The organism is Streptomyces flavochromogenes (genome assembly GCF_000717595.1).
Taxonomy (GTDB): Bacteria; Actinomycetota; Actinomycetes; order Streptomycetales; family Streptomycetaceae; genus Streptomyces; species Streptomyces flavochromogenes.
The window spans coordinates 1-54,989 of the sequence record NZ_JNZO01000030.1 but is presented as its reverse complement, the minus strand read 5'-3'; the positions used below and the strand labels follow the sequence as shown (position 1 = coordinate 54,989).

The 54,989-nt window shown below is 72.1% G+C and carries 55 protein-coding genes and 1 pseudogene; 17 read left to right on the top strand and 39 right to left on the bottom strand.

Going from position 1 to position 54,989, the window contains the following annotated elements:
- Nucleotides 1-124: 124 nt before the first annotated feature.
- The 9 genes from IF00_RS0132180 to IF00_RS0132140 all read right to left on the bottom strand — a co-directional run bounded on the left by IF00_RS0132180 (nucleotide 125) and on the right by IF00_RS0132140 (nucleotide 7,835).
- Entirely contained in the window at nucleotides 125-670 is a 546-nt protein-coding gene (locus tag IF00_RS0132180; RefSeq protein ID WP_030324198.1) for an amino-acid N-acetyltransferase, read from the bottom strand.
- Between the two features lie 29 nt (nucleotides 671-699).
- Complete coding sequence (locus IF00_RS0132175) at nucleotides 700-1,161, bottom strand: BlaI/MecI/CopY family transcriptional regulator (RefSeq protein WP_030324196.1); 462 nt, start codon at nucleotides 1,159-1,161, stop codon at nucleotides 700-702.
- Nucleotides 1,162-1,289: 128 nt separating this feature from the next.
- Nucleotides 1,290-1,472, bottom strand: coding sequence for a hypothetical protein (locus IF00_RS0132170; RefSeq protein ID WP_030324195.1), 183 nt, complete (start codon nucleotides 1,470-1,472; stop codon nucleotides 1,290-1,292).
- A gap of 14 nt (nucleotides 1,473-1,486) precedes the next feature.
- On the bottom strand, nucleotides 1,487-2,065 hold the full coding sequence (locus tag IF00_RS0132165) for a hypothetical protein (protein ID WP_030324193.1): 579 nt from the start codon (nucleotides 2,063-2,065) through the stop codon (nucleotides 1,487-1,489).
- Between the two features lie 196 nt (nucleotides 2,066-2,261).
- A complete protein-coding gene (locus IF00_RS0132160; protein WP_030324191.1) occupies nucleotides 2,262-3,068 on the bottom strand; it encodes a type III pantothenate kinase in 807 nt (268 codons plus the stop codon).
- Entirely contained in the window at nucleotides 3,068-4,090 is a 1,023-nt protein-coding gene (nadC, locus tag IF00_RS0132155; protein WP_030324190.1) for a carboxylating nicotinate-nucleotide diphosphorylase, read from the bottom strand. Before nadC ends, IF00_RS0132160 begins: the two co-directional genes overlap by 1 nt.
- A complete protein-coding gene (locus IF00_RS0132150; RefSeq protein ID WP_030324188.1) occupies nucleotides 4,091-5,785 on the bottom strand; it encodes an L-aspartate oxidase in 1,695 nt (564 codons plus the stop codon).
- Complete coding sequence (panC, locus tag IF00_RS0132145) at nucleotides 5,782-6,864, bottom strand: pantoate--beta-alanine ligase (RefSeq protein WP_030324187.1); 1,083 nt, start codon at nucleotides 6,862-6,864, stop codon at nucleotides 5,782-5,784. The genes IF00_RS0132150 and panC overlap by 4 nt, the downstream gene beginning before the upstream one ends.
- Nucleotides 6,861-7,835: a Rossmann-like and DUF2520 domain-containing protein gene (locus IF00_RS0132140; RefSeq protein ID WP_037639500.1), complete on the bottom strand. Its 975-nt coding sequence runs from the start codon at nucleotides 7,833-7,835 to the stop codon at nucleotides 6,861-6,863. The genes panC and IF00_RS0132140 overlap by 4 nt, the downstream gene beginning before the upstream one ends.
- A gap of 125 nt (nucleotides 7,836-7,960) precedes the next feature.
- Between IF00_RS0132140 and IF00_RS0132130 the strand changes: the two genes are divergently transcribed.
- On the top strand, nucleotides 7,961-9,118 hold the full coding sequence (locus IF00_RS0132130) for a threonine aldolase family protein (protein WP_030324180.1): 1,158 nt from the start codon (nucleotides 7,961-7,963) through the stop codon (nucleotides 9,116-9,118).
- A 53-nt stretch (nucleotides 9,119-9,171) separates the two neighbouring features.
- Here IF00_RS0132130 and IF00_RS0132125 read toward each other — a convergent pair whose 3' ends face one another.
- Nucleotides 9,172-9,378, bottom strand: coding sequence for a hypothetical protein (locus IF00_RS0132125; RefSeq protein ID WP_030324178.1), 207 nt, complete (start codon nucleotides 9,376-9,378; stop codon nucleotides 9,172-9,174).
- A 152-nt stretch (nucleotides 9,379-9,530) separates the two neighbouring features.
- On the opposite strand from IF00_RS0132125, the gene IF00_RS0132120 reads away from it, so the two are divergent.
- Nucleotides 9,531-10,613, top strand: a complete 1,083-nt coding sequence (locus tag IF00_RS0132120) for a DUF5937 family protein (protein ID WP_245234693.1) — start codon at nucleotides 9,531-9,533, stop codon at nucleotides 10,611-10,613.
- Between the two features lie 82 nt (nucleotides 10,614-10,695).
- Here IF00_RS0132120 and IF00_RS0132115 read toward each other — a convergent pair whose 3' ends face one another.
- From IF00_RS0132115 to IF00_RS0132105, 3 genes are read right to left on the bottom strand one after another with little or no spacing between them, the layout of a single operon-like run.
- Nucleotides 10,696-11,307 (bottom strand): AAA family ATPase, encoded by a 612-nt coding sequence (locus IF00_RS0132115; protein WP_030324174.1) that lies wholly within the window; start codon nucleotides 11,305-11,307, stop codon nucleotides 10,696-10,698.
- 18 nt (nucleotides 11,308-11,325) lie between these two features.
- Entirely contained in the window at nucleotides 11,326-12,003 is a 678-nt protein-coding gene (locus IF00_RS0132110) for a response regulator (RefSeq protein ID WP_030324173.1), read from the bottom strand.
- 18 nt (nucleotides 12,004-12,021) lie between these two features.
- The gene (locus IF00_RS0132105) at nucleotides 12,022-13,230 is read right to left on the bottom strand and encodes a sensor histidine kinase (protein ID WP_030324171.1); all 1,209 of its coding nucleotides are present in this window, start codon (nucleotides 13,228-13,230) and stop codon (nucleotides 12,022-12,024) included.
- A gap of 97 nt (nucleotides 13,231-13,327) precedes the next feature.
- Here IF00_RS0132105 and IF00_RS0132100 point away from each other — a divergent pair, with 97 nt between their 5' ends.
- Nucleotides 13,328-14,461 carry an SAM-dependent methyltransferase gene (locus IF00_RS0132100; RefSeq protein ID WP_030324170.1) on the top strand — a complete coding sequence of 378 codons (1,134 nt, stop codon included), beginning with the start codon at nucleotides 13,328-13,330 and terminating at the stop codon, nucleotides 14,459-14,461.
- Nucleotides 14,462-14,465: 4 nt separating this feature from the next.
- Complete coding sequence (locus IF00_RS0132095) at nucleotides 14,466-15,608, top strand: NADH-quinone oxidoreductase subunit D (RefSeq protein ID WP_030324169.1); 1,143 nt, start codon at nucleotides 14,466-14,468, stop codon at nucleotides 15,606-15,608.
- A 179-nt stretch (nucleotides 15,609-15,787) separates the two neighbouring features.
- Here IF00_RS0132095 and IF00_RS0132090 read toward each other — a convergent pair whose 3' ends face one another.
- From IF00_RS0132090 to IF00_RS0132070, 5 genes are all read right to left on the bottom strand, one after another.
- Nucleotides 15,788-16,207, bottom strand: coding sequence for a GNAT family N-acetyltransferase (locus IF00_RS0132090; protein ID WP_078944927.1), 420 nt, complete (start codon nucleotides 16,205-16,207; stop codon nucleotides 15,788-15,790).
- Nucleotides 16,208-16,271: 64 nt separating this feature from the next.
- Nucleotides 16,272-17,351 carry a hypothetical protein gene (locus IF00_RS0132085; protein WP_030324166.1) on the bottom strand — a complete coding sequence of 360 codons (1,080 nt, stop codon included), beginning with the start codon at nucleotides 17,349-17,351 and terminating at the stop codon, nucleotides 16,272-16,274.
- A 130-nt stretch (nucleotides 17,352-17,481) separates the two neighbouring features.
- Nucleotides 17,482-18,489, bottom strand: a complete 1,008-nt coding sequence (locus IF00_RS0132080) for an ABC transporter substrate-binding protein (protein WP_030324164.1) — start codon at nucleotides 18,487-18,489, stop codon at nucleotides 17,482-17,484.
- Between the two features lie 6 nt (nucleotides 18,490-18,495).
- A complete protein-coding gene (locus tag IF00_RS0132075; RefSeq protein ID WP_030324163.1) occupies nucleotides 18,496-19,197 on the bottom strand; it encodes an ABC transporter permease in 702 nt (233 codons plus the stop codon).
- A 1-nt stretch (nucleotide 19,198) separates the two neighbouring features.
- Nucleotides 19,199-19,885, bottom strand: coding sequence for an ABC transporter permease (locus IF00_RS0132070; RefSeq protein ID WP_030324161.1), 687 nt, complete (start codon nucleotides 19,883-19,885; stop codon nucleotides 19,199-19,201).
- 143 nt (nucleotides 19,886-20,028) lie between these two features.
- On the opposite strand from IF00_RS0132070, the gene IF00_RS0132065 reads away from it, so the two are divergent.
- A complete protein-coding gene (locus IF00_RS0132065) occupies nucleotides 20,029-21,036 on the top strand; it encodes an ABC transporter ATP-binding protein (RefSeq protein WP_030324159.1) in 1,008 nt (335 codons plus the stop codon).
- Between the two features lie 6 nt (nucleotides 21,037-21,042).
- Here the strand turns inward: IF00_RS0132065 and IF00_RS0132060 are convergent, their stop codons facing one another.
- Entirely contained in the window at nucleotides 21,043-22,155 is a 1,113-nt protein-coding gene (locus IF00_RS0132060; protein ID WP_030324154.1) for an alpha/beta hydrolase, read from the bottom strand.
- Between the two features lie 166 nt (nucleotides 22,156-22,321).
- On the opposite strand from IF00_RS0132060, the gene IF00_RS0132055 reads away from it, so the two are divergent.
- From IF00_RS0132055 to IF00_RS0132030, 6 genes are all read left to right on the top strand, one after another.
- Nucleotides 22,322-24,166: a phosphatidylglycerol lysyltransferase domain-containing protein gene (locus IF00_RS0132055; protein ID WP_030324152.1), complete on the top strand. Its 1,845-nt coding sequence runs from the start codon at nucleotides 22,322-22,324 to the stop codon at nucleotides 24,164-24,166.
- Between the two features lie 28 nt (nucleotides 24,167-24,194).
- The gene (gene folP / locus IF00_RS0132050; protein WP_030324150.1) at nucleotides 24,195-25,055 is read left to right on the top strand and encodes a dihydropteroate synthase; all 861 of its coding nucleotides are present in this window, start codon (nucleotides 24,195-24,197) and stop codon (nucleotides 25,053-25,055) included.
- Nucleotides 25,052-25,519, top strand: a complete 468-nt coding sequence (locus IF00_RS0132045) for a nuclear transport factor 2 family protein (protein WP_030324143.1) — start codon at nucleotides 25,052-25,054, stop codon at nucleotides 25,517-25,519. Before folP ends, IF00_RS0132045 begins: the two co-directional genes overlap by 4 nt.
- 144 nt (nucleotides 25,520-25,663) lie before the next feature.
- The gene (folB, locus tag IF00_RS0132040) at nucleotides 25,664-26,023 is read left to right on the top strand and encodes a dihydroneopterin aldolase (protein ID WP_030324141.1); all 360 of its coding nucleotides are present in this window, start codon (nucleotides 25,664-25,666) and stop codon (nucleotides 26,021-26,023) included.
- Nucleotides 26,020-26,619 carry a 2-amino-4-hydroxy-6-hydroxymethyldihydropteridine diphosphokinase gene (gene folK, locus IF00_RS0132035; protein WP_030324136.1) on the top strand — a complete coding sequence of 200 codons (600 nt, stop codon included), beginning with the start codon at nucleotides 26,020-26,022 and terminating at the stop codon, nucleotides 26,617-26,619. Before folB ends, folK begins: the two co-directional genes overlap by 4 nt.
- 63 nt (nucleotides 26,620-26,682) lie before the next feature.
- Entirely contained in the window at nucleotides 26,683-27,165 is a 483-nt protein-coding gene (locus tag IF00_RS0132030; protein ID WP_030324135.1) for a DUF3180 domain-containing protein, read from the top strand.
- A 141-nt stretch (nucleotides 27,166-27,306) separates the two neighbouring features.
- Here the strand turns inward: IF00_RS0132030 and folE are convergent, their stop codons facing one another.
- The 6 genes from folE to dacB all read right to left on the bottom strand — a co-directional run bounded on the left by folE (nucleotide 27,307) and on the right by dacB (nucleotide 34,622).
- Complete coding sequence (folE, locus tag IF00_RS0132025) at nucleotides 27,307-27,912, bottom strand: GTP cyclohydrolase I FolE (protein WP_030324133.1); 606 nt, start codon at nucleotides 27,910-27,912, stop codon at nucleotides 27,307-27,309.
- 97 nt (nucleotides 27,913-28,009) lie between these two features.
- The gene (gene ftsH, locus IF00_RS0132020; protein ID WP_030324131.1) at nucleotides 28,010-30,028 is read right to left on the bottom strand and encodes an ATP-dependent zinc metalloprotease FtsH; all 2,019 of its coding nucleotides are present in this window, start codon (nucleotides 30,026-30,028) and stop codon (nucleotides 28,010-28,012) included.
- A gap of 172 nt (nucleotides 30,029-30,200) precedes the next feature.
- Entirely contained in the window at nucleotides 30,201-30,740 is a 540-nt protein-coding gene (gene hpt / locus IF00_RS0132015) for a hypoxanthine phosphoribosyltransferase (protein WP_030219931.1), read from the bottom strand.
- A gap of 41 nt (nucleotides 30,741-30,781) precedes the next feature.
- Nucleotides 30,782-31,801 (bottom strand): tRNA lysidine(34) synthetase TilS, encoded by a 1,020-nt coding sequence (tilS, locus tag IF00_RS0132010; RefSeq protein WP_030324129.1) that lies wholly within the window; start codon nucleotides 31,799-31,801, stop codon nucleotides 30,782-30,784.
- Nucleotides 31,802-32,009: 208 nt separating this feature from the next.
- Nucleotides 32,010-33,149, bottom strand: a complete 1,140-nt coding sequence (locus tag IF00_RS0132005; protein ID WP_030324127.1) for a zinc-dependent metalloprotease — start codon at nucleotides 33,147-33,149, stop codon at nucleotides 32,010-32,012.
- Nucleotides 33,150-33,242: 93 nt separating this feature from the next.
- Nucleotides 33,243-34,622, bottom strand: a complete 1,380-nt coding sequence (gene dacB / locus IF00_RS0132000) for a D-alanyl-D-alanine carboxypeptidase/D-alanyl-D-alanine endopeptidase (protein WP_030324125.1) — start codon at nucleotides 34,620-34,622, stop codon at nucleotides 33,243-33,245.
- 102 nt (nucleotides 34,623-34,724) lie between these two features.
- Between dacB and IF00_RS0131995 the strand changes: the two genes are divergently transcribed.
- Together IF00_RS0131995 and IF00_RS0131990 are read left to right on the top strand one after the other, a co-directional pair.
- Nucleotides 34,725-35,216 carry an inorganic diphosphatase gene (locus IF00_RS0131995; protein ID WP_024758444.1) on the top strand — a complete coding sequence of 164 codons (492 nt, stop codon included), beginning with the start codon at nucleotides 34,725-34,727 and terminating at the stop codon, nucleotides 35,214-35,216.
- Nucleotides 35,217-35,331: 115 nt separating this feature from the next.
- Entirely contained in the window at nucleotides 35,332-37,074 is a 1,743-nt protein-coding gene (locus IF00_RS0131990; protein ID WP_425338352.1) for a threonine/serine exporter family protein, read from the top strand.
- Between the two features lie 86 nt (nucleotides 37,075-37,160).
- On the opposite strand, the gene IF00_RS0131985 is transcribed toward IF00_RS0131990, so the two are convergent.
- A complete protein-coding gene (locus tag IF00_RS0131985; RefSeq protein WP_030324121.1) occupies nucleotides 37,161-37,886 on the bottom strand; it encodes a DedA family protein in 726 nt (241 codons plus the stop codon).
- 150 nt (nucleotides 37,887-38,036) lie between these two features.
- On the opposite strand from IF00_RS0131985, the gene IF00_RS0131980 reads away from it, so the two are divergent.
- Entirely contained in the window at nucleotides 38,037-38,405 is a 369-nt protein-coding gene (locus IF00_RS0131980; protein ID WP_030324120.1) for a YbjQ family protein, read from the top strand.
- Between the two features lie 239 nt (nucleotides 38,406-38,644).
- On the opposite strand, the pseudogene IF00_RS47215 reads toward IF00_RS0131980, so the two are convergent.
- A pseudogene (locus IF00_RS47215) lies at nucleotides 38,645-38,887 on the bottom strand (TipAS antibiotic-recognition domain-containing protein); the annotation flags it as partial.
- Between the two features lie 279 nt (nucleotides 38,888-39,166).
- Between IF00_RS47215 and IF00_RS0131975 the strand changes: the two are divergent.
- Both IF00_RS0131975 and gad read left to right on the top strand, forming a co-directional pair.
- A complete protein-coding gene (locus tag IF00_RS0131975; protein ID WP_030324118.1) occupies nucleotides 39,167-40,456 on the top strand; it encodes an ion channel protein in 1,290 nt (429 codons plus the stop codon).
- A 31-nt stretch (nucleotides 40,457-40,487) separates the two neighbouring features.
- Nucleotides 40,488-41,906: a glutamate decarboxylase gene (gene gad, locus IF00_RS0131970; RefSeq protein ID WP_030324117.1), complete on the top strand. Its 1,419-nt coding sequence runs from the start codon at nucleotides 40,488-40,490 to the stop codon at nucleotides 41,904-41,906.
- A 67-nt stretch (nucleotides 41,907-41,973) separates the two neighbouring features.
- Here the strand turns inward: gad and IF00_RS0131965 are convergent, their stop codons facing one another.
- The 7 genes from IF00_RS0131965 to IF00_RS0131935 form a co-directional block, all read right to left on the bottom strand.
- Nucleotides 41,974-43,080: a WD40/YVTN/BNR-like repeat-containing protein gene (locus IF00_RS0131965; RefSeq protein ID WP_245234690.1), complete on the bottom strand. Its 1,107-nt coding sequence runs from the start codon at nucleotides 43,078-43,080 to the stop codon at nucleotides 41,974-41,976.
- 283 nt (nucleotides 43,081-43,363) lie between these two features.
- Nucleotides 43,364-44,128: an ABC transporter permease gene (locus tag IF00_RS0131960; RefSeq protein ID WP_030324115.1), complete on the bottom strand. Its 765-nt coding sequence runs from the start codon at nucleotides 44,126-44,128 to the stop codon at nucleotides 43,364-43,366.
- On the bottom strand, nucleotides 44,125-45,147 hold the full coding sequence (locus IF00_RS0131955; RefSeq protein WP_078944926.1) for an ATP-binding cassette domain-containing protein: 1,023 nt from the start codon (nucleotides 45,145-45,147) through the stop codon (nucleotides 44,125-44,127). Before IF00_RS0131955 ends, IF00_RS0131960 begins: the two co-directional genes overlap by 4 nt.
- Before the next feature lie 120 nt (nucleotides 45,148-45,267).
- Nucleotides 45,268-45,882 (bottom strand): PadR family transcriptional regulator, encoded by a 615-nt coding sequence (locus IF00_RS0131950; RefSeq protein WP_030324113.1) that lies wholly within the window; start codon nucleotides 45,880-45,882, stop codon nucleotides 45,268-45,270.
- Between the two features lie 45 nt (nucleotides 45,883-45,927).
- A complete protein-coding gene (locus IF00_RS0131945) occupies nucleotides 45,928-46,467 on the bottom strand; it encodes a DinB family protein (RefSeq protein WP_030324111.1) in 540 nt (179 codons plus the stop codon).
- Between the two features lie 137 nt (nucleotides 46,468-46,604).
- Nucleotides 46,605-48,062, bottom strand: coding sequence for an aldehyde dehydrogenase family protein (locus IF00_RS0131940; RefSeq protein WP_030324109.1), 1,458 nt, complete (start codon nucleotides 48,060-48,062; stop codon nucleotides 46,605-46,607).
- Nucleotides 48,063-48,147: 85 nt separating this feature from the next.
- Entirely contained in the window at nucleotides 48,148-49,020 is an 873-nt protein-coding gene (locus tag IF00_RS0131935) for a helix-turn-helix domain-containing protein (RefSeq protein WP_030324108.1), read from the bottom strand.
- 307 nt (nucleotides 49,021-49,327) lie between these two features.
- Between IF00_RS0131935 and IF00_RS0131930 the strand changes: the two genes are divergently transcribed.
- On the top strand, nucleotides 49,328-49,825 hold the full coding sequence (locus IF00_RS0131930) for an ATP-binding protein (RefSeq protein ID WP_030324106.1): 498 nt from the start codon (nucleotides 49,328-49,330) through the stop codon (nucleotides 49,823-49,825).
- Between the two features lie 128 nt (nucleotides 49,826-49,953).
- On the opposite strand, the gene IF00_RS0131925 is transcribed toward IF00_RS0131930, so the two are convergent.
- The 5 genes from IF00_RS0131925 to IF00_RS0131905 all read right to left on the bottom strand — a co-directional run bounded on the left by IF00_RS0131925 (nucleotide 49,954) and on the right by IF00_RS0131905 (nucleotide 54,808).
- Complete coding sequence (locus IF00_RS0131925; protein WP_030324103.1) at nucleotides 49,954-50,166, bottom strand: DUF397 domain-containing protein; 213 nt, start codon at nucleotides 50,164-50,166, stop codon at nucleotides 49,954-49,956.
- A 239-nt stretch (nucleotides 50,167-50,405) separates the two neighbouring features.
- Complete coding sequence (locus tag IF00_RS42910) at nucleotides 50,406-51,215, bottom strand: hypothetical protein (RefSeq protein WP_051820717.1); 810 nt, start codon at nucleotides 51,213-51,215, stop codon at nucleotides 50,406-50,408.
- Nucleotides 51,212-51,694, bottom strand: coding sequence for a SigE family RNA polymerase sigma factor (locus IF00_RS0131915; RefSeq protein ID WP_051820721.1), 483 nt, complete (start codon nucleotides 51,692-51,694; stop codon nucleotides 51,212-51,214). The genes IF00_RS42910 and IF00_RS0131915 overlap by 4 nt, the downstream gene beginning before the upstream one ends.
- A gap of 260 nt (nucleotides 51,695-51,954) precedes the next feature.
- Nucleotides 51,955-52,590: a lipase chaperone gene (locus tag IF00_RS46520; protein ID WP_030324098.1), complete on the bottom strand. Its 636-nt coding sequence runs from the start codon at nucleotides 52,588-52,590 to the stop codon at nucleotides 51,955-51,957.
- A 148-nt stretch (nucleotides 52,591-52,738) separates the two neighbouring features.
- Nucleotides 52,739-54,808 (bottom strand): FUSC family protein, encoded by a 2,070-nt coding sequence (locus IF00_RS0131905; RefSeq protein WP_030324096.1) that lies wholly within the window; start codon nucleotides 54,806-54,808, stop codon nucleotides 52,739-52,741.
- Nucleotides 54,809-54,989: the final 181 nt, after the last annotated feature.

Here is a 54,989-nt window from a genome sequence, read left to right as displayed (position 1 = left end):
AAAAACACAAACCCCTGGCAGAGGTTCAGAACCTCGGCAACGCGGGAAACGTGCGCGATTCGGACATAGGGTTCCGTCGGGGTTCCACCGGGGTTCCCCGCGGGGTTCCGTCCCGCGTTCCGCGTCACAGGTGCAGAAGCATCCGGCTGTTGCCCAAGGTGTTCGGCTTCACTCGTTCGAGACCGAGGAACTCGGCGACTCCCTCGTCATAGGAACGGAGGAGCTCGCTGTAGACATCTCCGTCGACCGGGGTCTCGCCGATCTCGACGAAGCCGTGCTTCACGAAGAAGTCGACTTCGAAGGTCAGGCAGAATACCCGCCGCACCCCGAGCCATCGGGCGGTGTGCAACAACTTGTCCAGCACCTGATGTCCTACGCCGGCGCCCTTGAAGTCGGGATCGACGGCGAGAGTACGGACTTCCGCGAGGTCTTCCCACATCACATGGAGAGCGCCGCAGCCGACGACGGTGGCGTCCTCGTCGCGTTCCGCCACCCAGAACTCCTGGATGGACTCGTAAAGGGTGACGGTCGCCTTGTCGAGCAGGATCCCGCGCTGGACGAAGGGATCGACGAGACGGCGGACCGCGGCGACATCTCCGGTACGTGCCCTGCGTACGGTGACGGCTTTGGCGGAGGCCGCGGAGGCGGCCGGGGAAGCGGACGGCGACATGGGGGGACGCTATCGCCCCGGGGGTGCGGTTATCGCTCTCGGGCCCCGGTTGCACCGGTTCCGCCGGTCTCCTCGGTTCCCTGCTCGGGCGCGGCGGGAGCGGAAGCGGGGGTGGGGTCGGGAAGCGGGTTGTCGCGCTGGACGATGCGGATGGCGTCGTTCAGGGCCTCACGCTGGTCCTGCGACATCATCCCGAAGAAGGCGACGAGCGCGGCGGCGGGGTTGTCGCTCTGGGCCCATCCCTCGTTCATCAACGCGGCCGCGTATGCGGCGCGGGTGGAGACCGCCGTATATCGATAGGCGCGGCCTTCGACTTCTCGGCGGACCCAGCCCTTCTGATGGAGATTGTCCATGACGGTCATGACGGTGGTGTAGGCGATGGACCGTTCCTGCTGAAGGTCCTCGAGAACTTCTCGGACGGTCACCGGACGGTTCCATTGCCAGACGCGCGTCATGACGGCGTCTTCGAGCTCTCCCAAAGGACGGGGCACAACGCCACTTTAGTGCGCAAAGCGCCGGTAGCGTGTCATTCAAGGAAGGAAACGCAACAAAAAGGACGTACGACCTCAAAGGGTCGTACGTCCCCGGTACCGCGGTGCTTCGTGGGCCGCGCCGGACCTCAGTCCTTGGCGCCGTTGTCCGCCGGCTGGCGCACGGCCTCGGCGCGGGCGATCGCGGCGTCCACGATCGCGTCCTCCTTGGCCTTGTTCGGCCCGCCCTGGCTCTTGATGATGATCGCGACGACACCGAAGAAGAAGACGGCCATCACGATGGGCGGCACGAGCGCGGATACGTAGTCCATGGCGACCAGACTAGCTATCCGGCGACCCGCTCCTCCGGCGGGGGCGGAGGTACGGGCCTCCGGCGTGGCGGGAAGACCTCGGACGGCTTGGGCACCGGACGCTCGGCCGGCGCCGGCGGTGTCGGCTTGGGCTCGTCGGCCGCCGCACGCCCGCCGGGGAGGGCCAGCAGCCGGGTTCTGGGACCCGGGGTGGCGGCCACGGGGGTGGTGGTGGCCTGGGAGACCCGGGCCAGGCGGGCGCGCACCGAGCGCTCGGCGAGGATCTGGCAGCGGGCGAGCAGCGCGGCGGCCGCGGGGTTGCGGCGCAGCGCGCGCAGGGCGGCGAGGTCGTCGGCCGCGGGGTCGTACCCGGCGGCGAGGGCGTCCTGGAGGAGCTCCAGATAGCCGCCGAGCGACCCGGGCAGCGCCTCGCGATAGCGGGCCAGGTCGTCGAGGAGGAAGGCGCGCAGCCGGCCGGCCTCGCGCACGGCCTCGTCCACGGATTCGGCCAGGAGCAGTGTGTCCTGGACGTCCTCGTCCTGGAGGGGGGCGGGGTGGAGGGCGACGGCGAGGGCACGGCGGAGCACACGCAGCTCGTCCGCGCTGAACGCCATGCCGCCGCGGGATCCGTATGGCGTGGGCATGGGCCGACGATACGCGCTAATCGGACAATTTCCTCTTAGCGATCATTCCGGCGCGCCGACGACAGCCGGGCCGGGGACGACGGGGCGCCGACCGGGGACGGGGCGCCGCAGAGCGGGGCCGGAGACCGGGGCCGGAGACCGGGGGCCGCGAGGCCGCCCCCGGCTCTCACATGCGGGAGACGTTCCGCTCGTACACCAGGCGCAGGCCGATCAGGGTCAGCCAGGGCTCGTGCTCGTCGATCTCCTTGGAGTCGGCGAGGACCATCGGCGCCAGGCCGCCGGTCGCGATCACGGTCACGTCCGACGGGTCGCCGGCGGGGCCGACGAGCTCCCGCTTCATGCGGGCGACGACGCCGTCGACCTGGCCCGCGTAGCCGTAGACGATGCCGGACTGCATCGCCTCGACCGTGTTCTTGCCGATGACGCTGCGCGGCCTGGCCAGCTCGATCTTGCGGAGCATGGCGCCCTTGACCCCGAGGGCCTCGACCGAGATCTCGATGCCCGGCGCGATCGCCCCGCCCGCGTACTCCCCGCGCGTGGTGATCGCGTCGTACGTCGTCGCCGTACCGAAGTCGACGACGATCGCCGGACCGCCGTAGAGCTCGACGGCGGCGACCGCGTTGATCACGCGGTCCGCGCCGACCTCCTTGGGGTTGTCCGTGAGGATCGGGACGCCCGTCTTGACGCCGGGCTCCACCAGGACCGCCGGAACGTCCCCGTAGTACCGCCGCGTGACCTCGCGCAGCTCGTGCAGCACCGAGGGGACCGTCGCGCAGATGGCGATCCCCTCGATGCCGTCGCTCAGCTCGACGCCGAGCAGCGGGTGCATGCCCATGAGGCCCTGGAGCAGGACCGCCATCTCGTCGGCGGTGCGGCTCGGATCGGTGGAGATCCGCCAGTGCTCGACGATCTCGTCACCGTCGAAGAGACCGAGGACCGTGTGCGTGTTGCCGACGTCGATGGTGAGCAGCATCAGGCCCGCACCTCGCGCAGGTCCAGGCCGATGTCGAGGATCGGGGAGGAGTGGGTGAGGCCGCCGACCGCCAGGTAGTCCACGCCGGTCGCGGCGTACGCGGCCGCGTTCTCCAGGGTCAGCCGGCCCGAGGACTCCAGGGCGGCGCGGCCCGCGACGAGGGCGACGGCCTCCTCGGTCTCCCCCGGGGTGAAGTTGTCGAGCAGGATCAGGTCGGCGCCCGCGTCCAGGACCTCGCGGACCTGGTGCATCGTGTCGACCTCGACCTCGATGGGCAGCTCGGGGAACAGCTCGCGCACGGCCTTGAAGGCCTCGGCCACGCCGCCGGCCGCCACCACGTGGTTGTCCTTCACCAGGGCCGCGTCGGAGAGCGACATGCGGTGGTTGACGCCGCCGCCGCAGCGGACCGCGTACTTCTCCAGGGCGCGCAGCCCCGGCGTCGTCTTGCGGGTGTCACGGACCTTGGCCTTCGTGCCCTCCAGGACGTCCGCCCACGCGCGCGTGGCGGTGGCGATGCCGGAGAGGCGGCACAGGATGTTGAGCGCGCTGCGCTCGCCGGTGAGCAGGTCGCGGGTGCGGGCGGTGACGCTGAGGAGCACCTGCCCGGCCTCGACGCGCTCGCCGTCCTCGACGTGCCGCTCGACCTCGAACTCGTCGTCGCAGACGATCGAGAGCACGGCCTCGGCCACGCGCAGACCGGCCACGACACCGGCCTCGCGGGCGGTGAAGTCGGCGGTGGCGACGGCGTCCTCGGGGACGGTCGCCACGGTCGTCACGTCCACGCCGCCGTCGAGGTCCTCGGCGATCGCTAGGTGGGCGATGTCCTCGACCTGTACGGGGTCGAGACCGGCGTCCGCGAGGAGCTCGGCGAGCGCGGGGTCGAGCCCGCACTCGAACTCCTCGCCGCCGCCGCAGCCACAGCCGTCGCCGCAGCCACCGGCCTCCTCGTCGGAGGAGACCGAGTTGATCTGGATGAGAGGGACGTCCACGGGCTTCGGACGGGCTTCCTCGGGCGTGGTCACTTACGGCTCCCTGGGGGCTTCGGAGGTGGGGGGAAAGTCATGCGTGCCGGTCGTGCGGACGTCGAGGGTCCGCTCCGGGGTGAGGCGTACGACGAGATGCCGGCGCCAGTCCGTGTCGTCGCGGTCCGGGTGGTCCTCGCGCCAGTGGCAGCCGCGGGTCTCCTCGCGGCGGCGGGCGGCGGCGACCAGGACCCGGGAGACGCAGAGCAGGTTGGTGGTCTCCCAGGCGTCCACGCCCGGCTCGCCCGCCTTGGTGTCGTCGGTGCCGCCCGCGACGGCGTCGCTGTGCAGCGCGTCGAGGGCCTCGGCGGCCTCCCGCAGGCTGGCCTCGGAGCGCAGCACCCCGGCGCCGGCCGTCATGATCCGCTGGATACGGGTCCGGGCGCCGGCCACGGGCAGCGGCAGGGTCACCGGGGTCGCGTGCGGCACCGGGGCGCCCGGCACGCGCGGGGCGGAGGCGATGACGTCGTCGGCGATCCGCTCGGCGAAGACGAGGCCCTCGAGGAGCGAGTTCGAGGCGAGCCGGTTGGCGCCGTGGACGCCCGTGCAGGCCACCTCACCGCACGCGTACAGGCCCGGGACGGTCGTCCGGCCCCGCAGGTCGGTGCGGACGCCGCCGGAGGCGTAGTGGGCGGCAGGGGCGACCGGGATGGGCTCCGTGACCGGGTCGATGCCGTGCGAGCGGCAGGCCGCGAGGATCGTGGGGAAGCGCTCCTCCCACATCTCGGCGCCGAAGTGGCGGGCGTCGAGGTACATGTTCTCGGTGCCGTGCTCCTGCATGCGGCGCGTGATCGCCTTGGCGACGATGTCCCGGGGCGCCAGCTCGGCCAGCTCGTGCTGCCCGGTCATGAAGCGGACCCCGTCGGCGTCGACCAGGTGGGCGCCCTCGCCCCGTACCGCCTCGGAGACCAGCGGCTGCTGGCCCTCGGAGCCGGCGCCGAGGAAGAGCACCGTCGGGTGGAACTGGACGAACTCCAGGTCGGAGACCTCGGCCCCGGCGCGGAGCGCGAGCGCGACGCCGTCGCCGGTGGAGACCGCCGGGTTGGTCGTGGCGGAGAAGACCTGGCCCATGCCGCCGGTGGCGAGGACCACCGCGGGCGCGTGGACGGCGCCGACGCCGTCGTGCTGGCCCTCGCCCATCACGTGCAGGGTCACGCCCGCCGTACGGCCCTCGGCGTCCCTCAGGAGGTCGAGGACGAGGGCGTGCTCGATGGTGCGCACACCCCGGTCCCGTATCGCCTCGACCAGCGCGCGGGAGATCTCGGCGCCGGTCGCGTCGCCGCCCGCGTGCGCGATGCGGCGGCGGTGGTGGCCGCCCTCGCGGGTCAGCGCGATCTCGCCGTCGGCCGTCTTGTCGAAGTCGGCGCCGGTCGCGATCAGCCGGCGGACGGCGTCGGGGCCCTCGGTGACGAGGACGTGAACGGCCCGCTCGTCGCAGAGCCCGGCGCCGGCGACCAGGGTGTCGTCGAGGTGCTGCTCGGGGGTGTCGCCCTCGCCGAGGGCGGCCGCGATGCCGCCCTGGGCCCAGCGCGTGGAGCCGTCGTCGAGCCGGGCCTTGGTGACGACGACCGCACGGAGCCCGGCGGCGGTGCAGCGCAGGGCGGCGGTGAGGCCCGCGACGCCGGAGCCGACCACGACGACGTCGGCGTCGATGGCCCAGCCGGGCGCGGGGGCGTGCAGCCGTATTCCGGTCACTGGGTGGCTCCGAACATGGTGGACATGGTGGCTCCGAGAAGGAGGGGGATGTTGTCGATCAGCCGAGTGGCGCCCACGCGCGCCGCGACGGCGAGGATCGCCTCCCCGTCGTGGTCGTCGGCCACCTCGGTGAAGTCGGCCGGGTCGACGAGGGCCAGGTAGTCGAGGACCAGCGGCGGCTCGGCCCTCGACGCGTCGTCGAGCACCGTACGGGCCGCGGCCCGTACAGCCTCGGCGCCGCAGCCCTCGGCCGCCTGCGCGACCGCGTGGGCGTCGGCGGCGGCCCGTGCCTCGCCGAGCCTGGAGAGGGCCTCGGCGCGGTTCTGGGTGCCGGGCAGGGCCGCCGCACGCGCGCGCAGCGCCTCCTGGGCGGCGAGCCGGTCACGGGCGGCGAACAGCGCGCCGGACAGCGCGAGGGCGGTGCGGCGCTCGTCGGCCGACAGGTAGCGGTTGCGGCTGGAGAGGGCGAGGCCGTCCGTCTCGCGGACCGTCGGCACGCCGACGATCTCGACCGGGAAGTTCAGGTCGCGGGCCATCCGGCGGATCAGGGCCAGCTGCTGGGCGTCCTTCTGGCCGAAGAAGGCCAGGTCGGGGGCGGTGAGGTGGAGCAGCTTGGCGACGACGGTCAGCATCCCGTCGAAGTGCCCGGGCCGGGAGGCGCCTTCGAGGAGCTCGCCCATGGGGCCCGCGGCGATCCGGACCTGGGGCTCCCCGCCCGGGTAGACCTCGTCGACGGAGGGCGCGAAGACGGCGCTCGCGCCCGCGTCGAAGGCCACCTCCAGGTCGGCGTCGAGGGTGCGGGGGTAGCGGTCGAGGTCCTCGCCCGCGCCGAACTGGAGCGGGTTGACGAAGACGGTGACGATGACGAAGCCCTTGTCGCCGACGCGCTCGCGCGCGGCTCTGACCAGGGAGGCGTGGCCTTCGTGGAGGGCGCCCATGGTCATGACCACGGCGTTCCCGCCGGGGGCCCCGAAGTGCGCCGCGGCGTCGTGGAGGTCCTCGACCGTGCGGAGGAGTTCGGCCGGCTGGTGGCGGACGGGCCGGCCGCTCGCGGTGCGGTCACGGGCGAACAGGCTCATCGGTCGTCTCCTTGCGGCCCGTCGGCCGCTCCGGCGGCTCCGGTGGTGCCGGTCGCGCCCGCCGAGGGGTCGGCGAGCACGCCCAGCAGGTCCTCGGCCAGCTCGGGCTTGAGCAGGCCGTGCGCGAGTGCGCGGTCGGCGGTCGTGCGGGCCATCGCGAGATAGCCGGCGACCGTCCCGGGCGCGTGCTTGCGCAGCTCGGCGACGTGGGCGGCGACCGTGCCGGCGTCACCGCGCGCGACGGGGCCGGTGAGGGCCGCGTCGCCGGACCGCAGCGCGTTGTCCAGGGCGGCGCCGAGGAGGGGGCCCAGCATCCGGTCCGGGGCGGCGACCCCGGCCTTGTGCAGCAGCTCCATCGACTGGGCCACCAGGGTGACCAGGTGGTTCGCGCCGAGTGCCAGCGCCGCGTGGTAGAGCGGGCGGGCGTCCTCGGCGATCCACTCGGGCTCGCCGCCCATCTCGATCACCAGGGCCTCGGCCGCCAGCCGCAGCTCCTCCGGCGCGGTGACCCCGAAGGAGCAGCCGGCCAGGCGCTGGACGTCGACGGGGGTGCCGGTGAAGGTCATCGCGGGGTGCAGGGCGAGCGGCAGGGCGCCCGCGCGCCGGACGGGATCCAGGACCCGGGCCCCGTACCGCCCGGAGGTGTGCACGATCAGCTGTCCCGGCCGTACGGCTCCGGTGTCGGCGAGGCCCTCGACCAGACCGGGCAGCGCGTCGTCCGGCACGGTCAGCAGGACCAGGTCGGCGAGGGCGAGGACGCGGGCGGGCTCCACGACGGGGACGTCGGGCAGGAGCTCCGCGGCACGGCGCCGGGAGGCGTCGGAGACCGCGGAGACGGCGACGGGGCGATGTCCGGCGAGCCGGAGGGCGGCGGCGAGGGCGGGGCCCACGCGGCCGGCGCCGACGACTCCGACGGTGAGCCGGGCGGGTCGGTCCTCGGCTCGGGGCTCTGGCGCTGCTGATGCGTTCACGGTGGGGACGGCCTTCCGTTCCAGTCCTCGGCGGGTACCGGACGATTTCTGGTCATGCTACGCCAGCGTTTCGCGGTGCTCCGTGGCTGTCCACAGGGTGTGGGCGGTGGTGTGATGATCGCTGCATGGATCCTGTTGACCCTGTGGACGAGGAAGCGGCCCGGCTCTACCGGGCGAAGGTCTGGGGCGGCGCCGACCGCACGCTGTGGCGCACCCAGGTGGACGGCACGGTGGGCACGCGGCTGCGTGAACTCGCCGACTGGGCCGAGTCCTCCGGCCACGGCGAGGGACCGCTCGACACCTACGGGGACGGGCTCGTCGAAGAGCTGGAGCGACGCGTCGCCGAGGAGCTCGGCCTCCCCGCCGCCGTCTTCTTCCCCACCGGCACGATGGCGCAACAGGTCGCCCTGCGCTGCTGGGCCGGGCGGACCGGCAGCCCCGTCGTCGCCCTCCACCCGCTCGCCCACCCCGAGGTCCACGAGGGCGGCGCGCTCGCGGCCGTCTCCGGGCTCCGCACCGTCCACCCCACCGACGCGCCCCGGCTGCCGACGGCCGAGGAGGTTCGGGACCATCCGGAACCCTTCGGAACGCTGATGCTGGAGCTGCCGCTGCGGGACGCCGGCTTCGTGCTGCCGTCCTGGGAGGAGCTGACCGCGGTGGTGGAGGCGGCCCGCGAGCGCGACGCCGTGGTCCATTTCGACGGGGCGCGGCTCTGGGAGTGTCCGACGCATTTCGGCCGTACGCTCGCGGAGATCGCGGGGCTCGCCGACAGCGTCTACGTCTCGTTCTACAAGTCGCTCGGCGGGCATTCGGGCGCCGTGCTCGCCGGGCCCGAGGACGTCATGGCCGAGGCGAGGGTGTGGCGGCACCGGTACGGGGGCCAGGTCTTCCAGCAGTACCCGGCGGCCCTCTCCGCGCTCCGGGGCCTGGACGAGCAGCTGCCCCGGCTGCCCTCGTACGTGACCCACGCGCGCGTGGTGGCCGCCGCGGTCCGGGAGGCGCTCGCGGAGGCGGGCACGGGGTGGTTCCGGGTCCACCCCGAGACCCCGCACACCCACCAGTTCCAGGTCTGGCTGCCGTACGACGCCGACAGGCTGACGGCGGCGTCCCTGGCCCAGGCCGAGGCCACGGGCACGGTCCTCTTCCGCCGCTGGTTCACCCCGGGCGCGGGCGGCCCGCCCGGGGTCGCCGTGACGGAGCTGACGGTGGCGGGACCGGGCCTCGAGTGGACGACGGAGGACGTGAGGGCGGCGGTACGCGAGTTCATGTCCCGACTGGACTGAGGCTCGGGGACGGGGCTCAGAGGTGCGCCGGGCGCTGACAGGTGCCCGGAAGCTCAGGGCGTGCGCGGGCGCATCCGGCGGCGCAGGGCGGTCCGGAGGCCGCCCCGCGCCGGGCGTCCCGCCAGGACCCGTTCGAAGCGGCGCCGGTCGCGGACCGACCGCAGGACGGCGACGTCGTGGGTGCCGGGCGCCGGCGGCACAGGCTCACCGGTCCGGGCGGCGCGGTACGTGTCGAAGAGGTACTGATGCAGCGCGTTCATGTCCTCACCGTGCGCCGTGTCCCGACGCCTCGGCACGACGATTGACGGCACCCGTCAAACGGCGGCCCGGCCCGCCCGGAGCGACGATTGACGGCACCCGTCAAACGACGCGACAGCGGCCCCGTCCCACCCCGCACCATGGACGGGTGAGCGTGACCATCGACATCACCGGACTGCCGCACGAGCGGATCGCCTTCTGCCCCTCGCCGCTGGGCGAGCTGGGCGCCGCCCTGCACGCCCTCGCCGAGCCCGCGCACCATGCCAGGCTCCACGCCTGGACCACCACGACCTCCGCCGCCCTCAAGCCCGAGCTCGCCGACCGGCTCCACGAGGCCGACTTCATGTGGCGCTCCACCCGCTCCGACATCCTGCTGCCCGCCCGGCCCCGGGAGACCCTCGCCGAGGAGCTGGACGACCTCGACCGCATGGACGACGAGAAATACGTCGCGTCGGCCCTGGAGATCTCCTGCGCCAGCCACTACGCGGACGGCGCCCCCTCCCCGCTCGTCGACGAACGGATGCGGCGCCGCGCCCTCGACCTGGCCGCCGCGCGGGGGCCGCGGCAGGCCGCGTTCGTCGAACGGATGCTCGCCGACCCACCTGGTACGCGCGCGTGGATCCGGCGACTCCTGGAAGACTGCGACGAGGCCTTCTTCGCCGACACCTGGCAGCGCGTCCGGGTCCAGCTCGCCGCCGACGCCCGCCACAAGACGGAACTGATGCGCCGCAAGGGGCTGGCCGAGGCCGTCGCGGACGCCTCCGCCGCGATGGTCCTGGAAGAGGACGCGGCGGGCTCCCGCATCGTCGTCGACAAACTGGGTCACGCCCGCACCAGCGCCGAGGGCTCCGGAGTGACGCTCCTGCCGACGGCCTTCGGCTGGCCTCACCTCATCGCCCTGCACGCCCCGGGCTGGCAGCCGGTCATCCAGTACCCCGTCCCCACCCGGGACCTCGGCGGCGGCGTCCCGGTCGGCACGGTCACCCTGCGGATGGAGGCGGTCGCCCACCCGATGCGGATGCGGCTGAGCCGCAGCCTCGCCCGGGGCGCGTACACGACGGGCGAGCTGGCCGCCATCTACGGCATCTCCGCCCCCGAGGTCTCCCGCCACCTCGCCGTCATGAAGAAGGCGGGCCTGATCTCCACCCAGCGCCGTGGCCGGTACGTCCTCCACCAGCTGGACGTCACGGTCGTCGCCCGCCTCGGCAGCGACTTCCTGGAGAGCGTGCTGCGGTAGGAATCGGCCCGGCCCGATCCGACCCGGCGGCCCGGCCGTTCACGCCGGGGCAGGCCGTTCACGCCGAGGCCCGGCCGGCCCCTCAGTCGAAACGGATGTGGGAGAGACCCACCCGGAGCCGCCGCAGCCGGTGCCGCAGCGGCCCGTCCGTGTTCGGTTCGGGCCGCAGTCCGGCCAGCTCCGCGACCCGGTCGGCCACCTCAGGGACCGTCAGCCGGTCCGTACGGAGGTGGTGGGCGAACTCGGGGCCCGCCAAGCGCCCCAGACACTCGTCCAGCTTGGCCACGGCGAAGCTCTCCCGCTTCAGCCCCCGCCCGAGACCCCGCTCCGCCAGCCGCCCCAGGACCGTCTCCCGCTCGGCGAGCAGCGCGACGTGGCGCACCCGGTCCGCGCCGTGGTCCGCGCGCAGCCTGCCGACGATCTCGGCGAAGTACGCCGGGTCGGTGAGCGTCATCGGCACGATCACGGGCCCGTGCCCGTACCGCCGGAGCGCCAGGTCCAGCACCTCGTGCACACCCTGCCGCCAGGCCCGTAGGTCCTGGAAGTCGCCTCTGAGCGCGGACGGCAGCGTCCGGTGCAGCCCGAAGCCGATGTGCTCCGGGTCGCACACCACGCCGCCCGGCAACCGGCGCCGGAGCTCGTACGCGGTCTGCGTCTTGCCCCCGCCGAAGGGACCGTTGATCCACAGCAGCATCGCCGGCGCCCCTCCCGCTCAGCCCGCCGCGCCGCCGCCCGCCCGGACCAGGCCCGTCTCGTACGCGAGGACGACGACCTGGACACGGTCGCGCAGGCCCAGCTTGGTCAGGATGCGGCCCACATGGGTCTTCACGGTCGCCTCGGAGAGGACGAGCCGGGCGGCGATCTCGCCGTTCGACAGGCCTTGCGCGACCAGCATCATCACCTCGCGCTCCCGGTCCGTGAGCCGTCCCAGCTCCTTGCGCTCGGGCTCCCGGCCCGAGGACGGCAGCATCGGCGAGAAGCGGTCGAGGAGCCGGCGGGTGGTCGAGGGCGCCACCACCGCGTCACCGCTGTGCACCGAGCGGATCGCGCCGAGCAGCTCCGCCGGCGGCACGTCCTTCAGCATGAAGCCGCTCGCACCCGCCTTCAGCCCCGAGAACGCGTACTCGTCGAGGTCGAAGGTCGTCAGGATCAGCACCTTCGGCGCGTCCGGCTGGGAGCAGATCCGCCGGGTCGTCTCCACCCCGTCGAGCTTGGGCATGCGCACATCCATCAGCACGACGTCGACCGCCGTCGAGCGCAGCACCTCCAGCGCCTCGACCCCGTCGCCCGCCTCCGCCACGACCTCCATGTCCGGCTGGGCGGCGAGCACCATGCGGAAACCGGTGCGCAGCAGCACCTGGTCGTCGACAAGCATCACGCGGATGGACATCAGATTCCTTCGGGGTCGTCAGTGAGCGGGCTTGAGAGGGAGAAGGGCGCTGATCCGGAAGCCTCCACCGGGACGCGGGCCCGCGTCCAGCGTGCCGCCGACCATGCCGACCCGCTCCCGCATGCCGATCAGACCGTGGCCCCGGCCGTCGGCTCCCCCGTCCTCGTACATCTCCTGCGGCGCTCCCCGGCCGTCGTCCTCGACGAGCAGTCCGAGGCCGTCGTCGAAGTACACCAGCCGGACGCTGGCGCCGACGTCAGGACCGCCGTGCTTGCGTGTGTTGGTCAAGGCCTCCTGCACGATCCGGTACGCGGTGAGCTCCACGCCGCTGGGCAGCGGGCGCGGGCTCCCCTCGATCGCGAAGTCCACCGTCAGACCGGCTCCCCGCACCTGCTCGACCAGGTCCTCGATCTGCTTCACATCGGGTTGCGGCACGTACTCCCCGGCCTCCTGGTGCTCACCGGTCCGCAGGATGCCGAGCAGCCTGCGCATCTCGGCGAGCGCCTGCCGGCCGGTGGTGGAGATGGTGTCCAGGGCCTGCTTGGCGGTCTCCGGGGAGGAGTCCATGACGTACGCGGCGCCGTCGGCCTGCACCACCATCACCGACACGTTGTGCGCGACGACGTCGTGCAGCTCGCGGGCGATCCGGGCCCGCTCGGCGGCGACCGCGACCTTGGCCTGGGCCTCGCGCTCCTGCTCCAGGCGGGAGGCCCGCTCCTCCAGCTGCGCGAAGTAGGCGCGGCGGGTGCGGAGCGAGTCGCCGAGGACCCAGGCGAGCGCGAACGGCACGGTCATGATGACCGTGAAGAAGACCTGGGCCGCGCCCGACTGCGGGCCGTCCACCGGCCATCTCACCTGCGAGAGCGTCGCGGCGGAGAGCCCTCCGGCCAGCGCGAGCCGGGACGCCCAGCGGGGCCCGTCGTGCGCGGCGACGGTGTAGATGATCACGAGCATGGCGAAGTCGGCCATGAACGGCGTCAGGCCGAAGGCGAGCTGCGCCAGCCCGAGGCCGACGGAGAGGACCAGCATCTTCTCCGGGGCGCGGCGCCGCAGGGCCACGACCAGGGAGAAGAGCACGGCGACGAGGGCGTACCCGACGGGGTGGCCCTCCACCGAGCCCGTGCCCGCCGACACCACCCACAGCATGGAGAACCCCAGGAGGACGACCGCCCAGAAGGTGTCGACGCCCGTGGGGTGTCTGCGGATGAAGTCGTAAAGGCGCTGCACGTCACCCAGAGTAGGGAAGGGAGATAGGTGCAGGGATCAACCGTGGGATCGATCCTTGGCGCGGGACCCGTACTCCCCGAGGTGGAGACTGGGGCGCGTGACGGATGAGACGTGTCAGTGGCAGGGGTGGCGGCAGGCCGCGGAACGGGCGCTGTACGGCCCCGGAGGCTTCTATCTGCGGCCCGAGGGGCCGGCGGGGCACTTCCGCACCTCGGTGCACGCCTCCCCGCTCTTCGCGACGGCGGTGGCCCGGCTGCTCGCCGAGGTCGCGGAGGAACTGGGAACGTCCGAGGTCGACCTCGTCGACGTGGGCGCGGGGCGGGGGGAGCTGCTCACGGGAGTACTCACCGCGATCGGGAGCGGCGGCGACTCCCCGGGCGGGCTCACGGGCGGCATCGCGGACGGCGCCATGGGCAGCATCCCGGGCGGCATCGCCGGCGACAGCGCGGGCGGCATCCCCAGGGGCCTGACGGTCCGGGCGTACGCCGTCGAGCGAGCGGACCGGCCCGCCGGGCTCGATCCCCGGATCGAGTGGACCGACCGGCTGCCCCGGGGCGTGCGCGGGCTGGTCTTCGCGAACGAGTGGCTCGACAACGTGCCGGTCGACGTCGCCGAGGCGGACGCGGAGGGCACGGCCCGGTACGTGGAGGTCCGCGCGGACGGCACGGAGCGGCTCGGCGGTCCCGTGTCCGGCGCGGACGCGGAGTGGCTGGCCCGCTGGTGGCCGCTGCGGGAGCCGGGCGCGCGGGCCGAGATCGGCCGGCCTCGTGACGAGGCCTGGGCGTCGGCGGTGGCCTCGCTGGCGGCGGGCCGCGCGGTGGCCGTGGACTACGCGCACGTACGGGACGCCCGGCCGCCCTTCGGCTCGCTGACCGGCTTCCGGGCGGGCCGGGAGGTCCCGCCGGTCCCGGACGGCAGCTGCGACCTGACCGCGCACGTGGCGCTGGACGCGTGCGCGGCGGCGGTCGGCGACGGTGGGGGTGGTGGCGAGGGCGGGCCTCGCGGGGCCGAGCTGGTCACACAGCGGGAGGCGCTGGGGCGGCTCGGGGTGTCCGGCGGGCGGCCGCCGCTCTCGCTCGCCTCGACCGATCCCGTCGCGTACGTCCGTGCCCTCTCCTCCGCCGGGGAGGCCGCCGAGCTCACCGCCCGCGGCGGTCTCGGCGACTTCCTCTGGCTGACCCGGCGGGTCCCGGGCGGGGCTACGACGCCTCCGGGGCAGGGGGGATACTGACCGCATGACGGAGACGACGGTCGGCATCGGCGGCGCGGCGGAGAGCACCGACATGGTGCTGAACATCGGGCCGCAGCATCCCTCGACCCACGGAGTGCTCCGGCTCCGGCTCGTGCTCGACGGCGAGGTCGTGCGGGAGGCCGAGCCGGTGATCGGCTATATGCACCGCGGTGCGGAGAAGCTCTTCGAGGCGCGGGACTACCGGCAGATCATCATGCTGGCCAACCGTCACGACTGGCTCTCCGCCTTCTCGAACGAGCTCGGCGTGGTCATGGCCGTCGAGCGGATGCTGGGCATGGAGGTCCCGGAGCGCGCGGTGTGGACCCGTACGCTCCTCGCCGAGCTGAACCGGGTCCTCAACCATTTGATGTTCCTCGGCTCCTACCCCCTCGAACTGGGCGGCATCACCCCTGTCTTCCACGCCTTCCGGGAGCGGGAGGAGCTCCAGGCCGTGATGGAGGAGGTCTCCGGCGGCCGGATGCACTACATGTTCAACCGGGTCGGGGGCCTCAAGGAGGACCTGCCCGCCGGCTGGCTGGGCCGGGCCCGCCAGGCCGTCGCCGACGTCCGCTCGCGGATGGACGTGTACGACCGGCTCGTCCTCGGCAACGAGATCTTCCGGGGCCGTACGCGGGGGGTCGGCGTGCTGTCCCCGGCGGCGGTCCACGCGTACGGGGTGTCGGGGCCCATCGCCCGCGCCTCGGGCGTCGACTTCGACCTGCGCCGCGACGAGCCGTACCTGGCCTACGGGGAGCTCCAGGACACCCTGCGGGTCGCGGTGCGCGAGGAGGGCGACTGCCTGGCCCGGTTCGAGTGCCTGCTGGAGCAGACGCACAACTCCCTGGACCTCGCGGACGCGTGCCTGGACCGGATGGCGGAGCTGCCGCCGGGGCCGATCAACCAGCGGCTGCCGAAGGTGCTGAAGGCGCCCGAGGGCCACACGTACGCGTGGACCGAGAATCCGCTCGGCGTGAACGGCTACTACCTGGTGTCCAAGGGCGAGAAGACCCCGTACCGGCTGAAGCTGCGCTCGGCGTCGTTCAACAACATCCAGGCGCTGGTGGAACTGCTGCCGGGGACGCTGGTCGCGGACATGGTGGCGATCCTGGGGTCGCTGTTCTTCGTCGTCGGCGACATCGACAAGTAGCGGGGATCTGGCTGTGCTGCCCTGACCCCGGCCCGGCGCTGTCTCCCTGACCCCGGCCCGGCGCTGTCTCCCTGACTCGGGCCCTGTGCTGTCTCCCTGACTCGGGCCCTGTGCTGTCTCCCTGACCGGGGAGCCGGGGCTGCGTCCCGGCCCTGGGCCCGGGGTTGCGGCCGACCGGGTCAGTGCTCCCGGCGCATCACCACGTAGTCCCGCTCCTCCTTGCCGGGGCGGCGCCGGTCGGCCACCGTCCAGCCCCAGCGCGCGTACCGGTCCGTCAGTTCCGGTACGTCGAGGGTCATGAGGAGGGACGGCCCGGGCTTCACGGCCGCGAGCAGGGCGTCGTGGAGGCCGCGGCCGATTCCCCGTCCCTGCTGACCCGGGACGACGACGAGTTCGGCGAGTTCGAAGGCGGTCTCGCCGCCGGTCAGGACGGTGTCGGTCCAGCCGGCCGCGAACCCCAGCAGGGCGCCGTCGGCGTCGAGCGCGACCACCGCGGTGAAGTCGTCCCTCCGCGCGGCCGAGTCGACAGCCGGTTCACGGTGCGCACGGCGCCGAGCGGCGGCTCGTGCCAGGGAGCGCCGCAGAAGGCCTGGGCGCACAGGGCGAGCAGTTCGTCACGGCGCCCGGCGGCCTCACCGGCCGGGAGGTCGGTGAGGCGGTACGTCACGAGTTCACCGCTCCGCGCAGTTCGGCCACATCGAGCTGCTCGGTCTCGTCGTGGGCCGTCAGGTCGATGACCTGGCCGACCGCCTGCGCCTGCGCCGGCGTCAGCGGGTTCACCGGCGTCCCCGTGGGGCTGACCGGGGTGAGCAGCGGGGCGCCGAGCGCCGTCTGCGCCGCCAGGGCCTCCTCGAGGACCTCTTCCCCGACGACGTCGGCGAGGTCCGTGTGCTGCACCGCTTCGATGGCGGCCGCCGCCTTCTGCGTACCGAAGAAGTCGAAGCCGCCCTCGGGACGCGGGACGGGCCTGCGGGCCGCGTACGGGACGATCGCGGACGCGGTCGGCACCGCCGGGACCTTCGTGGACGCGGACGGGAGCGCGAGGGCGGCGGCCGGTCGGCTGTGCTCGGTTCCGGCGGCCGCCGCGTGCTTCCCCTGCGGCTCCTCCGTCTCACGGGCCCGCTCGGCGAGGTCGCGCGCGCGGGCGGCCTCGGTGGTGCGACGGGCCTGCTGGGCCGCGGCGTTGCGCGGGAGGTCCCGCAGCGCCTGGGCGGCGAGACGGTAGGCCTCGGGGGTGGGCGCGGAGCCCCCGGCGGGCAGTGCCTTGACGTCGCCGGCCGTGCCGGACGTCGACTCCAGCGCCAGGACGCGGGCGCCTTCCAGCGCACTGGCCCGCTCGGTCTCGGCCGTGGCGTACCGGCGGAGCAGATCGGCGTGCTCGCCACGGAGCCCGGCCAGCTCCACCCGCTTGGCGCGGAGCTTCGCGTCGAGCCGGGAGCGGAGCGCGCGGGCCTCCTCGAGGTCGGACTCCAGCTCGGCGACCCGTTCCTCGGACTTCCACTGGTCGGCGGTGCGGGCCCGGTCGAGCTCGGCGACCCGGAGTCCGGCGCTCCGGTCCCAACTGCGCATGAGGACGGCACCGGTGACGGCGGCGGCCGCCGCGGCGGCCGCGAGCAACCGTACGACGATCAGGTCACCGGGCAGCCAGGCGGCCGCGGCACACACGACCGCGGCGCCGGCGACCGCGGAGGGCGGCAGCAGCTTGTGCAGAGGCGGGGAATGGCGGTGGCGTCCACGTGGCATGGCCTGAAATTTACCGTGCGTAGGCGCCGTGTGGGGCGTCGGCCCGGCAATCTCTTGGCCACTTCTCGTCACCAGAAGTGGATATCCACCGTTCCGGTTCCGTTTCGCGCCGACGCCCCTCACCCGACGCCTACTTCTTGAGCAGCCCCTTCGTCTCCAGATACTCCTTGGCGACGTCCTCGGGCTTCGCCCGCTCGGCGTCGACCTTGCGGTTGAGTTCGGCGAGATCCGCTGTGGTCAGCACCTTGGTGATCTTGTCCAGGGCGGCGGCTATCTCAGGAGAACCGGCGTCCCTGGCGTTGACCACGGGCAGCACGTTGTCGGCGTTCTGCAGCTTCTTGTCGTCCTCGAGGAAGACCAGGCCGTAGCTGTCGACGGTGGCGTCCGTGGTGGTCGTCAGGACCAGCTGGTCCACCCCGTCCTTCACCGCCTGCTTGGCCTGCGGGGTGCCGACGCCCTTGGGGTCGATCCCCGTCACGTCGATCCCGTACGTCTTCTTCAGACCGGGCGCGCAGAACGGCCGCACCGCGCATTCGTCACCGGCGGCGATCTTCACCTTCAGCTTCGAACCGCCGAGATCGGAAAGCGTCTTCAGCTTGTTCTTCTCGGCGAATTCCTTCGTCACCGCGAAGGCGTTCTGATCGACCGCCTCTCCGACCGCGAGCACCTTCAGGCCGCGCGGTTCGGCGAGCTTCCGCAGCGCCTCGACCGTGGCCGTCGCGTCACCGGAGGCGACCGGCTTGTCCTCGGGCGCCTTCGGCCCGTTCACCTTCGCGTTGAGGAATTCCGCGATGGTCGCCGCGTATTCGGGGACGACGTCGATCTCGCCCTTCTCCAGCGAGGGCTCGTACAGCTCGCGATTCTTCACGGTGGTGACGGATACGGAGTATCCGGCGTCCCGCAGCGCCTGGGCGTACAGCTCGGCGAGCACCTTGGCCTCGGTGAAGGCCGCCGCGCCGACGACCAGCGAGCCCTTCTCCGCGCCGCCGGAGTTCCCGGCGTCCCCGGAGCTTCCCGAGCCCTTCTTCCTGCCCTCCTCCAGGCTGTCACCTCCGCACGCGGCCAGCGCGACGGTCAGCGCCGCCGTCCCCAGCACCGCGCCCGCGATACGCGAGACCCTGTTCACGAGATCACCCATCCCCAGTCAGCGTTTGCCCAGTTGATCGAATCGTTGATCGAGTCGTTGCCCGAAACGTGGAGAGAGCAGCCGGTCCGCGCCCACCAGGACGCCCTCCACCAGGAGAGCCAGCAGGGCCACGAGGACCGCGCCCGCGACGACCTGCGCCGTGTCGTAGGTGGCGAAGCCGGCCGTGATGATCCGGCCCAGGCCGCCCTGGCCGACCATCGCCGCGACCGTCGCCGTGGCCACCACCTGCACCGCGGCCGAGCGCACTCCGGTCATCACCACCGGCCGGGCCAGCGGGAGTTCGACCTGCCGGAACAGCTGCCCACCGGTCATGCCCATGCCCCGCGCGGCCCGTACCGCGGCCGCGTCCACCTCCCGCATCCCCACGTACGCGTTGGTGAGGAGCGGGGGTGTCGCGAACAGCACGAGGGCCACGACGGTCGGCACGTATCCGGCGTTCCGCAGGGGGGACACCATGAACAGGGCGAGGACCGCGAAGACGGGGATCGCCCGCCCGACGTTCGACACGTTCACCGCCAGGGCCCCGCCCCGGCCGAGGTGGCCGAGCCAGAGGCCCAGCGGCAGCGCGAGCGCCGCGGCGATCAGCAACGCCGCCCCGCTCACGTACACGTGCTCGGCGAGCCGCTGCCCGATGCCCTCCTCACCCGTCCAGTGCGCGCCGGTGGTGAGCCAGCCCCAGGCATCCGTCACTACGCCCATCTCACCCACCTCCCGGCGCGGTCCGTATCCGGGTCCACGGCGTGAGCAGCCGCTGGAGTCCCAGGAGCGACAGGTCGGCGGCGACGGCGAGCAGGACGCACAGCACCGAGGCGGCGAGCATCTGCGCCTTGAAGAAGGTGGGCAGCGCGTCCTCGATGAGGTTGCCGAGGCCGCCGCGGCCGACGACCGAACCGACCGTCGTCAGCGCGATCGTGGAGACCGTCGCCATCCGTATCCCCGCCATCAGCACCGGAAGCGCCAGCGGCAGTTCGACCTGCCACAGGAGGCGCAGCGAGCCGTACCCCATGCCCCGGGCGGCCTCCCTGGTCTCGGCGGGCACGGCGGCCAGTCCCGCGAGGGTGTTCCGCACGAGGATCGTCAGCGCGTACAGCACGAGGCCGGTGACCACGAGCGCCGACGAGAGCCCGAAGAGGGGCAGCAGCAGGGAGAACATGGCGAGCGACGGCACCGTGTAGAGCAGGGTGGTCAGTCCGAGGACGGGGCCCGCGAAGCGGGGTCGGGCCCGGACGAGCAGCGCGAGCGGCACCGCGACGGCGAGCGCGATCAGCACGGACACGACCGTGATTCCCACATGCTGGAGCGTGGCCTCGGTCAACTCCTGGGAGCGGGTCCGCAGATACTCACCGCAGATCCAGTCGTTGGTGACCAGACAGTTCGGCGCGCTCATCCGTCCCTCCCCCCGGGTCGTCGATCTTCCGAACGCATGTCTGACGACCCTAACCCCCGCCACCGACAATCCCCGAGACCCGCCACAATGCGGCAACACGCCCTTCACACACCCCCGGCATCCAGGGGTAAGAATGGGGAACCATGATCCGGTTCGAGCACGTGACCAAGCGGTATCCGGACGGCACCACCGCCGTCGACGACCTCTCCTTCGAGGTGGCGGAGGGTGAACTCGTCACCCTGGTCGGGCCGTCCGGCTGCGGGAAGACGACCACGATGATGATGGTGAACCGGCTGGTCGAGCCGACCTCCGGACGCGTCCTCGTCGACGGACAGGACATCGCCGACGTCGACCCCGTCGCACTGCGCCGCAAGATCGGCTACGTCATCCAGCAGGTCGGGCTCTTCCCCCATCGCACGGTCCTCGACAACACCGCGACCGTCCCCGCGCTCCTCGGCTGGAAGAAGGCGGCGGCACGCGCGCGTGCCGCCGAACTCCTCGACCTCGTCGGCCTCGACCCGGCCGTCTACGGCTCCCGCTACCCCGCGCAGCTCTCCGGCGGTCAGCGCCAGCGCGTCGGCGTGGCCCGCGCCCTCGCCGCTGACCCGCCGGTCCTCCTCATGGACGAACCGTTCGGCGCCGTCGACCCGGTGGTACGCGAGCGCCTCCAGAACGAGTTCCTCGCCCTCCAGGCCACCGTCCGCAAGACAGTCCTCCTCGTCACCCACGACATCGAGGAGGCCGTCCGCATGGGCGACCGCATGGCGGTCTACGGGCAGGGCCGCATCGAGCAGTTCGACGCGCCCGCGACCGTCCTCGGCGCCCCCGCCACCCCGTACGTCGCGGACTTCGTCGGCAGCGACCGAGGCCTGAAGCGGCTCGCGGTGACCCCTGTCACGGAGGCCGACCTCGAACCCGTACCCGCGGGAGGTCCCGCTGCGACGGACACGCCCGGGAGCCGGGACGGCGCCCCCGACCCCGTCCCGCTCGGGACCTCGCTCAAGGACGCCCTCGCCGTGCTCCTCCAGCACGACAAGGGCCGGCTCATGGTCACCGGCGACGACGGCCGGCCGCTCGGCGTCCTCACCCCCGAGGGCGTTCACCGCGCCCTGCGCCGGGCGTCGGCCCCGGCCCCTGCCCCGGCTTCCTGAGGGGGCTCAGGTCGCGCTGAGCTTGCCGCTCATCCAGACCAGCCCCGGCGGGATCTCGCGGTTCCACGTGTTGAAGTTGTGGCCGCCGCTCTCCAGCGTGATCGACGAGACCTTCGCCGGGCTCTTCACCTTCTTGATGAAGTCGAGCGTGGCCTGCCGGTTGCCCTCGCCCTTCCTCGACGTCGTCACCAGGAACGACGACGAACCCTGCGGCCGGTGGTCCAGGCTCCACAACAGGTCGCCCCGCTTGCGCAGGCTGTCGTCCCCGTGGAAGAGGTCGCCGGTCGTCACGTCCTCCGCCGCCCGGTAGTACGCGGAGAATCCCGCCCCGGCGGCGAACCGGCCGGGATGGTGCAGGGCGATCTTCAGCGCGCAGTACCCACCGGTGGAGTTCCCCATGAAGCCCCAGTTGCGGGGCTTCGTGCCCACCCGGTACGTCTCCGAGACCGCCTTCGGCACGTCCTCGGCGAAGAACGTCTCCGTCTTCGGGCCGCCCGGCACGTCCACGCACTCGGTGTCCCGCGGCGGCGCCACCGTCGGGCGGAGCATCACCAGGATCATCGGCTGCATCCGGCCCTCCTTCGCCTGGAGGTAGGCCGTCTTCGGGTACTTCAGCCCTTTGATCAGGTTCTCGGCCGTGCCCGGATACCCCGTCAGCACCACCGAGGCGGGAAAGGTGCGCTTGGCGTACTTCGCCTGGAAGTACTCCGGCGGCAGGTAGACATACGCCTGCGAGACGATCCCGGACCGCTCCCCCGCCACGACGACCTTCTGTATCTGGCCGGCGGTCGCCGGACGGCCGCCGCCCGGCACGTCGAGCCCCTGGGTACCGACCACCCTGAGGTCCTTCGAACCGGCCGCGTGGTCGACGACCACACCCATGTCCTGCTCCTGCCCGAACAGGTCGGCCCACGAGCCGTAGAAGAGGAAGGAACGGTTCGCCGCAAGGCCCACCGCCGCGAACAGCGCCACCTGCGTCACCAGCAGCAGCCCGATCCGGCCCACCACCGCCCGCCAGCCCCGACGCGCGAACCGCGGCCAGAACCAGACCGTGACGAGGAACAGCGCCACGGCCAGCACGACCGCCACCACGAGGACTTTGTTGCTGGTGAGACCCATGGGACGACCGAGCCTTCTTTCTTGAGAATTTCCTGTGAACCGATGAACCCGACCCCGCACGGCTCCGTCCTAGAAGGCGCACCAACCGGGACGGCCCGCCGAACGCGCCGCAGGGCCCGACCGGAGTCAAGGACCCTTCGCAGGACCACGGGAAGCACGGGAAGCCATGTCTGTCACAGTAGATGGGGACAAATCAGGATTGGTTCCGGGTCGAGTACGCCGGATTCTCCGCGGCCCCCGCCCCGAGAAGGTCCCCGCACTCGTCGGCACCGCCTGCACCCTGATCGGCCTCATCGACATCGCCGCCGGCGTCTTCCCCCGCTTCCGCGCCAGCCGCATGCACGCCATGGCAGAGGTCCTCCCCGGCACCCTCGGCCCCCTCTCCGCCGCCCTCTCCCTCAGCGCCGGCGTCCTCCTGCTGCTCCTCGCCCACGGACTCAAGCGACACAAGCGCCGCGCCTGGCGCGCCGCCGTCGTCCTCCTCCCCCTCGGCGCCGCCGCCCAGTTCGTCTGGCGCCACTCCGTCCTCGGCGCCCTCCTCTCCCTCGTACTCCTCACACTCCTCCTGCGCCACCGCAGCGAGTTCGCCGCCCTGCCCGACCCCCGCAGCCGCTGGCGCGCACTCGCCAACTTCGTCCTCATGGGCGCCGGATCCATCGCCCTCGGCCTCGTCATCGTCAGCGCCCACCCGCGCCGCGTCATCGGCGACCCCAGCCTCGCCGACCGCCTCGAACACGTCCTCTACGGACTCTTCGGCATCGAAGGCCCCGTCGGCTACAGCAACGGCGTCGACTGGACCGTCGGCTACTCCCTCGGCGCCCTCGGCATGCTCACCGCCCTGACCACCATCTACCTCGCCTTCCGCCCCGAGCACCCCGCCGCCCGCCTCACCGACGAGGACGAACTCCGGCTCCGCGCCCTCCTCGACCAGCACGGCGGCCGCGACTCCCTCGGCCACTTCGCACTCCGCCGCGACAAGGGCGTCGTCTTCTCACCCAGCGGAAAGGCCGCCGTCTGCTACCGCGTCGTCTCCGGCGTCATGCTCGCCAGCGGCGACCCCATCGGCGACGTCGAGGCCTGGCCCGGCGCCATCGAACGCTTCATGGACGAGGCCAAAGCCCACTCGTGGACCCCCGCCGTCATGGGCTGCTCCGAGACCGGCGGACAGGTCTGGACCCGCGAGACCGGCCTCGACGCCCTCGAACTCGGCGACGAGGCGGTCGTCGACGTCGCGGATTTCTCGCTCTCCGGACGCGCGATGCGCAACGTCCGCCAGATGGTCAAGCGCATCGAACGCAACGGCTACACCACCCGGGTCCGCCGCGTCCGTGACCTCGACGACGCCGAACTCGAACAGGTCCGCCGTGCCGCCGCCGACTGGCGCGGCACCGACACCGAGCGCGGCTTCTCCATGGCCCTCGGCCGCATCGGCGCACCCGGCGACGGCGACGCCGTGATAGCGACCGCCCACAAGACCGACGCGGGCGACGACCCGGACTCCGTCTACGGCGACCTCAAGGCGATCATCCACTTCGTCCCCTGGGGCCCCGACGGCATGTCCCTCGAACTCATGCGCCGCGACCGCTCCGCCGACCCCGGCATGAACGAGCTCCTCATCGTCGCCGCCCTCCAGGCCTCCCCCGCCCTCGGCATCGCGCGCGTGTCCCTCAACTTCGCCATGTTCCGCTCGGCCCTCGCCCGCGGCGAGAAGATCGGCGCCGGACCCGTCCTGCGCGTCTGGCGCGGACTCCTCGTCTTCCTCTCCCGCTGGTTCCAGATCGAGTCGCTGTACAAGTTCAACGCCAAGTTCCAGCCCCGCTGGGAACCCCGCTTCGTCGTCTACCGCAACAGCCGCGACCTCCCCCGCATCGGCTTCGCCGCCATGCAGGCCGAGGGCTTCGTGAACCTCGCACTGCCCCGCCCCTTCACCCGCAGGCGCCCCGCCCCGGCCCCGCGCCCCTGCGCCCACATCGTCCCCACCCCCTCCGAGCGCGAGGTCCGAGCGGCCTGATGCCGCCCCTGGGCCCTACGCTGGACACATGAGGACGACGATCGACCGGGGTACGGCCCGGGGCCTGCCGGAGTGGGACCGCTGCGCGGTCATGGGCGTGGTCAACGTGACCCCCGACTCCTTCTCCGACGGCGGCCGCTGGTTCGACACCACGGCCGCCGTCAAACACGGCCTCGACCTCGTCGCCGAAGGCGCCGACCTCGTCGACGTCGGCGGCGAGTCCACCCGGCCCGGTGCCAGCCGCGTCGACGAGGACGAAGAACTCCGCCGCGTCGTCCCCGTCGTCCGCGGCCTCGCCGCCGAAGGCGTCACCGTCTCCGTCGACACCATGCGCGCCCGCGTCGCCGCCCGCGCGGTCGAAGCCGGCGCCCTCCTCGTCAACGACGTCAGCGGCGGCCTCGCCGACCCCGGCATGGTCCCCGCCGTCGCCGCCGCCGAAGTCCCCTTCGTCGTCATGCACTGGCGCGGATTCAGCCAGGACATGAACAGCCTCGCCGTGTACGACGACGTCGTCACCGAAGTCGTCGGCGAACTCCGCACCCGCCTGGAGGCCGTCGTCGACGGCGGCCTCGACCCCGAACGCATCGTCGTCGACCCCGGCCTCGGCTTCGCCAAGCTCGCCCCCCACGACCTCGCCCTCGTCGCCCACCTCCCCGAGCTCCGCGCCCTCGGCCGCCCCCTCCTCGTCGCCGCCTCCCGCAAGCGATTCCTCGGCCACGTCCTCACCCGCGAAGGCGCCGCACCGCCCCCCGCACGCGAACGCGACGCCGCCACCGCCGCCGTCTCCGCCCTCGCCGCCCATGCGGGCGCGTGGGCCGTCCGCGTCCACGAGGTCAGGGCCACCGCCGACGCCGTACGGGTCGCGCGGGCCGTCGAGGGAGCCGCGTGAGCCTCAGCACCGACGAGGCGGCCGTCGAAGCCGCCAACACCGCCTTCTACGAGGCGATGGAGACCGGCGACTTCGACGGCGTCTCCGCACTCTGGCTCGACGACGGAGCCACCCCCATCACCTGCGTCCACCCCGGCTGGCCCGTCCTCGCCGGCCGCGGCGAAGTACTCCGCTCGTACGCCCTGATCATGGCGAACACCGAGTACATCCAGTTCTTCCTCACCGACCTCAAGATCTCCCTCGCCGGCCAGACCGCCGTCGTCACCTGCACCGAGAACATCCTGAGCGGCGGCCCGGCCGAGGACGGTGCCGAGCTGGGCCCCCTCGTCGGACAGCTCGTCGTCGCCACCAATGTGTTCCGCCACACACCCGACGGCTGGAGAATCTGGTCCCACCACGCCTCCCCGGTCCTCACGGACACCGAGGAAACACCGGACGAAGAGCCCGGCGGCGACACCCCGTGACCACCCCGCCACCCGCCCTCCGGACCCGCCCACAGCCCCCGTGGGCAAGCTCTGTCGGTCCCCGCAGGTAGATTCGAGGCTGGACACCCGGCCGTCCGCACCCGGCTGCGTGGCCACCGAACTACGACAGCAGGAGTGATTCGCGTGGATCGTGTCGCGCTGCGCGGCCTCAAGGCCCGGGGCCACCACGGCGTCTTCCCCAAGGAGCGCGAGGAGGGCCAGACCTTCATCGTGGACCTGGTCCTCGGCCTGGACACCCGCCCGGCGGCCGCCGACGACGACCTGTCCAAGACCGTGCACTACGGGATCGTCGCCGAAGAGGTCGTCGACGTCGTCCAGGGCGAGCCCGTCGACCTCATCGAAACGCTCGCCGAGCGCATCGCACAGCAATGCCTCAGCCACGCCGGGGTACAAGAGGTGGAGGTCGTCGTCCACAAGCCGGACGCGCCCATCACCGTGCCGTTCGACGACGTGACCATCACGATCACCCGGAGCCGACGATGAAGCCGATGCAGAGCGACCCCACCGTCCAGCCCGTACCGGCCTCCGTCGTCGCCACCGTCGACGCCGCCGACACGACGCTGTCCAACCCGCGCTGGGCCGTCGTGGCCCTCGGCGCCAACCTCGGCAACCGCCTGGAGACCCTCCAGGGGGCCGTCGACGCCCTCGCGGACACCCCCGGCCTCCGGGTCAAGGCCGTCTCCCCCGTGTACGAGACGGAGCCCTGGGGCGTCGAGCCCGACACCCAGCCCTCGTACTTCAACGCCGTCGCGCTCGTGAAGACGACACTGCCGCCCTCCTCCCTCCTGGAGCGGGCCCACGCCGTCGAGGAAGCCTTCCACCGCGTCCGCGAGGAGCGCTGGGGCGCCCGCACCATCGACGTCGACATCGTCGCCTACGCGGACGTGATCTCCGAGGACCCCGTCCTCACCCTCCCCCACCCCCGCGCCCACCAGCGCACCTTCGTCCTCGCCCCCTGGCACGACGTGGACCCCGAGGCCCAGCTCCCCGGCCACGGCACCGTCGCCGCGCTCCTCACCGCCCTCGGCGACGAAGGCATCGCCCGACGCACCGATCTGGAACTCCGTCTGCCCGAGTAGTCGTTACGCTTCGTGACAGACCACACAGCGGACCACGACCGACGACCAGGAGAAGGACACCCGGTGAAACAACTGCGGCTGAAGGTGCTCGCCGGACTGTTCCTCGTGGCCGGAATCCTCTCCTGGGGCGCCGCGCGGCTCTGGGACGCGGTCGGCACCCTGCCCAGCGTGCCGATCGCCGCGCCCATCGTCCTCACCGTGATCGCGGCCGTCCTCACCGCGACCGCCCTCTCGATCCGCGTCCGCCTCAAGGCCCAGCGCGAGCGCCGCCCCGGCGCCAAGGGCGTCGAACCCCTGATGGCGGCCCGCGCGGTGGTCTTCGGCCAGGCCAGCGCCCTGGTGGCCGCCCTCGTCGCCGGCATGTACGGCGGCACGGGCGTCTTCCTCCTCGGCTCCCTCGACGTCCCGGCCCGCCGCGACCAGGCCCTCTACGCGGCCTTCTCGGTCGTGGCGGGCATCGCCGTCATCGCGGCCGCCCTCTTCCTGGAGCGCGTCTGCAAGCTCCCGGAGGACGACGACGAGGGCCCGGGCAAGGCCCGCGTCTAGAGTTCCCCGTCCGGCCCGCTCTCCCCCGCCCGGCGCACAGGCCGCGGTGGTCACGCCGCCGAGCGCGCCCCATACCGATCCCCTGTGGTCAGCGATCTCCACTGATCGGGACCGGTATGGAGCAAGGCGGCCAGTCCGCTCCTAACGGGCCATTATCAGGGACATGGCCTCGGCACGGGTGGTCGCGTCACGAAGTTGCCCGCGTACCGCCGAGGTCGTCGTCTTGGCGCCCGGCTTGCGGACACCACGCAGCGTCATGCACATGTGCTCGGCCTCGATGACGACGATCGCGCCGCGCGCCTCCAGGATCTCCATGAGCGAATCGGCGATCTGCGTCGTCAGGCGCTCCTGAACCTGCGGGCGGCGGGCGAAAACGTCGACGAGGCGAGCCAGCTTCGACAACCCGGTGATCTTGCCCGATTCGGCAGGAATGTACCCGATGTGAGCCACACCATGGAAGGGCAGCAAATGGTGCTCACAGGTGGCCATCAGCTCGATGTCCTTCACCAGGACCATCTCGTCGTGCCCGAGGTCGAACGTCGTCGTGAGGACCTCTTCGGGCGTCTGCCACAGCCCTGCGAACAGCTCTTTGTACGCGCGCGCCACGCGCGCCGGCGTCTCCTTGAGCCCCTCGCGGTCCGGGTCCTCACCGACCGCGATGAGGAGCTCCCGTACGGCGTTCTCGGCGCGCTTCTCGTCGTACTCGCCGATCGTGCCCTCGCCGTCCAGCGTCACCGGGTCGGTCATCTGTGCCTCGTTCCGTCTGAACCGATACGCGAAATGCCGCGCCCTCACAGGCTAAAACCTGTGAGGGCGCGGCATCCATTCCGGGTCGACCGAGAGGTCAGTCCTCCGGGGTGTCCACCGGGGCGATCTCGATGCCCTTCGTGGTGTCGACCGCAGGGGCCGCCGAGCCGTTCGCCGTGTTCGTCAGGGCGAGCTCCTTGGGGGAGAGCACCGGCGGACGCGTGGACGGGGTACGGCGGGAGGAGCCGGTCCAGGCCGGGCGGGCCGGGCGCTTGACGATGGGGGTGAAGATCTCGGCGATCTCCTCCTTGCCCAGCGTCTCCTTCTCCAGGAGGGCGAGGACCAGGTTGTCGAGGACGTCACGGTTCTCGACGAGGATCTCCCAGGCCTCGTTGTGCGCGGTCTCGATGAGCTTCTTGACCTCTTCGTCGACCAGCGCCGCGACCTCTTCCGAGTAGTCGCGCTGGTGCGCCATCTCACGGCCGAGGAAGGGCTCGGTGTTGTCGCCACCGAACTTGATCGCGCCGAGACGCTCGGTCATGCCGTACTGGGTGACCATCGCGCGGGCCGTGGCCGTGGCCTTCTCGATGTCGTTGGCGGCGCCGGTGGTCGGGTCGTGGAAGACCAGTTCCTCCGCCGCACGGCCGCCCAGCATGTACGCCAGCTGGTCGAGCATCTCGTTGCGGGTGGTCGAGTACTTGTCCTCGTCCGGCAGGACCATCGTGTAGCCCAGGGCGCGGCCGCGGGACAGGATGGTGATCTTGTGGACGGGGTCGGAGTTCGGCGAGGCCGCGGCGACGAGGGCGTGGCCGCCCTCGTGGTACGCGGTGATCTTCTTCTCCTTGTCCGACATGATCCGGGTCCGCTTCTGCGGGCCCGCGACCACTCGGTCGATCGCCTCGTCCAGTGCCGAGTTGTCGATCAGCTTCTGGTCGCTGCGGGCGGTGAGGAGCGCCGCCTCGTTGAGGACGTTGGAAAGGTCCGCGCCGGTGAAGCCGGGGGTGCGTCGGGCGACGGCGCCGAGGTCGACGTCCGGTGCGACCGGCTTGCCCTTCTGGTGGACCTTGAGGATCTCCAGGCGGCCCTGCATGTCCGGGCGGTCGACGGCGATCTGCCGGTCGAAGCGTCCGGGACGCAGGAGGGCGGGGTCGAGGATGTCCGGGCGGTTCGTGGCGGCGATCAGGATGACGCCGCCCTTCACGTCGAAGCCGTCCATCTCGACGAGCAGCTGGTTGAGCGTCTGCTCGCGCTCGTCGTGGCCGCCGCCGAGGCCGGCACCGCGGTGGCGTCCGACGGCGTCGATCTCGTCGACGAAGACGATGGCGGGCGCGTTGGCCTTGGCCTGCTCGAAGAGGTCGCGGACCCGGGAGGCGCCGACACCGACGAACATCTCGACGAAGTCGGAGCCGGAGATCGAGTAGAACGGGACCCCGGCTTCGCCGGCGACGGCGCGCGCGAGGAGCGTCTTGCCGGTTCCGGGCGGGCCGTAGAGCAGGACGCCCTTGGGGATCTTGGCGCCGACGGCCTGGAACTTCGCCGGCTCCTGGAGGAACTCCTTGATCTCGTGGAGTTCCTCGACGGCCTCGTCCGAGCCCGCGACGTCGGCGAAGGTGGTCTTCGGCGTGTCCTTGGTGATGAGCTTGGCCTTGGACTTGCCGAACTGCATGACGCGGGAGCCGCCGCCCTGCATCTGGTTCATCAGGAAGAGGAAGACGACCACGATGAGGACGAAGGGGAGGAGGGAGAGCAGGATCGAGACGAAGGGCGACTGCTTCGTCGGGGAGACGGTGTAGCCCTTCTCGATCTGCCCGGCCTCGAACTTCTCCTGCAGCTTGTCCGCGACGTCGACGCCCTGGGAGCCGATGTAGCTGGCCTGGACCTTGCTGCTGTTGTCGATCTTCTGACCGTCGACGAGCTCGATCTTGATGATCTGCTCGTCACCGGTGGTGACCTTTGCCTGCTTGACCTGGTTCTTGTCGATCGCCTGGACGACCTTGCCGGTGTCCACCGTCTTGTAGCCCTCGGACGAGCCGACGACCTGCATCAGCACGACCACGGCGAGGACGGCCAGCACGATCCACATGACCGGCCCACGGAAGTATCGCTTCACGTCCATCCATACGGAGCGAGAACGCCCCGTCCCTCCTGCCCGTAGGAAAATGCTGCTGTGAGAGCTGCTGTGTGAAAAAGCTGTTCTTCGGACGGTACCTCAGCATCGTCGCCCGCGACCGCCTTCCCGTGGTTCAACGGGGGGAAGGCGGTGCGGGTTCCCCGTACGGCTCGGGTGTTCAGCCGCCGTAGACGTGCGGGGCGAGCGTGCCGACGAACGGAAGGTTCCGGTACTTCTCGGCGTAGTCGAGGCCGTAGCCCACGACGAACTCGTTGGGGATGTCGAAACCGATCCACTTGACGTCGATCGCGACCTTCGCGGCCTCGGGCTTGCGCAGCAGGGTGCAGACCTCGAGCGAGGCGGGCTCGCGCGAGCCGAGGTTCGACAGCAGCCAGGACAGCGTCAGGCCGGAGTCGATGATGTCCTCGACGATCAGGACGTGCTTGCCCTTGATGTCGGTGTCGAGGTCCTTGAGGATTCTGACGACGCCCGAGGACTGGGTGCCGGCGCCGTAGGAGGACACGGCCATCCAGTCCATGGTGACGGGGGTGGAAAGGGCGCGAGCCAGATCCGCCATCACCATCACCGCGCCCTTGAGGACGCCGACGATGAGCAGGTCCTTGCCCGCGTATTCCGCGTCGATCTTCGCGGCCAGCTCTGCCAGCTTGGCGTCGATCTCTTCCTTGGTGATGAGCACCGACTGGAGGTCGGTGCCCATGTCCTTCTCGTTCACCCGGGTCACTTTCGTTGCAGCGTGCGTCAGCCTTGCCGGATGACCAGTCTGCCACCCTGGCGGCGCGCTTCGACGCGGCCGGGCAGGTTGATGGCCCCCTGGCCGCGCCAGCCGGTGATGAGCCGGTCGACTTCTTCGATGTGGCGGGCGAAGAGCGAGCCGGCGGGTGCGCCCTCGGCGATGACGGCGCGGCGCAGGACGCGGCGGCGTACGGCGGGGGGCAGTCCGTGGAGCTTGGCGCACTCCAGGGCGCCCGCCTCGTCGCGTACGCGGGTCTCGGCGTCGGCGGCCCAGGTGTCGAGGGCGTCGGCGTCGTCGCGGGAGAGCTGGGCCGTTCGGGCGAGGGCTTCGACGACGCCTTTGCCGAGGGCTTTCTCGAGGGCGGGGAGGCCCTCGTGGCGGAGCCTGGAGCGGGTGTAGGCGGGGTCGCTGTTGTGAGGGTCGTCCCAGACGGCGAGTTCTTGTGCGACGCAGGCCTTGCGGACGGTCTGGCGGTCGAGCTGGAGGAAGGGGCGCCGGTAGCGGCCGGAGGCGCCGGAGATCGCGGCCATGCCGGAGAGCGAGCGGATGCCGGAGCCGCGGGCGAGCCCGAGCAGGACGGTTTCCGCTTGGTCGTCGCGGGTGTGGCCGAGGAGGATCGCGGCGGCTCCGTGGCGTTCGGCGGCGGCGTCGAGGGCCGTGTACCGCGCGTCGCGTGCGGCGGCCTCGGGGCCTCCTTCGCGGCCGACGGTGACGGCGACGGCCTCGGAGGGGGTGAGGCCGAGGGCGGTCATGCGCGCGACGACCTCGCCCGCGCGGGTGTCGGAGCCGTTCTGGAGTCCGTGGTCGACGGTGATGCCGCCGGCGCGCACGGGAAGCTTGCGGGCCTCGAAGGCGAGGGCGGAGGCGAGCGCCATGGAGTCGGCGCCTCCGGAGCAGGCGACGAGCACGAGGGGGGTGTGTGCGTCGCGTGCGGGGGCGGGGTCGGTCTGGTGCTCGGTGAGGACGTCGTGGAGTACGCGGCGGACCGCCAGGCGTATCGCCGCGACCGCAGGATGGGGACCCATGTCCGGTGCCCTTCGTGAATGGGGTGGGGTGCCTCGGTCGGAGTCTTAACGGTCGGAAAGGGGGTTTCGGTCACTCAGAGTGCGTCGATGGTGACAGAAACCCGGCCGTTACCCGAGCATTGCACGCCTCACCCCATGCCCAGGGTCCCTCGGATGGGTGATTGGTGGGGTGTTCCGACGTGTTCCTGTGCCGTGTGCCGCACCTGTCTCACGAGTCTGCCTTACGGTGCACCCTCGCGATCCAGTCGGCGGGGGCGGCGATCTCGGTCTTGGTGGGGAGCGTGTTGGGCGAGGTCCAGACGCGGTTGAAACCGTCCATGCCGACCTGGTCGACGACGGCGCGGACGAAGCGCTCGCCGTCGCGGTACTGGCGGAGCTTGGCGTCGAGGCCGAGCAGTTTGCGCAGGGCGAGGTCGAGGCGGGAGGCGCCGCGGGCGCGGCGCTCCTTGAACTTCTCGCGGATCTCGGCGACGGAGGGGACGACCTGGGGTCCTACGCCGTCCATGACGTAGTCGGCGTGGCCTTCGAGGAGGGACATGACGGCGGTGAGGCGGCCGAGGATCTCGCGCTGTTCGGGGGTCTGGACGAGTTCGACGAGGGAGGGGGTGGGTTCGCCCTCCTCGCCTTCGGGGCGGCCGCCGGCGAGGGTCTGGGCTGCCTCGCGGAGGCGTTCGACGACGGTGCCGGGGTCGACGTCGGTGGCGGCGAGGAACGACTGGATTTCGCCCTGGAGGTGGTCGCGGAGCCAGGGGACGCCGGTGAACTGGGTGCGGTGGGTCTCCTCGTGGAGGCAGACCCAGAGCCGGAAGTCGTGCGGGGAGACTTCGAGTTCGCGTTCGACGTGGACGATGTTGGGCGCGACCAGGAGGAGGCGTCCGCCGCCGTTGCTGCCGGCGGGGAGGTCGCGGGTGGCGGGGGCGAAGGTCTCGTACTGGCCGAGGATGCGGGAGGCGAGGAAGGACAGCAGCATGCCGAGTTCGACACCGGTGACCTTGCCGCCGACGGCGCCGAGGACGGCGTTGCCGGGGGTGGTGGAGCGGCGGTCCTGCATCTTGCCGAGGAGCGGGGTGAGGAGCTCGCGGAAGCCGGCGACGTTGGCCTTGATCCAGCCGGCGCGGTCGACGACGAGGACGGGTGTGTCGTGGGGCTCCACGCCTTCGGGGATCATCCGGGTGTAGGCCCGGACGTGTTCCTCCGAGGCCTTGGCGTGCTTGCGGAGTTCGGCGACGACCTCGCGGGCCTCGTCGCGGCTGACTTCGGGTCCGGGCCGCACGAGGCGGGTCGCGGTCGCGACCGCGAGGTTCCAGTCGACCATCCCGGATGTGCCTGCGCCACCGATGCTCGTCATGCGTCAACCGTACGGTCTCGAAGGCTGTTCGGGGTGGGTTCGGGACGGCTTCCGTGCGGGTCGGGGCGGTGTCGGTGCCGGGAGGGGTGGTGGTCAGCCCTGTGAGGCGAGGGCCGCGGAGAGCCGGTCGAGGGCGGGCTGTGCCTCGTACGGGGAGAGGGTGCTGCCGGCGAGGAACGCGAAGGCGAGGAGGCGTCCGTCGGCGGTGACGACGGTCCCGGCGAGGGTGTTGACGCCCGTCAGGGTGCCCGTCTTGGCGCGGACGAGTCCGGCGCCCTCGGTGGCGGGTGCGGTGTCGAAGCGGCCGGCGAGGGTGCCGGTGAAGCCGCCGACGGGCAGTCCGGTGAGGAGGGGGCGCAGGGCGGGGCGGGCGGGGTCGGCCGCTCGGGTGAGGAGTCCGGTGAGCAGAGTGGCGGAGACGCGGTCGCGGCGGTCGAGTCCGCTGCCGTCGGCGAAGCGGGCGCCGACGACGGGGAGGCCGAGTCGGGCGAGTTCGTCCCGGACGGCCTGGGCGGCGCCCTCGAAGCTCGCGGGCTTCTTGCGGGCGAGGGCGGTCTGCCGGGCGAGGGCTTCGGCGAGGTCGTTGTCGCTGTGGGTGAGGGTGTGCTCGACGAGGTCGGAGAGGGGGGCGGAGTACGTGCGGGCGAGGGGGGCGGCCTTGGGGGTGCGGCCGGGGGCCGGGTCGCCGGTGATCTTGATGCCGGCCGCGGTGAGGTGGCCGGCGAAGGCGGTGGCGGTGTCGCCCGCGGGGTCGCCGGTGCGGGGCGCGGGTCCGCTCGCGCTGTCGTCGAGGCGTCCTTCGTCGGTCATGAGGGCGACGACGGGGGCGATGTTCTCGTTGGGGCCGATGGGGTGGATCGAGGGGCCCTGGTAGAGGTTCGTGTCGTAGGTGAGGCGGACGGAGGTGTGGCCGTGCGCGGTGAGGGCGCGGGCGGTGTCGGCGGCGAGGGTCTTGAGGCGGGCCGGGTCGAGTGTGGGGTCGCCGCCGCCGGTGAGGGTGACGGTGCGCCCGTCGGGGGCGGCGGTGACGGTGGTGGCGATGCGGTGGTCGGGGCCGAGGGCGGAGAGCGCCGCCGCGGAGGTGGCGATCTTGACCGTGGACGCGGGGGTCATGGGGGTGCCGGCGCCCTCGCCGTACAGCTGCTTGCCGGTGGCGGTGTCGACGACGGACGCGGTGCGCAGCGGACCGAGGCCGGGGTCGGCGAGGAGCGGTACGAGGAGGGCGGCGAGGTCCGCGGGGCGGCCGGCGGGGGCCGGGGCGTGCAGGGCGGTGAGGACGCCGGGGGCGCTCGGGGCGGGCGCGGGGGGTGGGGCGTGACGCGCGCCACCCGCCGCCGGGGCGGCGGCGCGGGCCCGCTCCGCCGTACGCTGACCCGAGTCCCACGGCCCGGCCGCGGTCACCGCCACGGCGGCCAGGGCCAGTCCGAGGGCGGCGGAGCCCGCCGTGAGCTGCCACATCCTCGGCTCGGGCATTGCTGACCAGCCCCTTTCGCGATCACACACGTGCGTGAGGGACACTTAATCACCGCGCGTCGTCGCGAGCATTCAGTTGTGTTGATTCAGGAGGAGCCACCCGTGGAGTTCGACGTTCTCATCGAGATCCCCAAGGGATCGCGTAACAAGTACGAGGTCGACCACGAGACGGGTCGCATCCGTCTGGACCGTCGTCTGTTCACGTCGACGGCCTACCCGACCGACTACGGCTACGTCGAGAACACCCTCGGGGAGGACGGCGACCCGCTGGACGCGCTCGTCATCCTCGACGAGCCCACCTTCCCGGGCTGCCTGATCAAGTGCCGTGCGATCGGCATGTTCCGTATGACGGACGAGGCGGGCGGCGACGACAAGCTGCTGTGCGTTCCGGCGACGGACCCGCGCATGGAGCACCTGCGGGACATCCACCACGTGGCGGAGTTCGACCGCCTGGAGATCCAGCACTTCTTCGAGGTCTACAAGGACCTGGAGCCGGGCAAGTCGGTCGAGGGCGCCGACTGGGTCGGTCGCGCCGAGGCCGAGGAAGAGATCGAGAAGTCGTACGCGCGCGCCAAGGAGCAGGGCGGCCACTGAGCCGGTTCTGGTGTGAGCGTGTGAAGGCGGTGCACCCGTTGGGTGCACCGCCTTTCGCACATCCATCGCACGCTCATACTGGAATTCACGGTTCCCAGGGAGTGAGGCGGACAGAGTGGTGGCGGAGCCGGACGGCTCGAAGGACGATCCGGAGGACGGCACGGCGGACGGTTCGGAGGACGGCACGGCGGACGGTTCGGCAGCGGTCCCCGAGGACGCTCCGGCGGACTCTCCGGAGGATCGGAAGCCGGTGTCGGACGAGGCGCGGAGCGCTTTCGTGCCGCCGGTCGGGGTGGAGCAGCCCGCGCCGCCGGAGGAGGAGCACCCGACCTCCGAGTTCGCCCTTCCCCCGGGGCTGACGACGGAGCCGCCGGCCGAGCCGGAGGGTTCGGCGTTCGCTCCGCCCGCCACGTACTCGGTCAAGAACTCGCCGCCCGCCTTCACTCCGGCGTACGGGGTGCCCCTGGTGCGGCTCTCGCAGAACGCGCCGTGGCAGGACCGGATGCGGACCATGCTGCGGCTGCCGGTGGGTGAGCGGCCGGTGCCGGAGGCGCCGCGCAAGGAGGACGAGAGCGGTCCCTCTGTGCCGCGTGTGCTCGACCTGACCCTGCGTATCGGCGAGCTGCTGCTCGCGGGCGGGGAGGGCGCCGAGGACGTCGAGGCGGCGATGTTCGCGATCTGCCGCTCGTACGGTCTGGACCGGGTCGAGCCGACGGTGACGTTCACCCTGTTGTCCGTCACGTACCAGCCGTCGCTCGTGGACGACCCGATCACGGCGAACCGGACGGTACGGCGCCGGGGCACGGACTACACGCGGCTCGCGGCGGTGTACACGCTGCTCGCGGACATCAACGCTCGGGCGCACGAGGTGACGCCCGAGGAGGCGTACGGGCGGCTCGCGGAGATACGGCGCAACCGGCACCCGTATCCCGGCTGGGTCCTGACGGGGGCGGCGGGCGTGCTCGCCGGCGCGGCCTCGGTGCTTCTGGGCGGCGGCCCGACGGTGTTCTTCGTGGCGGCGCTGGGCGCGGTGCTCGGCGACAGGCTGGCGTGGCTGTTCGCCGGGCGCGGGATGCCGGAGTTCTACCAGTTCCTGGTGGCGGCGATGCCGCCGGCGGCGATGGGGGTGCTCCTGACGATGCTGCACGCCGATCTGCGGCCGTCGGCGGTGATCACCGGTGGTCTGTTCGCGCTGATCCCGGGGCGGGCGCTCGTGGCGGCGGTGCAGGACGGTCTGACCGGCTTCTACATCACGGCCTCGGCCCGGCTCCTGGAGGTCGCGTACTTCTTCGTCGCGATCGTGGTGGGCGTGCTGTCGGTCCTGTACATCGCCGTGCAGTTCGACGCGCAGCTGAACCCCGAGGGCGCGCTGCAGGCGGTGGAGCGGCCGGTGACGCAGATCCTGGCGTCGATGGTGCTGTGCGCGACCTTCGCGATCCTGTTGCAGCAGTCGCGGGCGACGGTGCTCTTCGCGACGCTGAACGGCGGGGTGGCGTGGGTGATCTACGCGTCGATAGCGGTGACCGCGGAGGGGTCGACGGTCATGGCGACGGCGGTGGCCGCGGGTCTGGTGGGCCTCTTCGGCCAGCTGATCGCCCGCTACGAGCACACCTCGTCGCTGCCGTACGTGACGGCGGCGATCGGCCCGCTGCTGCCCGGTTCGGCGACGTACTTCGGGGTGCTCGCCATTGCCCAGAACAACCTGGACCAGGGCTTCGCCTCGCTGGCGAAGGCGGCGGCCCTGGCACTGGCGATCGCGATCGGGGTGAACCTGGGAGGCGAGCTCGCCCGCCTCTTCATGCAGGCGCCCGGCGCCGCCGCGGCCCGTCGTGCGGCCAAGCGGACCAGGGGCTTCTAGCGGGGCGGGGCCGGGGTCTCCGGCCGGACACGGGAAGGGCCCCGCACGGTGTGCGGGGCCCTTCCGGCGCTTCGAACGGGTCCGGGTCAGCGCTTGGCGTGCCGGCCGCGGGGCGGGTTGGGGGTGCCGGGGGCGTCGTGGTCACCAGGGGTGTGGTGGTCGTCGTGGTCGCCGCCCGCGGCCTGTGCCTTCTTCGACTGGGAGCGGGCCCGGAGGTACTCGATCACGATCGGGACCACGGAGAGGAGGACGATCCCGACGAGAATCATCTCGATGTGCTTGTGCACGAATTCGATCTTGCCGAGGGAGGCGCCGAGCAGGGTCACGCCCGCGCCCCAGAGCACACCGCCGATGATGTTGTACGTGATGAAAAGGCGGTAGTTCATGCGGCTGACGCCGGCGATGATCGGCGTGAACGTCCGCACGATGGGGACGAAGCGGGCCAGGATCAGCGACTTCGGGCCGTGCTTCTCGAAGAACTCGTGCGCCTTCTCGACGTTCTCCTGCTTGAAGAGCTTCGAGTCGGGGCGCTTGAAGAGGGACGGGCCGACCTTGCGTCCGAAGAGGTACCCGACCTGGTCGCCGAGGACCGCCGCGGCCACGATCAGCGTGCACATCAGCCACAGCGGCATGTCCAGCTTGCCGGTCGTGATCAGCAGGCCGGTGGTGAAGAGCAGTGAGTCGCCGGGCAGGAAGAACCCGATGAGGAGGCCGGACTCGGCGAAGACAATGGCCAGGACACCGATCGGACCAAAGGTCTGAATCAGATAGTCCGGGTCCAACCAGCTCGGTCCGAGGGCAAGCGTGTTCACGGGTTCCGGGCTCCTGCGGTCGGGGGGGACATGGGGGACGGCTGGCCCCAAGCTATCAACGTGAGTCGAACGCGCCCGGTTCCACCCGGGGTCCACAGGATGCGGAGAGGGCCCGCGCCCCCGAGGCTGGGGGCCAGGAGGTGTATGCCGATGGGCATCGAGGAGTACGGAGGCGGCCAGGGGTCGCACCCCGACGTACTGGTCGTGACGACGAACGACGTGCCGGGCTTCGAGGTCCGGCAGGTCATCGGTGAGGTCTTCGGGCTCACCGTCCGCTCCCGACATCTGGGCAGCCAGATCGGCGCGGGCCTCAAGTCGATGGTCGGAGGCGAGCTGAAGGGTCTGACGAAGACCCTCGTGCAGACCCGGAACCAGGCCATGGAACGCCTGGTGGAGCAGGCCCGGGCGCGCGGCGCGAACGCCGTGCTGATGTTCCGCTTCGACGTCACGGACGCGGCGGACGTGGGCACGGAGGTGTGCGCGTACGGCACGGCGGTGGTGATCGCACAGCAGGCCTGAAGGCTGCGGGGGCCCTCGGGCCGCGCCTGAGGCTGCGGCGGGGCCCTCGGGCCGCGCCGGACGTGCGGCGGGGGCCCTCGGGCGGGACCCCGGGCCCGGCCCGGGGAGGCCGATGCCCCAGAGGCCCGGCCCGAGCAGCCCGAGCCCCAGAGGCCCGGCCCGAGGACTCCGAGGTCCCTGCCGAGGGGCCCGGGGTCAGCTTGCGGGGCAGCCCCCGGGTGTCGTGTGTTCGCCCGGATGGCGGCGTGGAGGTCCTCCGGCAGGCCCTCGTGGATCGAGGCGTAGAAGGCGTGGAAGTTCTCGTCGGCGAGATACGTCCCGGCGAGACCCACAGGGGCCTTCGGGTGGCACTCGAAGAACCAGGTGGTGATGTGGCGGCGATGGGCCTCGGCGAGGTCCATCGCCTCCTCGGACCCGGGGGCCAGGCGCTCGTCCACGAGGTCGGCGCAGGCGGCGCCCCAGACTCCCACCTCGTCCTTCATCCCCTGCCGGTCCCCGCGTACCGCTCTGGGATCCGCCCGGTCAGCAGCGCGTGCTGCCGACACTTGGAGAGAGCACCCGACCGCGTCGTAGTGGTGCAGGGTGCGCACCGTGACCCCGGCGAAGCCGGATACCCGTCCTACCGAGCAGCCCATCGGCCGTCCGCCTCCTTCTCCGTCGGTACGCGTGTCGGCCTCGGACCTGACGCGACGTGAGGTGCAAGTCCGTTCGACCCGAATTTCGGGGAGGTTATGCGGCATTTGCTCACTTATGGTGGGGCGGTGACCACCGATCACGTTCCGCCCGGCCCCTCGCCCTCCGCCGACAAGACCCCTTTGCAGGTCCTGCTGCCGCAAGTGCTGCCCGCCCTCGTCATCGGGGTGGCGGCGAGCCTGCTGTACCTGGGCATCAGCGCCCTCGCCGAGGAGTTCGAGCACGTGCTCTGGGACGACCTGCCCGACGCCCTCGGCATCGGCGGCCACTCCTCCCTCTGGATCATCATCATGCTCACGGCGACCGGCATCGCCGTGGGACTCGTCGTCTGGAAGGTGCCCGGCCACGCCGGCCCCGACCCGGCGTCCATGGGCCTCGGCGGGGTGCCGCTCGCCCTCGTCGTCGTACCGGGGCTCCTCCTCGCGAGCATGCTCGCGCTCGCCGGCGGTGTCAGCCTCGGCCCCGAGAACCCGATCATCGCGAGCAACATCGCCCTCACCTACTGGCTCGGCCGCAGGGTGGCGCCTACGGTTCCGGGCGCCGCCTGGGTCGCCCTCGCCTCGTCCGCCACCATCGGCGCCCTCTTCGGCACCCCGGTGGCCGCCGCCCTGGTCATCTCCGAGGCCCTCGTCGGCCAGCCGGGACGCGGCTCCCTCTGGGATCGGCTCTTCGCCCCGCTCGTCGCCGCCGGCGCCGGCGCCATGACCACCCAGCTGCTCGCCGATCCCAGCTTCGACATGGGCCTCCCGCCGCTCACCGACCCGGGCTGGGCCGACCTGCTCGCCGCCCTGGTGATCGCCTCCGCCGCGGCCGTCTTCGGCCTCGCGTCCTGCTACCTCTTCCCCTACGTCCACGCCGCCTTCCGGCGGCTGCGCCACCCCATGGTGATGCTGCCCCTCGGCGGTCTCGCCCTCGGCCTCCTGGGCGCCCTCGGTGGGCCCCTGACCCTCTTCAAGGGCCTGGACCAGACCAGGGAACTGACCTCCTCGGTCGGCAGCTGGTCCTCCGGCGAACTCGCCAAACTGGCCGCGGTCAAACTCGTGGCCCTCCTCGTCGCCGCATCCTGCGGCTTCCGGGGCGGCCGGATCTTTCCCGCCGTCTTCATCGGGGCCGCCTTCGGGCTGTTCGCCCAGGCCCTCGTCCCCGAAGTCCATCCGGCGGTCGCCGTCTCCTCCGCCGTCCTCGGCGTCCTGCTCGCCACCACCCGGCAGGGCTGGATCAGCCTCTTCACCGGCGCCGTCCTCGCCTCCTCGCCCGCGATGCTCGCCCTGCTCTGCCTTGCCTCCCTGCCCGCCTGGCTGATCGTCACCGGCCGCCCCCAGCTCGAACTCGACCATCAGGGCCGTGCCCTGCACTGACCCCCTTCCCACCGGACAGAAGGAGTCCCCCATGCCGCTGCACAAGGGTTCCCCCTCCTCTCCCGCCCAGCCCGAACGCCGGCTCGCCCTCAACCCCTTCTTCGGCGAGGCCAACCCGGTCGGCGGCATGACCGAGGCGCCGCCCCACCACCAGTTGCCCGAAGGCCCGCTGCCCCCGTCGAGCGCCTACCAGCTCGTCCACGACGAGCTGATGCTCGACGGCAACTCCCGGCTCAACCTCGCCACCTTCGTCACCACCTGGATGGAACCCCAGGCCGGCGTCCTCATGGCCGAGTGCCGCGACAAGAACATGATCGACAAGGACGAGTACCCGCGCACCGCCGAACTGGAGCGCCGCTGCGTCGCCATGCTCGCCCAGCTGTGGCACGCCCCCGACCCGGCCACGGCCGTCGGCTGCTCCACCACCGGGTCCAGCGAGGCCTGCATGCTCGCCGGCATGGCCCTCAAGCGGCGCTGGGCCAAACGGAACGCCGACCGCTACCCCGGCAGCGCCCGCCCCAACCTGGTCATGGGCGTCAACGTCCAGGTCTGCTGGGACAAGTTCTGCAACTTCTGGGAGGTCGAGCCCCGCCTCGTCCCCATGGAGGGCGACCGCTTCCACCTCGACGCCGAGACCGCCGCCGCCCTCTGCGACGAGAACACCATCGGGGTCGTCGCCGTCCTCGGCTCGACCTTCGACGGCTCCTACGAGCCCGTCGCCGAGATCTGCGCCGCTCTGGACGCCCTCCAGGAACGCACCGGCCTCGACATCCCCGTCCACGTGGACGGGGCCTCCGGTGCCATGATCGCCCCCTTCCTCGACGAGGACCTGGTCTGGGACTTCCGGCTCCCCCGGGTCTCCTCCATCAACACCTCCGGTCACAAGTACGGCCTGGTCTACCCGGGCGTCGGCTGGGCCCTGTGGCGCTCCCCCGAAGAACTCCCCGAGGAGCTCGTCTTCCGCGTCAACTACCTGGGCGGCGACATGCCCACCTTCGCCCTCAACTTCTCCCGTCCGGGAGCCCAGGTCGTCGCGCAGTACTACACCTTCCTCAGGCTCGGCCGGGAGGGCTACCGGGTGGTGCAGCAGACCTCCCGCGACATCGCGCGCGGCCTCGCCGAACGGATCGAGGCCATGGGCGACTTCCGGCTTCTCACCCGTGGCAACCAGCTACCCGTCTTCGCCTTCACCACCGCTCCCGACGTCACCTCCTTCGACGTCTTCGACGTCTCCCGGCGCCTCCGCGAACAGGGCTGGCTGGTCCCGGCCTACACCTTCCCCGCCAACCGCGAGGACCTGTCCGTGCTGCGCGTGGTCTGCCGCAACGGCTTCTCCGCCGACCTGGCCACGCTCTTCATCGAGGACCTGATCCGGCTCCTGCCCGAACTTCGGCGCCAGCCGCACCCGTTCACCGACGACCGCAGCAGCGCGACCTCCTTCCACCACTAGGGACGCGCCCGGCCGGCCCACGCTGAGCAGGGTGGTCCGGCCGTGGTCCGGCCGTCCCCCTTCCCCGTCAACCGCCCGCGGGGTCCTCGCAGGCCAGCTGGAACTCCGACCACCGCACCCCGTCCGCGCTCAGCGCGTACCGGCAGCGGGACCCCTCGCGCAGCAGCCCGAGCGGGGTGCGGCGGGTGTGGTGCGTGCCGTCGTCGAGCCGGACGAACGTACGGCCGCCGTCCACGCTGCCGTACCCCGAGAGCTCCGCGCCGATCTCCACCCGGCCGCCGGGCCCCGGGACCGGCAGGCCGAGCAGCGTGCGGGGCTGTTCGCTCGGCCCCGTCGTCCACATCCGCTGCCACGTCCTCCCTCCGTCCACCGAACGGTGCAACGCCCGCAGCGGGTTCTTGACCGGCTCACCGCCCGCCAGTTCCCCCATCTCCGCCGCGTACACCGCGTCCCTGCCGACCGCCACCGCCGTGTGCCACCCGGGGCTCGCGACGGGACTCGGCAGCCGGCTGACCGTCCAGCCACGACCCCCGTCCCGGGAAACGGCGACCGCCGCCCGCCCCGACAGCGGGTCCGTGCCCGAGACCCACCAGGACCCGTCGGGCTCCGGCTGCTCCTGCGGGCGGGGATGCGCCCCCAGAAGCGGCACCCGGGCCAGCGCCCGGCGCCGCCCGTCCTGCGGCGAGATCACCACGAGACGCTGCCGCTCGCAGTCGTCCGGCAGGGCCCCGGGAGGCACGGCGCAGTCGGTGCCTAGCACCGCCCCCTCGGGTATCTCCTGGGTCGTCCCGACCGTGCGCCGGTCGCCCGCCCGCCAGTTGCGCCCGCCGTCCTCGGTGAACCACGTCCGCGAGCCCGGCTCGGCGCCGCCCTCCTCGACGAGCGCCCGGCCGGGGCCGAGGGGCACCAGGTTCGCCGAAACGCCGTCCGTCCCCGACACCCTCGGCAGCGGGGACCGCCGGAGCACCCATTCCTTCGCCCCGGCGTCCCGCACGGCCACGTGCTGCCTGCAGAAGCCGTTCTCCGGGGCGGCCGGGTCACTCACGCACGAGGCGAGCAGCGCGAACCCGCTGCCGTCCCGCGCGAAGCCCGGACTGTGCGCCCAGCCGGGCAGCGCCGGAGCCGACGGAATCCGGGGCGGTGCCCCGAACAGCCCCGGATCCGGACGCGTCACCGGCCCCTTGCCGACCGGACCCGAAGCACCGGGCCCCCCGGAAGCACCCGGAGTCCCCGAGGTTCCCGGGCTCCCCGAACCGCCCTGCTCCACAGCCGACCTCGGCCCCGTACACCCGCTCAACACCACCAACACCAGCGCCACGACGGCGCCCGCCACTCCTCCCACGAGCCTGCGCATCGCACGTCCCCCTGTCCTCCCTCGGGCGGTCCGCGGTGAACCGCTGCTTTCAATACACCGCTCACCGCCCTCGGGTTCCCCTCTCCGCGCCGCCTCTTGCCGGCTACTTCCCGAGCCGCCCGAACTTCCTTACCGCCAGCGGGAAGAAGACCGCGAGCAGTACCAGCGGCCACACCACCGCCGCCCAGACGTGCCCGGGCTCGCCGCCCGGATTGCCGAAGAGGTCACGGACCGCCGTCGCGGTCGCCGACATCGGGTTCCACTCCACGAACGTGCCGAGCCAGCCCGGCATCGAGTCCGGCGAGGCGAAGGCGTTGGAGAGGAAGCCGATCGGCCAGACCAGGATCTGCACTGCCTGCACCAGCTCGGCCCGCCCCGCGACCAGTGCGAGGAAGATCCCGATCCACAGCATCGCGAACCGCAGCAGGAGCAGCAGCCCCAGCGCCCCCAGAGCGTTCCCCGGACCGCCGTCGGCCCGCCAGCCGATCGCGTACCCGACGCCGACCATCACGAGCAGCCCCACCGCCGACTGGAGCATGTCGGCGGCCGCCCGCCCCACGAGCACCGCGCCGTCGGTCATCGGCATCGCCCGGAACCGGTCGATCACGCCCTTGTTCAGGTCCTGCGTCACCGCCGTCATGGTGCCTTCGAGCCCGAACACCATGGTCAGCGTGAGCATCCCGGGCACCAGGAAGTCGACGTAGTCGCCGTCGACACTCCGGCCGCCGCCGACCAGATAGCCGAACATCAGCAGCATCATCACCGGGAACACGAGCCCGACCAGGACCTGCACCGGCTGCCGCGCCCAGTGCGCGAGCTCCCGGCGGGTCATCGTCCAGCAGTCGCTCACCACGTACGCCGCACTCATGCCGCCACCTCCCTCTCCTGACGCGCATCCGTGTCCGACCCGTCCGACCCGTCCGACCCGTCCGAGGCGCCCGCCCCGTCCGACGCCGCCGTCAGATGCAGGAAGACCTCGTCCAGCGTCGGGCGCCGCAGGGCGATGTCCTCCGCGTCGATCCCGGCCGCCGCCAGCACCCGTACGGTCTCGGTGAGCGAGGCCATCCGGTCCGCCACCGGGGCGCTGAGCAGCCGCCGGTCCGCGTCCACGCTCACCTCGGCCCGCGGCACGGGCAGCAGCCCGGCCGCCTCGTCGAGCCGCGCCCCGTCCCGTACGACCACGTGGATGCGGTCCACGCCGACCCGCGCCTTGAGCTCGTCGGCCGTGCCGTCGGCCACGACCCGCCCTTGGTCCACGACCGAGATCCGGTCGGCGAGCTGGTCGGCCTCCTCCAGGTACTGCGTGGTCAGCAGCACCGTGGTGCCCCCGCCGACGAGCGAGCGCACCGACTCCCAGACCTCGCCACGCCCGCGTGGGTCGAGTCCCGTCGTCGGCTCGTCGAGGAAGAGCACCTCGGGTTCCGTGATCAGCGAGGCAGCCAGGTCGAGCCGCCGCCGCATGCCGCCGCTGTACTGCTTGACCGGCTTGCGGCCGGTGTCGGCGAGACCGAAGCGCTCCAGGAGCTCGTCGGCCCGCGTGCCCGCGCGTCGCGCGCCCAGGTGGTGGAGCCGGCCGAACATCTCCAGGTTCTGCCGACCGCCCAGCTCCTCGTCGAGGGCCGCGTGCTGCCCGAGCAGCCCGATCCGCCGCCGTACCTCCCGGGCCTCGGTCCTCACGTCGTGCCCCGCCACCCGCACCAGGCCCTCGTCGTGGCGGAGCAGGGTGGCCAGGATCCGTACGGTCGTCGTCTTGCCCGCGCCGTTGGGGCCGAGCAGGCCGTGGACCGTGCCGCGCCGGACCGTGAGGTCGAGGCCGGCCAGGGCGTCCTTCTCCCCGTACCGCTTGCGCGCGCCCTCCACAAGGATCGCGTCCCCAGTCGTCGCCATGCCGATTTCCTCCGGAATTCGTCGTAGTCAAATTTGACCAGTCGCCACCGACGGAGCAAGGTATGCCCATCGCGGGGGTTAGTCAAACTTGATCAGCCTGTCGGGGGCGGCAGTGCTCGATCAGGTGGCGAAGGGGTTCTCCTCACCCTCCGCGAGCACGCCCACGAAGGGTTCGCCCTCGCCCGCGAACACATACGCCCCGCCCTCGATCCGCTCGATCAGGCCGAGCGTCCACTCCTTGCCGGCGTCCGCCGAGTGGACCCACATGTGCATGATCTCGCCGATGTGCCCGAGCTGACCGGGGCCGCCCTCCGGCGTGTAGTACTCCGTGACCGCGGTCCGCCACTCGTCGAGCGCCCGCACCCGCTGCCGCAGCAGCTCCGCGGCCTCCTCGCGGGGCAGGTCCACGATGAAGCCGATGCCCGCCGACAGGACGTCCATCTTCTGGTCGTACGTGGTCAGCGCCTCACGCAGCAGGGCGAAGTACTCCTCAAGGCCGCTTTCCGTCAGCTCGTACTCGACGCGCGGCGGCCCGCCCACCGCGCTCGGCGCCACCTCGTGCGCGCGCAGCAGTCCCTGCTTCGCCATCTGCTTCAGCGCGTGGTAGATCGAGCCCGGCTTGGCATGGGACCACTCGTGCGCGCCCCAGAACTCCAGGTCGTTGCGGACCTGGTAGCCGTGGGCGCGGCCGTGCTGCTTCACCGCGCCCAGGACGAGAAGACGGATCGCCGACATCCCACGTGCCTCCTAGTCAATTTTGACCAGGGTACGCGCGCGGGGTCACCCCGCCTGCTCCGCCGCGATCAGTTCGAAGGAGCCCTTGCCGTCCAGGGACTCGCGGATGACGTCCGCGTGCCCGGCGTGCCGGCCGGCCTCCTGCACCAGGTGGAGCAGCATCCAGCGGACCGAGACCCGCCCGTCCTCGGGGAACCAGGGCGCCCTGGGCAGCGGGAAGGTGTCGTCCAGGCTCGGCACCGAGCGGATGTACTCCTCGGTCTCCTTCGCCACGCCCGCCCAGAACTCCACGATCTCCGGGATCGTCTCCCCGTCCACGAGCCGGAAGCCCTCGCCCCACGTCTCCTGGGTGCGCTGCCGCTCGTTCGGCAGCTGCTGGGCCAGCCGGAGCCAGTTCAGCTCGACCTCGGCGACGTGCTTGAGCAGCCCGGAGAGGCTGAGCTCGCTGGCGCTGGGTCGACTCGCCGCCTGCTCCTCGGTGAGGCCGTGGAGCGCGCGGCGGATCGCGGCGCGCTGGGCCTCGACGAAATTGAGGAGCGCGCCGCGCTCGTCGCCGTGAGCCTCCGTGGGAACCAGAGCCACCATGATGTCCGCCTTCCGTACGCCTACGCCGATGGGTGCCGGGGGAGGCTCGGCGCCCCTTTCCCGACACCCCTCACGTTACGAACCCTTGCGGACAAGTACTGTCCGCAAGGAGAAATCAGCGGGCCCGGACCCGGGAATCAGAAGGGGAAACGGCTGCGGCCGTGCTGGATCGAGATCCACTTCTGGGTGGTGAAGCTCTCCACCATCGCCTCACCGTTGAGCCGCCCGACGCCCGAGTGCTTCTCGCCGCCGAAGGGCACGATCGGCTCGTCGTGCACGGTGCCGTCGTTGATGTGGATCATGCCGGTGTGGATGCGCTTGGCGACCCGTACCCCCCGCTCGACGTTCCCCGTGTGGACGGCGCCGCTGAGCCCGTACGGCGTGTCGTTGGCGATCCGTACGGCCTCCTCCTCGCCGTCGAACGGGACGATCAGGGCGACCGGGCCGAAGATCTCCTGACCCAGGATCGGGGCGTCCGGGGCGAAGCCGGTGAGGACGGACGGGGAGACGAGGTTGCCGTCGACCGCGCCGTGCAGGAGTGCCGTGGCGCCGGCCTCGACCGTCTGGTCGACGAGCGAGGAGACGGCCTCCGCCTGCTGGGAGTTGATGAGCGGACCGATGTGGGTGGCGGGGTCGGCGGGGTCGCCGACGCGCAGGGTCTTCACCTTCGCCACGAACTTCTCGGTGAACTCCTCCTCCAGCGTCCGGTCCACCAGGATCCGGTTGGCGGCCATGCAGACCTGACCCTGGTGCACGAAACGGCTGAAGACGGCCGCGTCGACCGCGTAGTCCACATCGGCGTCGTCGAGCACGATCAGGGCGCTGTTGCCGCCGAGTTCGAGGACGGCGTGCTTGAAGTTCTGGGCGCAGACCGTGGCGACGTGGCGGCCGACCTTGTCGGAGCCGGTGAAGGAGATGACCTTCGGGACGGGGTGGGTCAGGAGCGCGTCGCCGATCTCGGCGATGTCGGTGACGACGACGTTCAGCAGACCGGCCGGCAGGCCGGCCTCCTCCAGGACCTTGGCGACGAGGGTGCCGCCGCAGATCGGGGTGTTCTGGTGCGGCTTGAGGACGACGGCGTTGCCGAGGGCCAGCGCGGGCGCGACCGACTTGATCGACAGGAGGAAGGGGAAGTTGAAGGGGGAGATGACACCGACGACGCCGACCGGGACGCGGTAGACGCGGTTCTCCTTGCCGTCGACCGGGGACGGCAGGATGCGCCCCTCGGGGCGCAGCGCCAGCTGTACCGCCTCGCGCAGGAACTCCTTGGCGAGGTGCAGCTCGAAGGCCGCCTTGAGGCGCGTGCCGCCGAGCTCGGCGACGATCGTCTCGGCGATCTCCTCCTCGCGGTCCTCGACGATCCGCAGCGCACGTTCGAAGACGAGCCGGCGGGTGTACGGGTTGGTCTCGGCCCACTCGGCCTGGGCGCGCTCAGCGGCGCGGTAGGCGCGGTCGACCTCGGCGGCGGTGGCGACCGTGATCGACGCGAGCTTCTCCCCCGTGTACGGGTTGAAGTCGATGATGTCCCACGAGCCGCTGCCGGGCTTCCACTCGCCGTCGATGTACTGGTGGGCCAGGTCGGTGAAGTGCGACATGGATCGAGACCCCTCTACCCGCTCTACTTCCGCACGGATGACAGAAGTGACGTCGGAACTGATGTCACGTCATCGTACTGATGTGTCAGGTGAGTTGGAGGAGTCCCCGCAGAAGATCACGGCTTTCGGCCGGATCCGGGCCTTCCTTCTGCAGCCGCTCCATCACGCGCTGGTACTGGGCGACCTCCTCGCGCTTGTCGAGGTAGAGGGCGCTGGTGAGTTGCTCCAGGTAGACGATGTCGGAGAGGTCGGACTCGGGGAAGCTCAGCATCGTGAAGGCGCCGCTCTCGCCGGCGTGGCCGCCGAAGCTGAAGGGCATGATCTGGAGCGTGACGCCCGGGTGCTCGGAGACCTCGATCAGATGCCTCAACTGGCCCCGCATGACGGACCGGTCGCCGTAGGGGCGGCGCAGCGCGGCCTCGTCGAGGACGGCGTGGAACTGCGGGGCGCGCTCGGAGACGAGGACCTTCTGCCGTTCGAGGCGGAGCGCGACGCGGCGGTCGATCTCGGCGGCGGGGGCGCCGGGCATGCCGCGGGTGACGACGGCCTGGGCGTACGCCTCGGTCTGCAACAGGCCGTGGACGAACTGCACTTCGTAGACGCGGATGAGGGAGGCGGCGCCTTCCAGGCCGATGTACGTCTGGAACCAGCCCGGCAGGACGTCGCCGAAGCTGTGCCACCAGCCGGCGACGTTGGCCTCTCGGGCGAGCCCGAGGAGCGAGCCGCGCTCGGCCTCGTCCCCGACTCCGTACAGCGTGAGGAGGTCCTCGACGTCCCTGGCCTTGAAGCTCACCCGTCCCAACTCCATACGGCTGATCTTTGATTCGGACGCACGGATCGAGTAACCGGCCGCCTCGCGGGTGATCCCGCGCGACTCGCGCAACCGCCTCAGCTGTGAGCCCAGCAGGATGCGCCGCACCACACTCCCGCTCGCTCCGCCCGATTCGCCTGCGGTCACGGCTCCCAGCCTCCCCTTTACGGTGTCGAGCCCCCGTCGAGCCCCGGATTCTGCCACCAAACGCTTCAGCGCGTACACATTCGATTACGGAAAGACGGCGAGTTCCGGGCAGTCGCGGAAAGTTCGCCTCCAGCGGCGGACGACTTATGCACAGATTACGCACGGGGACGGACAGGTCCGGCGCGTGCACGTGCATCTGCCCTTGCATCCAGTGGTCGCATTCGGAACCATGGACCCCGCGCAGCCGCGTACTCGTTCGTGTTGTCGTGTTGTCGCACCACAGTCGCGATTCCCGGGAGTGCCTCGCATGGGGACGAATGGATCGACCGTGCTCGAGCCGTTACGGCAGGGCCTTCCGCCGATCGATCCCGGCGCCGTCTCCACCTCCGCCTCGTGCGCGCTGCCCGCGCGGTACGAAGCCGTGCGCGGAGCACGGAAGTTCACCAGTGCGACGCTCGACCGCTGGGAGCTGACCGAGCGCTTCGACGACGTGGCCCTGGTCGTCTCCGAGCTCGTCACCAACGCGCTGCGCCATGCGGTGCCCGCCGACGCGCCCCAGGAAGAAGGCCAGAACCCACCGGTTCGCCTGCATTTGATGCGCTGGTCCTCGCGCCTGGTGTGCGCCGTGCGCGACCCCAGCCGGGAGAGCCCGGAGGCACGGGGCGGCGAGGAGGACTTCGCCGCGGAGTCGGGACGCGGACTGTTCCTGGTGGACTCGTTCAGCGACAGCTGGGGGTGGCACCCGCTCGCCGGCACACTGCGGGGCAAGGTGGTGTGGGCGCTGTTCCGGATCGGTCCGGAGTAGCCGCGCCGCGCACCGTACAGACGCATGAAGGGCCCCGGCCGCATCCGCCGGGGCCCTTCTTCGTACGTCCGCCGCATGCCCGCGGTCCGCGCACCCTCGTCGACGCGGCCCACGCATCCGCGTGGCGCTCACACCAAGTGGTCGAACTCGCCGTCCTTGACGCCGAGGAGGAGCGCCTCTATCTCCGCGGGCGTGTAGACGAGGGCGGGGCCTTCGGGGTGGCGCGAGTTGCGGACGGCAACGTTTCCCCCCGGCAGTTTGGCGAACTCCACGCAGGACCCCTGGGAGTTGCTGTGCCTGCTCTTCTGCCACACGACGCCTCGCAGCTCCGCGGCCGCCATGCCGTTGTACGCGCGATGCGCATGATGCACTGGTAGCTCCCCGAGTTGCTTGGTGCAGGTGTCAACTTCCTCGGATCATAGCTGTGTTCATATGCCCATGCATGAGCAGATGCACGTGCACGGGGGGTGGCGTAGCGGCTACGCGACAGAGCGTGCTACCAGCGAGTACAGCGCCCCCGCCACCCTCACCCTACGGGTCCCGATCTTCGATCGGCGGCCCCGGAGGACACCGTCCCCGCTCACGAGGGATAGCCCCTCGGGATCAGAGGCAGCTCCGAGAGGAGTCTCCCCGCCCGGTCGTAGAGCGCCGTGCCGACCTCACCCATTCCCGGCCCGGTGTGCACGTACCAGACGCCCCAGCCCGGGTTGCCCGGCAGTTCGAGCAGGGTGGCGACGACCTTGCGACCCTCCGCGTTCCTCAGCTCGACGCGGCCCGCCGCGCGGGTCCCGGTGTAGAGCCCCGAGTGGAAGGCCCCCTTCGGGTTCCCCTCGCTCTGATGACTGACGCCCGGCGCCCTCACGTCGATGTTGCCGTCGGTGACGCTGCGGACGTTCTCGTACCCGTCCGGCCCGGCCCAGTGCTTGCCCTCCGCCGTCAGCCAGACCTTCCAGCCCTTCCCGGCGTTCACCCGCTCGCCCGAGTCCACGACCCTGACCGGGGTCGGGTCCGGCGGCGCCTCGCTCGCGCGTACGGGCGGCGCCGAGGTCGGGACGACGGGCGGCGGAACGGCGACGGGGGCCGGTCCCGAGGCCGGCGGGGACGGGCGTACGGGAGTCAGGGCGACGACGACGGCCACCACGACCGTCGCGGCCGCGAGCACCGAGAGCGCCGACAGCGCGGTCGTACGACGACGCCGGTGCGCCCGGCCCGCCCGCCGGACGGCTTCCAGCGGGAGCGGGCCCGGAGTGACGTCGGAGGCGGCCCGCGCGAACACCGCGCGCAGGTCGGACTCGGGACGGGACCCGGCACCGCGGTGCGGACGGCGATCGGGGTCGGGTTGCGGATCGGGCTGGGGATCGGGGGGTGTCGTCGGCCGTGCGGGGGTCATCGTCGGGCTCCGGTAGGGGCGGGGAGAGGCGGGGCGGGGACGGTGACGAGCCCCGGATGGGCGCGCAGCGCGGCCAGACCGCGTCGGGCGTGGGTCTTGACCGTGCCGATCGAGCAGTTGAGCACGCTCGCGATCTCCAGCTCGGTCAGATCCTCCCAGTAGCGGAGCACCATGACCGCACGTTGACGGGCGGTCAGATCCGCTAAGGCGGCCAGGAGCGCGGTGCGTTGTTCGACCGCCTCCGCATGACCCGCGGAGGTGTGGCGCAGCGACTCCGGCAGGACCGGCGTCAGGAGATGGACGACGCGCTTCCGACGGATGCGGCTGAGGTTGTTGTTGATCAGCGCCCGGCGCACATAGAGGTCGATCTCCCCGCGCGGAACCCGCCGCCACCGCGCGTACACCTTGGCGAGCGTCGTCTGCACCAGGTCCTCGGCCTCGTGGAAGTCCCCGGTCAGGAGCTGCGCCGTACGCACCAGACGCGGCCAGGCGGCGACGGCGAACTCGGTGAAGCCGTCGTCCTCGGAGGGCCCGGTCGTCCTGACGGTCCTGACGGTCCCGGTCGTGCCGACGGCTCCGGTCGTCCCGGTGGCCCCGGTGGACGCCCTGACCTCGGCGACCTCGGTGACGGACTCGTGCGGCACGGTGTCGGACCTCGCGTTCGGTCGGTGGATCGATGGTGCCGTGGAGAGCGGCGGGGCCCGCCCCGTGCCGGGCCCCGCCACGTTTCTGCCACGGGTCAGCCGCGGCCGGCCGGGAAGTCGAAGCCCGGAAGCTCGGCCAGAAGCCTGCCCGTGCGGTCGTAGAGGGTGACGCCGAGGCTGCTGCCGCCGTTCCCGTCCGCCGGCCCGGTGTGGGCGTACCAGACACCCCAGTCGGGGCGGCCGGGCAGGGCGATGAGGGTGGCGACGGTCTTGTGGCCCTCGGTGTCGCTCAGTTCGACACGCCCGGCCTTGCGGGTCCCGTAGTAGAGGCCGGAGTGGAAGACGCCCGTCCCGTCGCCCTCGCTCTGGTGGCTCACGCCGGGCTCGGAGCGGTCGATGTTTCCGTCGACGACACTGCGGAAGTTCTCGTAACCGTCCGGGCCCGTCCAGTGCTTGCCGTCACGGGTCAGCCACACCGTGAAGCCCCGGCCGGCGTCCACGCGCTCGCCGGGACGGACGGTACGGACCGGGTTCGGGGCGGGAACGGCGGCCTTGGCCGGGGTGACCTCGGCGGGCTCGGTCCGGGCCGCGGTGCCGGTCGCGACGGATGTGGCGGAGGTCGCGGAGATCGTGGAGATCGTGGAGGTCTCCGTGGGCGCTCCGACGGCCGACGGTGCCGCGATCGCCACGGCGGCCACGACGCCGGCGGCCGCCGGCCAGTACTTCTTCATGCGGTTGCTCCTGGATGGATGTCGGTGGAGGACCGCGTCACATCCACGCCCCTCTTCCCGTACCAACTCCTCCCGGCCGCATGCCGGATGACATGCTCGCGAAATTCGTACGGACGGCGTCCCTGCCGTGCGGGAGGAGCGGGCGGCGCTACCGCGCACGCGCCCGCGTGGAGTCCGTCAGGGCCGTCGTGACCTCGTCCAGGGCATCCAGGAGGAGGACCGCGCCCTTGTGCAGCAGGAAGTGGTCCGGTGCGTCGTCGGACCAGCCGTCGACCGTCTCGCGCAGGTCGTCCCAGTCGGGCTCCTTGCGTTCCCGTACGTCCTTGGCGCCCCGTTCCGTCGCCCGGCGAAGGGACTCCGCGAGGGTCGCCGCGGCGGGGACGGGCTCGGCGCCGCGTTCCGGCAGGTGCGCCTCCATGAGCATCGCCACCCGCCCGAACTCCGCGAGCGCGTGGTCGGCCTGTTCGGTCGCCGCGTGCGAGAGGCCCCGGTGCCGTACCGGCTCGTGCGTCGCCCTCTCCACGGCCTCCTGCCAGGCGACGCGGGCCGCCCGGGTGTCCAGGAGCGCCTCTCGTACGTCGGGGCTGGCGGGCCCGGCCGGATCGGCGTACCGCGCGGTGACGACCGCCGCGTACCGGCCGACCGACGCGATCCAGTCCGCGAGCCGGCCGCGCAGCCGAGGCGTCTCCCACGCCGGGTAGACGGCGTACGCGAGCATCGCGAGGAGCCCGCCGATCAGGGTCAGCGTCACCCGGTCCCGCACGGTCTGGGTGACCCCCACACCCTCCATTCCGAGCAGGAACACGACATACGCGGCGACGAAGACCTGGCCGGCCGCGTACCCCGAGCGCACCAGCAGGTACACCGCGAAGGCGCACAGCACCGCGAGGCCGGCCGACGGATACACGCCCGGATGGGCCGACTGGACGACCGCCGTCGCGAGGGCCACTCCGACGAGAGTGCCGCCGAAGCGGGCCACCGAGCGCGCGTACGTCTGCGAGAAGTCCGGGCGCATCACCATCACCGAGGCCATCGGCGCCCAGTAGCCGTGCCCGAGGGGGAGCACCGTGCCCAGCAGATAGCCGGCGGCCGTGACCGCCGAGACGCGGATCGCGTGGCGCAGGATCGGCGAGTCCCGGCGCAGCTCGGCGCGCGCCTTCGCGACGACGATCGGGGTCAGACGGACGAGGGTGGGCCGCTCCCGGGGCGTGGCGCCACGGCCCGAGGTCTCCGTCCTCGGCTCGGCCGTCTCCACGACGTCGCCGAGCAGCGCGACGAGCCGGAGGGCGGCCCGGCGGGACGGGCCGTGGAGGATCGCGTCGGTGTCGGGGGTGCGGAGGGCGGCGACGGCCGGTGGCGGGAGGGTGACGGGTTCGCCGTGCCGGATGGCGTGGGCGGCGGCGTCCAGGACGGAGGCCGCGGCCGCGAGCAGCTCCTGTACGCGCGCGCGTGCCGGGCCTTCCTCCGGGACGCCGACGGCCGGGTCGGCGAGGGAGGCGAGGACCGGGCGGATGCGCTCGGCGAGGCCGCGGGCCCCGTGGAGCTCCGCCGGGCGGCGACGGGCCTGGCCGGGTGTCACGGCGGCCGCGCTGCGGGCCGTCATGAGCGGCAGGGGGTCGAAGGGAGCGACCGGGTCGTGGCGGAGTCGGCGGGCGTAGTCCGCCTCCGCGGCGAGCGCGTCCGCGAGGGCGTCGCGTTGGGCGCCCCAGGGGCGGACCGGGAGGAGGACGACCAGGCCGGCCTGGACGACACCGCCCGCGAAGATCATGGCGGCATGGCCGGCGGCGGTGGCGACGGAGGTGGGGAGGGTGACGGTCACCAGCATGATCGCCACGTTGGAGGACGCGATGATGCCGGCGGTGGGGCCGGCGGCCCAGGCGAGGCCCGAGAGGAACGTCCAGAGGATCAGCAGGGCGAGGAAGAGGGCCTCGTGGGAGACCGTGAGATAGCCGACGAAGGTGGACACGGCGAGGCTGGCGCCGGAGGCGAGGGCGAGGGTGGGGCGGGGGCGCCAGGAACGCTGGAAGGTCGCGATGGCCGCCTGGAAGGCGCCGAACGCGGAGGCGGCGGCGACGGCGGGGCCGAAGACGGCGAGCGAGAAGCCCACGACGAGGGCGAGCCCGAGGGCGGCGCGGGCCGCGATGACGGGGTCGAGCCGCCGCCGCTCGACGGTGAGCCCGGAGCGGGCGGTCTCCTTCAGCGCCCGGAGCCAGCTCATGCCCCGAGCGTATCCGCGATCACCTCAGAACAGGACTTTTCACCCACTCCGCCCTTCCCGAGACCCCGGCTCTCCCGACCCCGCCCCGCCTCTGCCCGAGACCCCGGCTCTCCCGAACCCCGGCTCTCCCGAACCCGCCCCCCTCTGCCCGAGACCCCGCCCGCTCAGCCCTGCCCTCGCC

What these genes read in the sequence shown, in the direction of transcription:
- IF00_RS0132180 (WP_030324198.1), bottom strand. Translation starts at nt 670, where the DNA reads ATGTCGCCGTCCGCTTCCCCGGCCGCCTCCGCGGCCTCCGCCAAAGCC.
- IF00_RS0132170 (WP_030324195.1), bottom strand. Translation starts at nt 1,472, where the DNA reads ATGGACTACGTATCCGCGCTCGTGCCGCCCATCGTGATGGCCGTCTTC.
- IF00_RS0132165 (WP_030324193.1), bottom strand. Translation starts at nt 2,065, where the DNA reads ATGGCGTTCAGCGCGGACGAGCTGCGTGTGCTCCGCCGTGCCCTCGCC.
- IF00_RS0132160 (WP_030324191.1), bottom strand. Translation starts at nt 3,068, where the DNA reads ATGCTGCTCACCATCGACGTCGGCAACACGCACACGGTCCTCGGTCTC.
- panC (WP_030324187.1), bottom strand. Translation starts at nt 6,864, where the DNA reads ATGAGCCTGTTCGCCCGTGACCGCACCGCGAGCGGCCGGCCCGTCCGC.
- IF00_RS0132130 (WP_030324180.1), top strand. Translation starts at nt 7,961, where the DNA reads ATGGATCCTGTTGACCCTGTGGACGAGGAAGCGGCCCGGCTCTACCGG.
- IF00_RS0132125 (WP_030324178.1), bottom strand. Translation starts at nt 9,378, where the DNA reads ATGAACGCGCTGCATCAGTACCTCTTCGACACGTACCGCGCCGCCCGG.
- IF00_RS0132115 (WP_030324174.1), bottom strand. Translation starts at nt 11,307, where the DNA reads ATGCTGCTGTGGATCAACGGTCCCTTCGGCGGGGGCAAGACGCAGACC.
- IF00_RS0132110 (WP_030324173.1), bottom strand. Translation starts at nt 12,003, where the DNA reads ATGTCCATCCGCGTGATGCTTGTCGACGACCAGGTGCTGCTGCGCACC.
- IF00_RS0132095 (WP_030324169.1), top strand. Translation starts at nt 14,466, where the DNA reads ATGACGGAGACGACGGTCGGCATCGGCGGCGCGGCGGAGAGCACCGAC.
- IF00_RS0132085 (WP_030324166.1), bottom strand. Translation starts at nt 17,351, where the DNA reads ATGCCACGTGGACGCCACCGCCATTCCCCGCCTCTGCACAAGCTGCTG.
- IF00_RS0132080 (WP_030324164.1), bottom strand. Translation starts at nt 18,489, where the DNA reads ATGGGTGATCTCGTGAACAGGGTCTCGCGTATCGCGGGCGCGGTGCTG.
- IF00_RS0132075 (WP_030324163.1), bottom strand. Translation starts at nt 19,197, where the DNA reads ATGGGCGTAGTGACGGATGCCTGGGGCTGGCTCACCACCGGCGCGCAC.
- IF00_RS0132070 (WP_030324161.1), bottom strand. Translation starts at nt 19,885, where the DNA reads ATGAGCGCGCCGAACTGTCTGGTCACCAACGACTGGATCTGCGGTGAG.
- IF00_RS0132065 (WP_030324159.1), top strand. Translation starts at nt 20,029, where the DNA reads ATGATCCGGTTCGAGCACGTGACCAAGCGGTATCCGGACGGCACCACC.
- IF00_RS0132060 (WP_030324154.1), bottom strand. Translation starts at nt 22,155, where the DNA reads ATGGGTCTCACCAGCAACAAAGTCCTCGTGGTGGCGGTCGTGCTGGCC.
- IF00_RS0132055 (WP_030324152.1), top strand. Translation starts at nt 22,322, where the DNA reads ATGTCTGTCACAGTAGATGGGGACAAATCAGGATTGGTTCCGGGTCGA.
- folP (WP_030324150.1), top strand. Translation starts at nt 24,195, where the DNA reads ATGAGGACGACGATCGACCGGGGTACGGCCCGGGGCCTGCCGGAGTGG.
- folK (WP_030324136.1), top strand. Translation starts at nt 26,020, where the DNA reads ATGAAGCCGATGCAGAGCGACCCCACCGTCCAGCCCGTACCGGCCTCC.
- folE (WP_030324133.1), bottom strand. Translation starts at nt 27,912, where the DNA reads ATGACCGACCCGGTGACGCTGGACGGCGAGGGCACGATCGGCGAGTAC.
- ftsH (WP_030324131.1), bottom strand. Translation starts at nt 30,028, where the DNA reads ATGGACGTGAAGCGATACTTCCGTGGGCCGGTCATGTGGATCGTGCTG.
- hpt (WP_030219931.1), bottom strand. Translation starts at nt 30,740, where the DNA reads ATGGGCACCGACCTCCAGTCGGTGCTCATCACCAAGGAAGAGATCGAC.
- tilS (WP_030324129.1), bottom strand. Translation starts at nt 31,801, where the DNA reads ATGGGTCCCCATCCTGCGGTCGCGGCGATACGCCTGGCGGTCCGCCGC.
- IF00_RS0132005 (WP_030324127.1), bottom strand. Translation starts at nt 33,149, where the DNA reads ATGACGAGCATCGGTGGCGCAGGCACATCCGGGATGGTCGACTGGAAC.
- dacB (WP_030324125.1), bottom strand. Translation starts at nt 34,622, where the DNA reads ATGCCCGAGCCGAGGATGTGGCAGCTCACGGCGGGCTCCGCCGCCCTC.
- IF00_RS0131980 (WP_030324120.1), top strand. Translation starts at nt 38,037, where the DNA reads ATGGGCATCGAGGAGTACGGAGGCGGCCAGGGGTCGCACCCCGACGTA.
- gad (WP_030324117.1), top strand. Translation starts at nt 40,488, where the DNA reads ATGCCGCTGCACAAGGGTTCCCCCTCCTCTCCCGCCCAGCCCGAACGC.
- IF00_RS0131960 (WP_030324115.1), bottom strand. Translation starts at nt 44,128, where the DNA reads ATGAGTGCGGCGTACGTGGTGAGCGACTGCTGGACGATGACCCGCCGG.
- IF00_RS0131955 (WP_078944926.1), bottom strand. Translation starts at nt 45,147, where the DNA reads ATGGCGACGACTGGGGACGCGATCCTTGTGGAGGGCGCGCGCAAGCGG.
- IF00_RS0131950 (WP_030324113.1), bottom strand. Translation starts at nt 45,882, where the DNA reads ATGTCGGCGATCCGTCTTCTCGTCCTGGGCGCGGTGAAGCAGCACGGC.
- IF00_RS0131945 (WP_030324111.1), bottom strand. Translation starts at nt 46,467, where the DNA reads ATGGTGGCTCTGGTTCCCACGGAGGCTCACGGCGACGAGCGCGGCGCG.
- IF00_RS0131940 (WP_030324109.1), bottom strand. Translation starts at nt 48,062, where the DNA reads ATGTCGCACTTCACCGACCTGGCCCACCAGTACATCGACGGCGAGTGG.
- IF00_RS0131930 (WP_030324106.1), top strand. Translation starts at nt 49,328, where the DNA reads ATGGGGACGAATGGATCGACCGTGCTCGAGCCGTTACGGCAGGGCCTT.
- IF00_RS0131925 (WP_030324103.1), bottom strand. Translation starts at nt 50,166, where the DNA reads ATGGCGGCCGCGGAGCTGCGAGGCGTCGTGTGGCAGAAGAGCAGGCAC.
- IF00_RS42910 (WP_051820717.1), bottom strand. Translation starts at nt 51,215, where the DNA reads ATGACCCCCGCACGGCCGACGACACCCCCCGATCCCCAGCCCGATCCG.
- IF00_RS46520 (WP_030324098.1), bottom strand. Translation starts at nt 52,590, where the DNA reads ATGAAGAAGTACTGGCCGGCGGCCGCCGGCGTCGTGGCCGCCGTGGCG.
- IF00_RS0131905 (WP_030324096.1), bottom strand. Translation starts at nt 54,808, where the DNA reads ATGAGCTGGCTCCGGGCGCTGAAGGAGACCGCCCGCTCCGGGCTCACC.